The following is a 41834-nucleotide window of genomic DNA, read 5'->3' as shown; positions in this document are numbered from 1 at the left end:
ACGTACCTGCGTAACCCTTACTTAAAAACCAAAACCAAAACACAAGTGATCCGATAATGGCTTCCCGCAAGGCCAACGCCGCCTACGCTTCCCTTCCTTCAAAATCAAATTGTCAATGAACAGAGAAACAAACGCTCTCTCGGGACCACCAAAATCCAGCGAAAACCAGCCACACCCGAACCTCGCAGCCCGGAACCAAATGTCCGATTTTCAGGAATTTAGTACAAAAAACCCTCTCGCCAGCGACGTTGCCGCCGTCGATGAGCCGCGTTATACGCAGCACAATTGAACCCGTCAACAGCCGATTTGAATTTTCTTGCGAAAAATATCGCCCTGCCTGGAACAGTGGATATTAACCATCGTGAAACCCCTTAAGGACCCGACGTCTACCCGACAGGTGAGTTTCCGAAGCCCATCAGGCGCTGCCCCGCATCCACCACCAGAGTATGTCCCGTTACCTGTTTTGCCGCCACCAGATACCTGACCGCGGCAACGATATCGTCCGGCCCGAGACCCGGGCCGAGCGGCGTCAGCTTCTGGCGGCTTTCGAAGTTTTCCTGGCTCTGGTCGCTGGGAAGCACCAGCCCCGGCGCGACCGCGTTCACCCGGATACCCTTCGGCCCGAGTTCGAAGGCCGCCAGCCGTGTTGCGCCGTCCAGCGCGAACTTGCCGCAGAAATAGCTGAAACGTTCGGGCGAGGCCGAGGCCATCTGGGTATCCAGCATGTTGACGATGGCGCCGCCCTCCGGCAGCGGATCCTGATCCGCAAAGGCCTTCATCAGAAAGACGGGGGCGGCGGCATTCACATTCATCAGGAACTGCCAGGTGTCCCATGTCATGTCGGAAAGGCTGTCCGTGTCGAAAGCCGAGGCGGAATTGATGAGGAGCGAAACCGGGCCGCCCAGCGCGTCAGCGGCCTCCCGCACCAGGTCGCCCGCGGTGTCCGGCTGGCTGAGATCCTTTTGCAGGAGTGCGGCCTTGCCGCCGGAAGCAAGAATGTCCACGTAGAGGTCCTGGGCACCACCTGCAGAAGAATTGTAGTGAAGCCCAAGCGCGTAACCATCATCCGCGAGACCTCGGGCGATGGCCTTGCCGACCCGTTTTCCTGCCCCAGTCACCAGCGCAATCTTGCCGACCGTCATGACTTGTCTCCCAACAGCCCCCTCAAGGAAGCGTGATCCCAACCACCGCGCGGAACCGCGTCAGGCGTAGTCCTGCAGGTTCAGAACCGGCTGAACCCGCGACACCTCGTGGCTGCGTACCAGATTGGCCTTCGACATCACCGCCAGTGTCGCCGCGCTGGTCTGCGCGACCCGCACCTCGTCCCTGAACAGATAGACCGCCCCGGTTAGCTGCAACGTCACCGGCCAGCCAAGCTCGCGCAGCCGGAAGGACTGCAGGATACTGTCGGTCTGGTAGCGGATCCTGTCCGGCCCGTCCGGCAGGTGAAGGGCAAAGCCGAAACCCGGATCAACCCACAGGCGTTCCACCCCAGCCTCGGTTGCCAGAGCGAGCCTTTCCCTGAAAAAAGCCAGCTGATGATCGAAAATTTCCTCCACCGGGGGGAGGTAGTCCTTCGAACGGGCGTTTTCCCCCGGCGTGTAACACATCACCAGACCGGCCTCATGGGAGGCGATCGCTTCGTAGAAAGCCCTGTCATCGACCCGGCCCGTAAGATTGACCACACCGGCCCCCGCCTTCAAAAGCGCGACACCCACCTCCGGATGATAAGTCTCGACAGAGACAAGGATCCCCTCCTCCGCAAGCGCCTTCACCACGGGCCTCATGCGGTCGATCTGTTTTTCCGCCGCAACGAGATCCGCAGAATCCCCGGTCGATTCCGCGCCGATATCCACCATAGCGGCTCCTTCCAGCGTCATCCGCCGGCCACGGTAGAGCGCCGCCTCGAGCGTATGACACACCGTTTCGCGATAGCTGCTGTCGGGAGACAGGTTCAAAACACCCATCTGGTAGGTTCGGTCCTCGAACCGGCGACCGAATTTCGCAAACTCGAAAGTCCGGACCGGTGCTTCCAGCGCCTCCCGGTACTTGAGCCACAACGGGAGGAGGCGGTCTGCGGAAATCATGAAAGGCGGCGCTCCAGAAATAAGGCCAGGCAATCAGAGCATTGGCGGGCAGGGTTCCCCGCGCACATCACGCAGGCTCCAGAAAAGATAGGAAAAAGCGGCGGCACGGCAAGGCCGAATGCCTCCAATCCGGCGTTTCCCGCTCATGCGGACCGCTTGCGGCAGATCCGGATACCGACCCCTGCCGCATCGTCGAAAATGTCCAGCTTGGTCACCTTGACCGTCACCTGGTCTGCCAGCGGATTCGTCAGCACGAAGCCGGCGACCGCCTCTGCCCAGTCCTCGACCATGTCCGTGTGACCGCCGCAAGCAGCCTTGTTCTGTACGAACGCCACGGTGTCGGCATAGGATACATAGGCACCGGTCTCCTGAAAAATCTTGCGGTAGCCCGGCACGGTCCGGATCTCGACATCGAAGCAGACGGATTGGGCCCGCCCCTTTTCGCTGTCCAGAATGCCGATCTCCGCCGGCACCAGCAGCCCTTCGATCAGGATGACGTCCTGCCCCTCTTCGGTCAGGACTGTATCGTTATGCGGATCGCCGGACTCGCCAGTTGGAGAGACTTTCGGAGAAACCGGGGACGCGGACATGAACCCACCTCTTGCCTGGAAAAACGATTGCAATGAGGTAAAGGGGTGTAACCACATCCGGCGAAGGGTCAAGAAAACTTCACGTCAAAACCCTCTCGCGGCAGCCTCAATTTTCATCACCACGGGCATGATTCAGCCGAAGAACCGTTTGCGGCGGCATGCCTACTCCGGTGCCGGCCCAGCGCGATGAACTTCTTCCCGCCAGTGGGAGGCGTAGCTTTCAAGGCGGGGATCGGCGGGAGGCTTCCCTGCCGGCGCGGCTGATCCGAAAATCGTTTTCTTCTGAGCAAGCAGCAACGCCGCACCAATGCTGGTTCCGGTGAGCGAGCCGTCGGCGGCCTCGGTAGCCCGGCCGGTCGCGGCCCGCAGCATGTTCAGATAAAGCCGGTTTTTTGAAAATGGCCCCTCGACAAGGATCGGACCGTCCGCGCCGGTCATGGCGAGGCATTCCGCCGTGGTCAGCGCCAGATAGAACGACAGCGCGGCATAGCGTTCCCCGTCGCTGAGCCTTGTCTCGTCGACACTCCAGTCATGCACCTGACCCTGGAACGGCCCGGACCGGGGATCAACCGCCGGGAAAAGCATGATCTCCCGTTCAAGAACGTTTGTGATGTCCGTCGCCGAACATGTCGCGTCACGCCCGCCCAGGATCATGTCAAATTCCCGTCCGCCCATGAAACGGGCCGAGGGAACCGGGTCGCCCAAGGCATTGACGTTGATCAGCGTGTCCCTGCCCGGGTCGAGACATTCGGTTTGCCCGCCGATGGACAGGACGATGACCCAGGTTCCTGTCGATACGACCGAAAACGGCGCCTGACGCTTGAGAAGATGCGGATAAAGCGAGGCATTGGAATCGTGGATGCCGCAGGAGACCGGTAGCCCTTCCGGCAGCCCTGTCGCGCGCGCAACGTCCGGCAGGATCGTGACAGGCGGATCGGCCGCCCGCTTCACCGGCGGCATTTTTCCCGAAAGCCCCAGACGCTCCACAAGCGGGGAATAGCGATTGTCGCGCGGACACCACAGATCGGTGTGGCAGCCGAGCGACGTCACTTCGTTGGCTGCCACGCCCGTCAGGCGGAAGGTCCAGTATTGCGGATAGGTGAGCACCGACGCGGTCCGCTCCGCAAGGCCGGGATCGGAATGAAACTGCCAGAAGATCTGTGCGCCGGGATTCAATCCCATGCCGAGACGCGGTGAACCGGTTTCGCCGAAGTCCGGACGGACTGCGTCATAAGCACTGGCCAGTTCGTCGGGTCCGCCGAATTCATAATCGAGAATCGGCGCGGCAAGTTGGCCCTCCGCATCCAGAAGAACCACGCAGGCACCGTGGGTTGTCACGGACAGCGCATCGATACCGTGTTCAAGATGCAGCTGTTTGAGTGCGCCGCAGAGGAACCCCCAGTGCCCGTCCGTGTCATAATGCGGATAGGGCGGGCCGGGCAGAACGCGATTGGGCCGGGTCAGCACGCCAATCTCCCGTTCGCGCTCAAGATCGACGATGGCGACCTTGACGTTTGTCTTGCCGATATCGACCACGCCAACATGTTTCAGGCTCTTCATCGCCAGTCAGTCCATGTGAAAGACGGTTTCAAGCGGCACCGCGACGGGTTCGTTATCGGGATTGACCACCATCAGATCAGCCATATGCGTCCACCATCGGCGCATGACCGGGTGCATGGGCAGATCGTACATCATATGATCGTCCCGCCGCCAAAGGACCGCGAACAGGATATTCGTTTCCCGGTCCAGATGAATGGAATAGTCGCTGACGCCTGCCTCCTTCAAGAGCGCCGCCAACTCGGGCCAGATCTCGTCGTGGCGTTTCCTGTATTCGGTTTCCGATCCCGGATGCAGATGCATCTTGAACGCGACTTTTTCCATTGTTCAGTCCTTTCGTCCTGCCAGCAGACGCCGGGCGATGCGCGGCAATGCGATGACGGCAATCAGCAAAAGGCCGATGAAGATCGACATCACGATGCCCGGAACATTCAAAAGGCCGAAACCGAAGGTAACCATGCCCATCACGAAGGCGGCGATGACGACGCCGGGAATGGTGCCGGACCCGCCCAGAATGCTGACCCCGCCGAGAACGACCATGGTGACCACCTCCAGTTCCCAGCCGAACGCGATGGACGGGCGCGTCGCACCGAGGCGGGAGGTCAGGCAGATGGCAGCCACGCCGGACATCAACCCGGTCAGCACAAACAGGGCGAATTTCACATTCGGCACGCGGATGCCGGAAAACAGCGCCCCGACGGGATTGTTGCCGATGACATAGACCGCCCTGCCGAAATTCGTGCGGTGCAGAAGGACGGCAAACACAACTGCCAGAAGCGCGAACAGCACGAACTCGAAGGAAATCACCCACCAGACGTAGCCCTGACCGAAAAAGGCGAAATCGGACGGATACCCGGTATAGGCCTTGTCGCCGAGAACGATATAGGAGATCCCCCGGAAGAGGCTCATGGTGCCGATGGTGACGACGATGGACGGCAGGCCGAAGCCGGTAACGAGCAGGCCGTTGAAGGCCCCGCAGGCGAGGCCGACGGCCAGACCGGTCAGAACCAGCACCGGCGTGTCGGCGCCCAGTTGCACGGCGAACCCCATTGCGGTGGAGGCCAGCGCCAGGATCGAGGCGACCGAAAGATCGATTTCACCGGAGATGATCAGCAGCGCCATGGCGAAGGCGATCATGGCTTTCTCGGTAAAATTGAAGGTCGCGTCGGAAAGGTTCCATGGATCGAGAAAATACGGCGAGGCGAAGCTGTTCAGCACGAAAACCGCAACAGCAACGCCGAGAAGCAGCAGTTCCCAACTCACCAGAAAACGCTGCAGCGGTGTCTTCAGTCGGTCCGGCAGCTGGCGTCTCGCCAGGTCGGGTGAGACGAGGCTCATAGCGCGTGCTCCGCTTTTTTCAGGATCACCCGACCCTTGGCCCGGCTCGACGTTGCGTTAAAGGCAACGGCGATGATGATGGCGCTGCCGGAGATGGCGAGTTGCCAGAACGGCGAGATGTGAATGACCGGCAAGGCGTTTTTGACGATTCCAAGGAACAGCGCACCGAGCAGCGCACCGCCCACCGAACCGATGCCACCGGCGATGGAAATACCGCCGATTACACAGGCCGCGACCACTTCGAGTTCGAACCCGGCCGCGATATCGACGTAGGCGACCGCGTAGCGCGCCACCCAGAGATACCCTGTCAGCCCGGCGAGCGCGCCGGAAAGAACATAGGCGGCACATTGGGTGCGGCCGACATCGATGCCGGTGTAGACTGCGGCATGCGGATTGCCGCCGACCGCGAAGAATGCCCGGCCGAGCGGCGTTCTGCCGACAAGCACGACGAAGCCGGCGGCAACCGCGATGGCGATCCACGACAGGACCGGCAAACCGAACAATACGGCTCGCGGAAACGCCTTGAACGTGTCACTCATCTCATGCGCATTGATCCATTCACCGCCGGAGATCACGAATATGATGCCTCGAAAGATGGTCATGGTGCCGAGCGTCACCACGATCGGCGGAATGTCGAGCTTCCACACCAGCAGGCCGTTGATCAGCCCCATGAGGGCACCGAGGCAAAGGGCCACCAGAAGAATGACGGGAATCGGAAGCCCGGGCATGACCGTGTTGAGCATGGCGACGGCCATGCCCGTGAGAGCGAGGTTCGCGGCGACGGAAAGATCGATGCAGCGGGTCAGGATGACCACCATCTGGCCCAGCGCCAGGATGATCAGCGGGGCCGTGTCGTTGAGGACATTGGCAAGGTTGGACGGCGCGACGAACGCGGGGAATCGTGAGGCGATCGCCGCCATGAGCACAAGGATCGCCGCGCCCAGGATCATTTCGCGTGACTTGAACAGCAAGCGGATCATGTCCGCACCTCCGTTATGCCGGCCGCGGCCCGCACCAGATGTTCCGGCGTCAGGTCCGCGCCTTCGTATTCGGCCGCGATGCGCCCCTCACGCATGACGATGACCCGGTCGGACATGCCGAGGATTTCAGGAATTTCCGAGGACACCATGATGACGGCCAGTCCGCCGGCGGCAAGTTCCGCCATGAATTCATGCACCGCCGCCTTGGAGCCGATGTCGATGCCCTTGGTGGGTTCGTCGAGAATGATGACACGCGGTTTGGTCGCCAGCCATTTGGCGATGACGACCTTCTGCTGGTTGCCGCCGGACAGCTCGCCGATGTCCTGATCGAGGGCGGCGGCCCGCAGGTCCAGTCGCTGTGTGTAGTCGCGCGCCAGCGTGAATTCTGCCGCCAGCCGCAAGAACCCGTTTCGTGACGTTTGTTTCAGTGAGGGCAGCGAAACGTTCTGGAAGATCGGCAACCCCTTGATCACTCCCTGCCTGCCCCGATCTTCCGGCACATAGACAATGCCATGCCCGATGGCCTCATTCGGCGTTCGTGTGACAGCGACCTTGCCGTCAATGCGGATGGCCCCCTTCGAGGGTTTGGTGATACCGAACAGCGCCTGCATGAATTCGCTGCGTCCGGCGCCGACGAGACCGTAGAAACCGAGGATTTCGCCCGCGCGCAGCGTAAAGCCGATATCCTCGAATTCGGTCGGATGCGAATAGCCGACGACCTTCAGGACTTCTTCGCCGAGCTGCGGTGTCCGCTTGGGAAAAACCTGGTCAACCGACCGGCCGACCATCAGCTTCACAAGCTCCCGCTCGCCGACTTCGGCAATCTTTCCCGCCCCCACCATCTCTCCGTCGCGGAAAACCGTATAGCGGTCGGCAATCCGGAAGATCTCGTCGAACTTGTGGCTGATAAACAATATGGCCTTGCCGTCCGCCTTGAGCCGTTCGACCAGCTCATAGGTCTCCTCGATCTCCTTGTGGGAAAGCGATGCGGTCGGCTCGTCCATGATGACGATCCGGGCGTCGATGGACAAAGCGCGCGCAATCGCCACCAGATGCTTGTTGGCGATGCCGAGATCCCTGAGCGGAACGCCGGGATCGATCTGCGCGCCGATCCTCTCCAGAAGGGTCTTCGCCTTGCGGGTCATTTCCCTGCGGTCGATCAGCCCGAAGCGGGTTTTCGGTGCATGGCCGATGAAGATGTTTTCCGCCACCGAGAGGTCGTCGAAAAGCACGGTTTCCTGGTGAATGGCCGTCACGCCCGCGCTTCCTGCATCCTGCGCGGTCGGGAAGGTCACGGGTTCCCCGTTGATGCGGATCTGACCGTCGTCCGGCTGGTAGATGCCGGTGAGGATCTTGACAATGGTCGACTTGCCCGCGCCGTTCTCGCCGACCAGCGCCGTGACCTGGCCCGGATAAAGATCCAGAGCCACGCCCGAGAGCGCCTTGACTCCGGGAAAGGATTTGGAAATGCCCGTCAGGGACAGGACGGGAGCGGAACCTTCGCCGGAGTGCGGCGATGCGTCCTCGATGCCCTTCGCAAGCATGACCATATTCCGGCGCCTGTTCTGGTGAATTGTTTTTGAGGGGACCCGGTGCGTGGTGCACCGGGTCCGAGCTTGCGGTCCGGGGCCCGGACCGGTTTCGAGGCGACTTAGAAAATGTCCTTGAAGTCGTCGATGTTGGAGCTGTCATAGACGAACGGATCCGCCATGGCGCCTTCACTGTTCTCGTCGAGGGTCAGCGTCCCCATACGGCCCATCGGAATTTCCGCACCCGGGGCTGCCTCTGCCGCGCCGGTGGCAAGGTTATAGGCCAGGACCGTGGCGGAGTATCCGAGGTCGATCGGGTTCCAGATCGCAAAGGATTTGGACGCACCGGATTCGATATGGCCGGCCATTTCCGAAGGAAGTCCCAGACCGGTCACATTGACCTGACCGGCTTTTTCGGCGTCGGAGACAGCCTGCGCCGCCGCGACAATGCCGACAGAGGTCGGAGCGATGATCGCCTTCAGGTCCGGATAGGTCTGCATGAGGCCCTGCGCTTCACGGTAGGACTTGTCGGCAAGGTCATCGCCGTAGACGGTGGCGACGACATTGATGCCCGGATAATTGTCCTTCACCTTGTTCATTTCCTCGATCCAGATGTTCTGGTTCGTGGCCGTGGCGGAAGCGGACAGAACCGCCACATCGCCGCCATCGGGAAGATGATCGGCGGCAAGCTTGATGATCATGTTGCCGATCAAGGGATTGGAGGACGGGTTGAGGTGGAGCTGACGGCCTTCGGGTGCAACGCCGGAATCCCAGGAAACCACGGTGATGCCGCGATCCATGGCTTTCTTCAACGAGGGAACGAGAGCATCCTGATCGTTCGCGGAGATCGCGATGGCATCGACCTTCTGGGCGATCAGTGCGTTGATCACCTCGATCTGGCCTTCCGCCGTGGTGTCGGTCGGTCCTGTGTAGATGATCTCCACGTCACCAAGTTCCTTGGCCGCCTCTTCGGCTCCCTTGGCCGCGGCTTCGAAGAAACCGATGCCGAGGGCCTTCACGACAAGCGCGATGCGCTTGGTTTCAGCCTGTGCCGGGGCGGCGATGCAGACCGCAGCAACGGCGGTCGCGGCCAGAAGTGATTTAAGCAATTTCATGGTCTTCCTCCCAGGATCGTCCTGCAGATATTTGACTGCAGAAACTTGATCGCTTCCAAAATTCCGGACCATCCTGCCCGCGTTTTCGCGGATACAGGATCCTCCGAATGGCTGCCGGCCCTCCCAGGTCCCGGCAGAATGCCGGCTACCCGTTCGAGGTCGCCTTGCCCTGTGCAGCGCCAACCTCCGCCACAATCAGTCTGATATCGGCCTGCTCCAGCATCTTGACCGCACTGTCCGGAATTCCGTCATCGGTGATGATGGTGGTAATCCGTTCCAGCGGGCACAGGATCAGGCTCGACCGTGCGCTGAATTTCGATGAATCCGCCAGAACCACAAGGTCGTCCGCCTGACCGATCAGCTTCTGTTCGGCCTGGATCAGCAGCGGATCGGCTTCCATCAGCCCCAGAGGCCCAAGGCCCTGCGCCCCCATGAACACGCGCTTTGCGTAGAAGTTTCGCGTCACATCGTTTTCGAAGGGGCTCAGAATGATGTTCTGCTCGCGATAGATAACCCCGCCCGACAGCATGATGGTGTTCTTGGAATGCTTCAGCAGATGCTCGGCGATCGGGAACGAATTGGTGAAGACCTGACAGCGCTTGGTCGCCAGAGGATGCACCATCTGAAATGTTGTCGTCCCGCCGTTGATGATGATCGCGTCGCCGTCCTCACACAGCTCCACGGCCTTTTGCGCAATGGCCCGTTTTTGCGCGATGTTGATCGTTTCATTGACGCTGAAGGGACGACCGGCAAGACCGACGAATTGCGGCGGATGAATGGATTCCGCCCCGCCCCGCACACGCCGCAGCTTCTTTTGCACATGTAGCTGGGCAATGTCCCGGCGGATTGTCGCTTCGGAGGAATCGGTGAGCGCCACCAGTTCCTGAACAGTCACGACAGGACGGTCCTGGACAGCGGAAAGAATAATCCTGTGGCGTTCTTTTTCGTGCATCTGGTCCTCCCGTTAGAGCAAACGTTTCCACCAACATCGTTCAATGTCAATCATAAAAAGTCATAAATCGTCATTTTGCAGCGCAATATGATTGATATTGACTGTTTTTGATTGACAATCAGACCCGATCAAGCGAGTTTCTGCTGAAACAGCCGAAAGCTGTCAGGCATTACTGGGAGGACATGATGTTGAATTCTGCCGCCGGGTCCCGGCTGGAAAACCTGTGGGACGGTCAAAAGGCTTCAACCATGAGCGAGCCCGAGCGCCTGCTCTACCGGTCCAACCTCCTCGGCTCCGACAAACGCATCACCAACTACGGTGGCGGCAACACGTCCGCCAAGGTCATGCAGAAGGACCCGCTGACGGGGGAAATGACCGAAGTGCTGTGGGTCAAGGGCTCGGGAGGCGACGTCGGCACGATCAGGATGGATGGGTTCGCGACGCTATACATGGACAAGCTGCGGACCTTGAAGTCTTTATACCGAGGCCCCGAATTCGAAGACGAAATGGTCGGCTATCTGCCGCATTGCACCTTCAACCTCAATGCGCGCGCCGCCTCCATCGACACGCCGCTGCATGCCTATGTTCCCAGAAAACATGTCGACCACATGCATCCGGACGCGATCATCGCGGTTGCGGCGGCAAGCGGCAGCGAAACGATCACCCGGGAAATCTTCGGCACGGAGATCGGCTGGCTGCCCTGGCGCCGTCCGGGGTATGAGCTCGGCTTGTGGCTGGAAAGGTTCTGCCTGGAAAACCCGCAGGCCAAGGGCGTCGTCCTGGAAAGTCACGGCCTCTTCACCTGGGCGGACGATGCCGAAACCTGTTATGCGACCACGCTCGACATCATCAACCGGGCGATTGCCTGGTTTGAGGAAAAGACCGCCGGGAAGGATGCTTTCGGCGGCTCCAGGCATCGCGCCCTGCCGCCCGCGGAGCGCCGCGACGTTGCCGCACGGCTGATGCCCGCCATCCGCGGCATGGTCAGCGGCACGCAGCACATGGTCGGTCACTTCGATGACAGCGATGCGGTGCTGGAATACGTCTGCTCGGCGGACATGGAACCGCTTGCCGCCCTCGGCACGAGTTGCCCGGACCATTTCCTGCGCACCAAGATCCGTCCGCTCGTGGTCGATTTCGACCCGGCAAGCCCGGATACGGATGCAACCCTAGCCGGGCTCGGCGAAGCGGTCGCCGTCTACCGCGAGGAGTATGCGGCCTATTACGAGCGCTGCAAACGTGCCGACAGCCCCGCCCTGCGCGATCCCAATGCGGTCGTCTATCTCGTTCCCGGCGTCGGCATGATCACCTTTGCCAAGGACAAGGCGACGGCGCGCATATCCGCCGAGTTCTACACGAACGCCATCAACGTGATGCGCGGCGCCTCCGGCGTCTCGACCTATCGCGGCCTGCCGGAACAGGAGGCTTTCGATATCGAATACTGGCTCCTGGAAGAGGCCAAGCTGCAGCGCATGCCGAAGCCGAAAAGCCTGGCGGGGCGGGTGGCTCTGGTCACCGGCGGCGCCGGCGGCATCGGCTCGGCCACGGCGGAACGCTTCCTGCGCGAAGGCGCCTGTGTCGTTCTTGCCGATATCGATGCCGAGGCGCTCACGGCAACGGCAGAGAACCTGGAGGGCCGGTTTTCGAAGGACGTCGTGCGCACGGTCACCATGGATGTGACCAGCGAGGACGCCGTTGCGGGCAGCTTTGCTCGCGCGGCCATGGAATTTGGCGGCATCGACATTCTGGTGTCCAACGCCGGGATCGCATCTTCCGCGCCGATCGAGGAAACCTCGCTGGAGCTGTGGAACAAGAACATGTCGATCCTGTCGACCGGTTACTTTCTGGTCTCGCGTTCGGCTTTCCAGGTGATGAAGCAGCAGGGCATCGGCGGTTCGATCATCTTCATCGGCTCCAAGAACGGTCTTGCGGCCTCACCGGGCGCGAGCGCCTATTGCACGGCCAAAGCGTCCGAGATTCACCTCGCCCGCTGCCTCGCACTCGAGGGCGCGCCGGACAGCATTCGCGTCAATGTGGTCAATCCGGATGCCGTGCTGCGCGGCTCGAAAATCTGGTCCGGCGACTGGCTCAAGGAACGCGCCGAGGCCTATGGTAAGGACACTTCCGAACTCGAGGAGCATTACCGCCAGCGGTCTCTGCTGAAGCGCTCCGTGCTGCCGGAGGATATCGCCGAAGCCAGCTATTTCTTCGCTTGCGAAGCGTCGGCGAAATCGACCGGCAACATCATAAATGTCGATGCCGGCAACGTGCAGTCCTTCACGCGCTAAAGCACTTTCCAGACACACAGGATCTGAAGACATCCGGGAAAGGATCTTCTCATGATGATCGACACCTCTCTGATCGCCGGCGAAAACCGGACGCGGACCGGCACCCTCGAACGCGACTACGACGCGCTCGGCGAGCGGCTCGACCGTCAGGGTATCGCAATTGACGGGATAAAGCGGAAAGTCGCCGCCTATGGCGTAGCCGTTCCCTCGTGGGGTGTCGGCACCGGCGGCACGCGCTTCGCGCGTTTTCCGGGCAAGGGAGAACCCCGCAACATTTTCGACAAGCTTGAGGATTGCGCAGTCATCCAGCAATTGACCCGGGCCACTCCGAACGTGTCGCTGCACATCCCCTGGGACAAAGCCGATCCGTCCGAACTCAAGGCACGGGCGGACGCTCTCGGACTTGGCTTCGACGCCATGAACTCCAACACCTTTCAGGATCAGGATGGCCAGGCCAATTCCTACAAGTTCGGCTCACTGTCCCACACCGACGCAACCACCCGGCAGCAGGCCATCGAACACAATCTGGAATGCATCGAGATCGGTCAGGCGCTTGGCTCCAAAGCCCTGACCGTCTGGATCGGCGACGGATCGAATTTCCCTGGCCAGAGCAATTTCACCCGCCAGTTCGAGCGTTACCTGGAGTCCGCAAAGGCCATCTACACGCAACTGCCGGCGGACTGGCGTCTCTTCACCGAGCACAAGATGTACGAGCCGGCCTTTTATTCGACCGTCGTCCAGGACTGGGGCAGCAACTACATGATCGCGCAGGAACTGGGACCGCAGGCCTATTGCCTCGTCGATCTCGGTCACCACGCGCCGAACGTCAATATCGAGATGATCGTCGCCCGGCTGATCCAGTTCGGCAAGCTTGGCGGGTTCCATTTCAACGACAGCAAATATGGCGACGACGACCTGGACACGGGCTCGATCGATCCCTACCGCCTGTTTCTTGTTTTCAACGAACTGGTGGACGCGGAAACCCGCCGGGCTCCTGGCTTCGATCCGGCGCATATGCTCGATCAGTCGCACAATGTGACCGATCCGATCGAGAGCCTGATGGTAAGCGCGATGGAGGTCCAGCGTGCCTATGCCCAGGCTCTCCTCGTCGACAGGGCGTCGCTGGAAGGCTTTCAGCAGGACAATGACGCATTGATGGCGACAACCACCTTGAAGACCGCCTTCCGCACCGATGTGGAGCCCATTCTCGCCATGGCCCGTCTGGACTCCGGCGGTGCCATCGATCCTCTGGCGGCTTACCGGGCCTCGGGCTATCGGCGGCAGGTAGCGGACATCCGCCCGGACGTCTCAGGTGCCGGGGGCGGGATCGTCTGAGGCCGGCGGCCTCCCGGTCTTGTTCTCGACGATGGCGTCAATCTTTGCGCCGTCGCGTGAGCATGACTCATTGAATTGAATTCTGAAAATTCACCCAAGCGCATTTGCGATGCAAACGTTGCCTCGGGCATCTTCATGACACCTTGAACCCGCTTGAACGCGACAAGCCCTGAATTGTCTAGTTTTCAAAGTGTTCGGGATTGTCCGCGCGTATCCGGCCCAGAATGGTTCTGATCCGGCTCAGATGTGTCGTCAGAGATGCAGCCGCCAGTTCGCCGTCCCCCGCGCGCAAGGCCGCGGTGATATCGACGTGGTCGTCGAGAGCAGCCTGCGCACCGGAAGCGAGCGAAAGAAAGCGCACACGGTCCATATGGGCCTTCTGCTCGCGGATCAGTGTCCAGACGTAGCCATGGCCGGACATTTCGCAGATACGCCGATGAAAGTCGTCATCAAGTTTGTGAAACTTCTGACGCTCACCCGCCGAGACCGCGGCCTGCTGTTCCTTGAGAAGCTCTTCCAGATCCTTGATATCGTCTTGTGTCGCGATTTCGACGGCAGCTCTCAGACACGCGATCTCGAGCGCCGTGCGAACGAACCTGGCCCTTAACACGGCAGCTTCCGATATCTTGGTGATCACCGTGGCACGCTGCGGCCTGATCAGCAGAAAGCCGAGGTGCGACAACCGGTAGAACGCATCACGCACCGGCTGACGGGAGACCCCGAACGCCTTGGCGACTTCCACTTCGGACATCCGCGTTCCCGGGGCAAGTTCCAGAGAAAGAATCTGCTGATGCAACTCCTCGAAAACCGCGTCGGTCACCGAAGGGATCTTTATCGGTTCCAGCGCCTTCAGGACGCTTGTTTCTACCATCAGCTTTCTCTCCGTTGACTCGTCTACTCAACTAGCATATCAGTTTACTAGTCGCAACAAGGGACCCAACGTAAGGGCCGCGGGGGGAGTGAAAATGACACTTGGAAAAGCGCAAGCGCAGGGTGCCTCCGGGAACGGACTTGATCCGAATCGCCTGCTGCCAGCCGATCCTGCCTCGCGCACTCTGGCTCTGGACCTTTACAATTCGGTAAAGGACCTGCCGATCGTCAGCCCCCACGGCCATACCGATCCGCGCTGGTTCGCCGAGAACGAAGCTTTTCCGGATCCGGCGCAGTTGATCATCGTTCCCGATCACTATGTCTTCCGCATGCTGTACTCTCAGGGCATCGATCTTGGCGCCCTCGGCGTGCCGAGGGCCGACGGTGGCCCGACGGAAAGCGACAGCCGCAAGATCTGGCGGCTCTTTGCCGAGAACTATCATCTCTTCCGGGCGACACCGTCGCGTATGTGGCTGGACCATTCCTTTCAGGAAGTCTTCGGCTGGACAAAACGGATTTCGGCGGAAACGGCCGATGATTCCTATGACCACATCGCCGATTGCCTGACCCGCACCGAATTCCGTCCGCGCGCGCTCTTCGAAAGCTTCAACATAGAAGCGATCGCCACCACGGAATCGCCTCTGGACGACCTGAAGTGGCACCGCCAGATCCGCGACAGCGGCTGGACCGGCCGCGTCGTGACCGCCTACCGGCCGGACGCCGTGGTCGATCCCGAGTTTGAAGGCTTTCAGGGCAATATTGAAAAATTCGGGGAACTGACGGGAGAGAACGCGACCACCTGGCAAGGATATCTGAACGCCCACCGGGCGCGGCGCGCCTACTTCAAATCCTTCGGCGCCACCTCCTCCGATCATGGCCATCCGACCGCGCGCACGGAAAACCTGTCGGCCACACAGGCGAACGCATTGTTTCAGAAAGCCCTGCAGGGGAAGTGCACACCGCAGGAAGCGGATGCCTTCCGCGGCCAGATGCTGACCGAAATGGCACGCATGAGCTTGGACGATGACCTCGTCCTGCAGATCCATCCGGGCTGCCACCGGAACCATTCGAAGGCCATCATGCAATCCTTCGGCCGGGACAAGGGCTTCGATATCCCGACGCAGACCAACTACGTCGATGGGCTCAAGCCGCTTCTGGAAGCGGTCGGCCTTGAGAAGAACCTCAGCATCATTCTCTTCACTCTGGACGAAACCGCCTACGCAAGGGAACTGGCCCCGCTGGCCGGTGTCTACCCCGTACTGAAACTCGGGCCCGCATGGTGGTTCTACGACAGTCCGGAAGGCATGCGCCGGTTCCGCGAAACAACAACGGAAACAGCCGGTTTCTATAACACGGTCGGGTTCAACGACGACACACGGGCGTTCTGTTCGATTCCCGCGCGCCACGATGTGGCCCGCAGGGTCGACAGTGCATACCTCGCATCACTCGTGACATCCGGGAGGCTGGACGAGGACGAGGCATTTGAGGTCGCTCTTGACCTCACATACAGGCTTGTGAAGCAAGCCTACCGGCTCTAACGAGCACTTTCTGGGAGGAATATCATGCAAGTATTGAAGTCTCTGGCGGCAACTTTGTTGGCTACGGCCGCCTTCACAACCGCAGCGGTCGCCTGCGACGTGACACTCAAGTCTTCCGACACTCATCCGGACGGTTATCCGACGGTGGAAGCCGTGAAGGAAATGGGCAAACTTCTTGAAGAACGCACCGATGGCCGCATCTGCGTGGAAGTCTTCCATTCCGCGCAGCTCGGCGAAGAAAAGGACACGATCGAGCAGACGAAATTCGGTGTCATCGATCTGAACCGCGTCTCCATGGGCCCGTTCAACAATCTGGTTGAAGAAACCAAGGTTGTGTCGCTGCCCTACGTCTTCAAGGGCGTCGACCACATGCACCGCGTCATGGACGGCCCGGTCGGTGACGATATCCTGAAAGCCTTCGAACCGCATGGCTATGTCGGCCTGGCTTTTTATGACGGCGGATCGCGCAGTTTCTACAACAAGGTTAAACCAATTAAATCGATTGAAGACCTTGAGGGCATGAAAGTTCGCGTGATGCAGTCAGACATCTTCGTGGACATGATGTCGGCACTTGGCGCCAACGCGACACCGATGCCTTACGGTGAGGTTTACTCCTCAATCCAGACCGGCGTCATCGACGGTGCCGAGAACAACTGGCCGTCTTACGAGTCCTCGGGGCACTACGAAGTCGCCGGCTACTACACCCTGGACGAACACCTGATCGTTCCGGAAGTTCTGGTCATGTCCAAGGTCAGCTGGGACAAGCTGTCCGCTGAAGATCAGGCGGCTGTCCGTCAGGCTGCCCGGGACTCCGTCGCGGTCATGCGTGACCTGTGGCAGGCCCGCGAAAAGGCTTCCGAAGAAAAAGTCCGCGCGGCCGGTGTCGAGGTCATCACGGAAATCGACAAGGAGCCTTTCATGGCCGCTATGGACAGCGTCTATGAAAAGCACGTGACTTCCGACAATCTGAAAGACCTGGTCGCCCGCATCCGCGCGACCGACTAACCACACAAGGACCTGCGGCCTCTTCCGGCCGCAGGTCTGCTTTCAGGACAGTGACGTGCAAACTCATCTGAAATTCGCCGCGCATATCTTGCGCCTTGTCTCGACGGCCGCACTGTGGCTGGCGGGAACCGGTCTCATTCTGATGACGGTCTTCATCACCGCTCAGGTCTTCATGCGCTATGTCATGAACGACAGCATCATATGGAGCGAACCGGCTGCTGTTATTCTGATGGGCTGGTTCATTTTCCTGGGCGCCGCCGTGGGCATCCGTGAGGGGTACCATCTCAGCTTCGATGTCCTGCTGTATTTCGTACCGCAGAAAACAAAGCTGATCCTTTTCAGCATCTCGGATGTGGTCGTGGCCGCTTTCGGCTTCGGCATGGCCTGGTTCGGCGCCAAACTGGCCCTGTCGGCCTGGGATGTCGTGCTGCCATCGCTCGGGATATCCGGGGCAATCGATTTCCTGCCGCTCGTCGTCGGCGGCTGCCTTGTTTTCCTGTTTTCAATTGAACGACTTTTCCGCCGTGCGGCCGGCCTACCGACCGCCCGCTTCGGCGAAGATCCTGTGGAAGAGATCTGATATGGAACCGGTTATCCTCTTCGGCACATTTGTCGTTCTGCTCCTCATCGGCACGCCGGTGGCGTTCTGCCTCGGCGCGGCGTCCCTTGCCACTGTCCTCTATATGGGACTGCCGCCCGTCATCGTGTTTCAGCGGCTGAACTCAGGCGTCTCCGTCTTCGCGCTGATGGCCATCCCCTTCTTTATCTTCGCCGGCGAACTCATGGTGCGCGGAGACATCGCCCGGCGGCTCGTTGCGCTCGCGGGGGCGGTCGTAGGCCATATGCGCGGCGGCCTCGGCCAGGTCAACATCACCGCCTCGGTTCTGTTCGGCGGCATCTCGGGCTCCGCTGCCGCAGATGCCACTGCCATCGGCGGCCTGATGATCCCGCAGATGAAGGAAAAGGGCTATTCAGTCCAATACGGCGTCAACGTCACCGTGATGTCCTCGATCATCGCGCTGTTGCTGCCGCCTTCTCACAACATGATCATTTATTCGATCTCCGCCGGCGGACGGCTTTCGATCGCCGATCTCTTCACGGCCGGCATCTTCCCCGGCCTGCTGCTCGCCGTTTCGCTGATGGTCACCGCCTGGTTCGTGGCAAGAAAAGCCGGATATCCAACCGAAGCCTTCCCCGGCTGGTCCGCGCTCGGCGCGCTTTTCCTCAATGCCATTCCCGGCCTGCTGCTGATCGCCATCATCTTCGGCGGCGTGCGTTCGGGGATCTTCACCGCATCGGAAAGCTCGTGCATCGCGGCGGTCTATGCGCTTCTGGTGACCGCCCTTGCCTATCGCACCATGCACTGGCCAGAGTTTGTCGGGGCGACCAAGGCAGCAGTCCGGACAACGGCCATGGTGCTGCTGGTCATCGGTTCGGCGGCCTCCTTCGGATGGCTTCTGGCGTTCCTGAAAATCCCGGCGGAACTTGTGGCGTTCATGAAGAACGTCTCGCAGAACCCTCTGATCATCCTCCTGATGATCAACATCGTGCTGCTGTTCCTCGGAACCTTCATGGACATGTCGCCGCTGATCGTGATCACCACCCCGATCTTCCTTCCCGTAGCGACCGCTTTCGGCGTCGATCCGGTGCATTTCGGCGTTATTCTGGTTCTCAACCTGGGGATCGGGCTGTGTACCCCTCCGGTGGGGACAGTGCTGTTCGTCGGCTGCGCGGTCGGAAAGATTTCAGTCTGGGACGCGGTCCGCACAATCTGGCCCTTCTACGGGGCCGGCATCTTCACCCTTCTTCTCGTCACCTATATACCGGCACTGTCGCTCTGGCTGCCGTCCCTGTTCCACTGAGGCTGATAGTATGTTTGTAAAAACCTTTCCCGAAGTCGCCGCCGATCCGGGCATTCTCCGGCAGGTCCTGTCCGACAGTGCCGAGCTGATGGTCGTCGCCTTCCGGTTCCAGAAAACCGGAGCCGAAGGCAAGCTCCACAGTCATCCGCACATCCAGTCCACCTATGTTGAGAGCGGCAAGTTCCGCTTCAGCATCGAGGGCAAGGAATTCGAGGTCGGCCCCGGGGACAGCTTCGTCATCCCCTCCAAGGCCATGCATGGCTGTGTCTGCATCGAGCCGGGTACGCTGATCGACACCTTCACGCCCCGCCGCGACGACTTTCTGTAAGAACCGCCCTACACCCGAGGACTTTTGCCATGACCAATGTAGAAACCCGATACGCGATCGACCCGGACACCGCGAGAAAGCTCGACACCCAGGGCCTGCGCGATCATTTCCATGCCTCCGGCCTGTTCGTCGAGGGCGAGATCAATCTGGTTTACACCCACTACGACCGTCTGATCCTGGGCGGCGCGGTTCCAGGCTCGGGCGAGCTTGTTCTGGACCACGTCCATGAAGCCGGCACCCCGTCCCTGCTCGACCGCCGCGAACTCGGCATCTTGAACATCGGCGATGCGGGAACCGTCAAGGTCGGCGGAAAGACCTATGACGTCGGCCGAGGCGACGTGCTCTATATCGGCATGGGCTCCGGTCCGGTGACCTTTTCCGGCCCCGGACGGTTCTACGTGCTGTCCGCGCCTGCGCACCGGACCTGCCCGACCAAACTGATCACCGTGAAGGACGCGCGCCGGGTCGAACTCGGCTCCGCCGAGACCTCCAACGAACGCGTCATCCTGCAGTTCCTGCATCCGGAAGTCGCCGAGAGCTGCCAGCTTCTGATGGGCTACACCCAGTTCGCACCGGGGTCTGTCTGGAACACCATGCCCGCCCACCTGCACGACCGGCGCATGGAAGCCTACCTCTATTTCGAACTCGGCGAGGACCAGCGCGTGTTCCATTTCATGGGCAAGCCGGAGGAAACCCGCCATCTTGTAATGGCAAACGAGGAAGCGGTTGTTTCCCCGCCCTGGTCCATCCACTGTGGCGCGGGCACAGGCGCCTACACATTCTGCTGGGCGATGGCCGGTGACAATGTCGACTTCACCGACATGGACATGGTTGCAATGGGAGACCTGCGGTGAATTCCTTCTCTCTCGAAGGCAAGCGCGCGCTGGTGACCGGTGCAAATACGGGCATCGGCCAGGCGATTGCCATCGCCATGGGCGCGGCAGGCGCGGAGGTGCTCTGCGCCGCCCGCCGCGACTGCGACGAAACCCTGTCGAAGATCGAAAATGGCCGCCACGTGGCGGTGGATTTCGCCGATCCCATGGCGGCCGTACCGCTGTTTGAAAACGAGACGATCGATATTCTGGTCAACAATGCCGGAATTATCCGACGCGCGGATTCCGTCGATTTCTCCGAGGCCGACTGGGACGACGTCATCGATGTGAATCTGAAAGCCGTGTTCTTCACCTGCCAGGCTTTCGGCAAGGCCGCCCTCGCGGCCGGACGCTCCGGAGCCGTCGTGAATATCGCTTCGCTGCTCTCCTTCCAGGGCGGCATCCGGGTGCCGTCCTATACGGCTTCCAAACATGGCGTTGCCGGCATCACCAAGCTGCTTGCCAACGAGTGGGCGGCCAAGGGCATCAACGTCAACGCCATCGCGCCGGGCTATATCGCCACCAACAATACCGAAGCCTTGCGCAACGATCCGGACCGCAACCGTCAGATCCTGGAGCGGATCCCGGCCGGACGCTGGGGAGAAGCCAGCGATATCGGCGAGGCTACCGTGTTCCTCGCCTCGCCTGCAGCGAAATACATTCACGGAACCGTCCTCAGTGTCGATGGAGGCTGGCTTGCGCGTTAGTCGTGAAAAGGGTCCGGCACCGACGGCTGGCATCGTCCACCTGGGTCTGGGAGCATTCTTTCGGGCCTTCGGTGCCGTCTACATCGAAGAAGCCATGGAAAAATCCGGCGGCGACTGGGGCATCATCGGCGTCAGCCTGCAAAGCCCGACGACGCGCGATCAGCTCGCGCCGCAGGATTTCGTATATACGGCCCAGGAACTGGGGCCCGGCGGCTCCCGTCTTCACCAGGTCGAGATCATCCGCGACGTTCTCGTCGCACCCGAGTCGCCCGAGGCCGTTCTGGCCGCAATGGCCGATGCCGCAATCCGGATCGTTACGCTGACGGTGACCGAAAAGGGCTATTGCCACGATCCGGCGTCCGGCAGCCTCAACTTCAAGCATCCCGGGATCCAGCACGACCTGACAAGCGAACTGCCGACGACCGCGCCGGGGTACCTGGTCAGGGCGCTGCAGCGACGCAAGGCAGCGGGCCTCCCGCCTTTCACGGTTCTGACCTGTGACAATCTTCCCGACAACGGCCGCCTGGTGAAGGGCATTGTTCTGGAACTGGCCAGAAAAATCGATCCATCCCTGGCGGACTGGCTTGAAGCGGAAGGCCGCTTTCCGGCCACCATGGTCGACCGGATCGTCCCGGCGACAAAGCCGGAGGACATCGAGGCGCTGAGCGCCAGGACCGGACGTCACGATGCCGCGCCCGTAATGCATGAGCCTTTCCGGCAGTGGGTGGTGGAGGACGACTTCGTTCCCGCCTACGGCAAGGATGCACGGCCGGACCTTGGTGCTGTCGGTGTCGAACTGGTCGACAACGTGACCGCTTATGAGCACATGAAGCTCAGAATGCTCAACGGCACACATTCCTCGCTGGCCTATCTCGGCTATCTGGCCGGACATGAGACCATCGCCGAAACGGTCGCCGATCCCGTTCTTGCCGCCTATGTCAAACGGCTCTGGAAGACCGAGATCATTCCGTCCTTCACCGCGCCACCCGGCGTCGATCTCGCAGGTTACGCAGACGCCCTGTTCGACCGCTATTCAAATCCCGGCATTCGGCACCGCACCTGGCAGATCGCCATGGATGGAAGCCAGAAGCTGCCGCAGCGGATCCTGGGAACCCTGCGCGACAACCTTGCCGCCAACCGCGCCTGCCCCGGCCTCCTTACCGCTGTTGCGGCGTGGATGATCTATGTTGGCGGAACCGATCTCAGCGGCCGGCCCATCGATGTGCGCGACCCGCTCTCCGGCAGGCTCAGGGCCCTTTCCGACGGTGCTTCCGATGCGCGAGGCAAGGTCGCCGCGCTTCTGGGCGTGCGTGACATTTTCGATGCCGATCTGGCGGACGCCATGCGAGCGGATGTTACCGCCGCCCACGAGCGCCTGACATCCGGCGGCGTTCACCGAACTCTTGAGGCACTCGCATGATTGAAGGCTGGCGCTGGTATGGCGCTCTCGACCGCATTTCCCTGTCTGAAATCGCACAGACAGGAGCATCCAGCATAGTCACCGCCCTCCACGAGATCCCCTACGGCGAGGTGTGGCCGCGTGAAACGGTCGCCACCCGCAAGATGCAGATCCGTGACGCCGGGTTCGACTGGACGGTCGTGGAAAGCCTGCCTGTCCACGAGGCAATCAAGCGTGGCGAAGGAGATCTGACGCAACTGTTCGCCAACTATCGGCAGTCCATGGCCAATCTTGCCGCCGAAGGCATCCGGGTGATCTGCTACAACTTCATGCCGCTCCTGGATTGGACCCGCACGGATCTGACTGCACCGGTAAGTCGCGGCGGCTCCTGCCTGAGGTTCTCCGCCGAGAAAATGGCCGCGTTCGAACTCTTCATGATCGAGCGGCCCGGAGCGGAGCAGGATTACACGGCAGAAAACATCGCCGCCGCGAAACGCTGGTACGAGACCGCAACATCCGAGGATCTCGACATTCTCGTCACGGCAATCATGGCCGGACTGCCGGGCGCCTATGACCGTTACGACGTTCAGGGACTGCGGCAGGCGCTGACGCCCTATGCGGGCCTCGACCGGAATGCCCTGCGCGCGAGTTTCAAACGGTTTCTCGATGAAGTCATTCCGGCCGCCGAAGACCTGGGACTGAGCTTCGCCGTTCATCCGGACGATCCGCCAAGGGACATCCTCGGACTGCCGCGCATCGTCTCCAATGCTTCGGACATCGACTGGATCCTGTCCGCTCACGAGAGCCTGTCCAACGGGCTGACATTGTGTGCCGGTTCGCTTGGAGCCAATCCGGCAAACGATGTGCCGGCCATCGCGAAACAGTTTGCCGGGAAAATCCATTTCGCCCATTTGCGCAACGTCGCGAAGGAACCGAGCGGGTCCTTCGAGGAAGCAGCCCATCTTGAAGGTGACACCGACATGCCGGCGCTGATTGAGGTGCTCATGCGCGAGGAACGGCGGCGGAAAAGCGAAAACCGGCGGGACAGCGACATCGTCTTCAGACCCGACCACGGCCATGAATTGCTGACCGACGCTAAAAAGGGAACCCATCCCGGCTATCCGCTCATCGGCCGCATGCGCGGCCTGGCCGAACTGCGGGGCATTATTGCCGGGCTGAAACACGTGGCCTGAAGCACGCCGCATGAACTGCGGAGTACCCGTTGCGTCCCCCTATTCGACAAACCTGTGCCGGGACCGTGCGGTCCGTTTCAGCCGGTAGCTCGACGGACTTGCACCGATATACTGTTTGAACATGCGGCTGAAGAAATAGGGATCCGAATATCCAAGTTCCGCGGCCGTTTCCTTGACTGTCTGCCCGAGACCCAGCCGGTGCACCGCATATTCCATCCGCTTGAATTCCAGGTATTTCTGCGGCGTCATCCCGATCCTCTCGCGAAACGCCCTGCGGAAATAGTCTCGGTTGTAGGGAACCATCTCCATCGCTTTTTCCAGGCCATTTTCCAATAGCGGTTCAGCGGCAAGCCGTGAGGCGAGCAGCATGATCTGCAGCGACAACTGACCCTGATTGGCGAGCAGATCCCCCTCCTCCCTCCAGCCGAGGAATGCATCGTCAAGGAATGCAAGCAGCAGGACCATGAACTGGTGGTGCTGCACGAGTGTCGGACTGGTGGTCGCCGCCATGGTCCGGTAGTGTTCGATGAGAGGCTGAAGAACCGGCCAGTTGCGCAATGTCACCTTACGCTGCAGCCGCATCTGGTCAATCAGATCGGCGCGCCCGAAGAGATCGAGGGTGAAGTGCTGCGCAACGCCGGTATAGTCTCCGCCGCCGCCGTGAACGCCGCGAAACCGCTCCCGCCCCCGGATCAGCATGGCCTCGCCTTCCGAGAGTGTGAAACTCTCCTCTCCCATCCGGTACCGGGCCGTTCCCGACAGGCAGAACACAAGATCATGGACCGGATTGATCTTGTTGATCCGCCAGGTCTGCGCATGCTTCATCCGGATGGGCGTGCGGGCAAGACGCAGAGAAAGCGCCTGCACGGGAATACGTGTGAGAGGACTATGTTCGCTTTTCTCCATGTTTTTGTTTATTAGCCTTCATTTGAATCTCACTGACCCGTCGATAAAATCAGAAAAGTGAGAGAAGCGACACCCGTAATGACCGCTCTCCATGGGAGGAAACAGTGCCAGCCCCGCGCCGGGACAGAATTATCCAATCGCGCAGCGGCAGGCACTTTTTTGCAAAAGACATGAAACATTCCGAATACGGAACTCCGGTTAAAATCGCATATATCGGCGGGGGATCGCTCAACTGGGCGCTGAACCTCATGTCGGATCTTGCGCATGATACACGCCTGGCCGCCGAGGTCAGGCTTTTCGATATCGACCGCGCCGCGGCCGATCGCAACGAACGGATCGGCGCCCGCTTCGCCGATGTCTCAAGAGGTACGCCGGCGCGATACCAGGCTGTGGACCGGATCGAGCACGCCCTAGACCAGGCAGACGTGGTGGTGATTTCCATCCTGCCGGGCCGCTTCGCCGACATGGCCAACGACATCGCCATTCCCGCAAGATACGGCGTTCCCCAGGCGGTCGGCGATACGGTCGGCCCGGGCGGTTTCATACGCGCCCTGCGCGCGGTGCCGATATTCCTGGAGATCGGAGCGGCAATCCGCGATCACGCGCCGAATGCTTTCGTCTGCAATCTGACCAACCCGATGAGCGTCCTCACGGGCGCTCTCTACAGGGCTTTCCCCGACATCAGATGCTGGGGCGAATGCCACGAGGTCACCAAGATCCGCAAGATCGCCGCCTGGATCGCCAACCGGGATGCCGGCGAGGATCTCTGGGAGTTCCGCGACATCGCCGTCAATGTGCTCGGCATCAACCATTTCACCTTCGTCGACAGCATCACCCTGGCGGGCCGGGACATGATGCCCGCCTACGGGAAACTCGCGGCGGATCATGCAAACATCGGATGGAGGGAAAGAGAGCCCTCACCCGACGATGAACATGCCCGCTACTTCGAAGACCGGAATCGCGTGAAATTCGATCTCCTCAACCGGTTCGGAATCGCGGCCGCGGCCGGTGACCGTCATCTGGCCGAATTTCTACCCGCCGGGGAGTATCTGAAAAGCCATGCGGACTGGGATTTCGCGCTTACGCCTGTGGAGTTCCGCATCCGCCATCAGGACCAGAGACGCCGGCGCGCCGAAGATCTCGCCAACGGAAGAACCGCGCCCGTCGCCGGCCGCTCCGATGAGGCCCTGATCGATCAGATCGCAGCACTCATGGGGCAAGGCAAACACATTTCCAACGTCAATTTGCCCAACAGGGGTCAGATGGACGGACTGGATACGGACGCGATCGTCGAGACCAACGCCGTATTCCTGAAGGGGAGAATTGTCCCGGTGAATGCCGGCAGACTTCCGCCGGAACTGGAAAAGATCGTTCTGGATCACTCCAGGCGGCAGACGCAACTGTTGGCCGCCATTGCGGACGCAGACTACGGCGGCCTCACCCCGCTGTTTTGTTCAGATCCGCTCGTCCGGGACCTGACCGAACGGGATGCACACGCGATGTTCCGGGAAATGATTTCTTCAACGGCTCATCTGCTTCCCCACGGTCTTGCGGTGGAGGCGGCCTGATGGGGGGAGACAACAAGTATCTCGGCTATTTCTATGTCGCGCCGTATGTTGCCGGTCTGTTGCTGTTCACGGCATTCCCTTTCGCCGCGTCCTTCTACCTCAGTTTTACCGACTACGACCTGCTTTCCACCCCCAAATGGACGGGTCTGGACAACTATCACAAGCTGTTCACACGCGACCGCACCTTCGACAAGTCGCTGAAGGTCACGCTGCTCTATGTCTTCATGACGGTGCCGATCAAACTGGCCTTCGCGCTGCTGATCGCGGTGATCCTGAACTACCGGCTGAAGGCGATCAATTTCTTCCGCACGGCCTATTACGTGCCCTCGATTCTGGGGGGATCGATCGCGATTGCCGTCCTGTGGCGCTATATCTTCGCCCAGAGCGGCCTGGTCAACATGATCATCGGTCTCGTCGGGCTGGAGCCCATAAACTGGTTCGGTGACCCCCAGAACGCGCTGATCACCATCACGCTCCTGCGCTGCTGGCAATTCGGCTCGGCCATGGTGATCTTCCTCGCCGCCCTGCAGTCCGTCGACAAGTCGCTCTATGAGGCGGCTTCCATCGACGGCGCCAACCAGTGGCATCTGTTCCGCTACATCACGCTGCCGCTGATCACCCCTGTGATCTTCTTCAACCTGATCATGCAGACGGTGCAGGCCTTCCAGGAGTTCAACGGCCCCTACATCATCACCGAGGGCGGCCCGCTGAAATCAACTTACCTGCTGCCCCTGTATATCTATGAAAAAGCCTTCAAGAGCTTCGACATGGGCTACGCCTCCGCGATTGCCTGGGTGCTCTTCGCGATCATCATGGTCCTGACCCTTGCCGCCTTCTGGTCGTCCAAGAAATGGGTCTACTACGCCGGCGACAAGAGGAGCTGACCGATGACCGCCTCTTTCGACCTGAACCCGCAAAAACTGCTGTCCACAAGCGAACCGGCGACCGCCATGGAAATCAAGCTGCGCCGCCGCAGCAGGATTTCCAGTGCCATGCGCTACAGCGTTCTGCTGATCTTCGGCCTGATCATGCTCTATCCGCTCATCTGGCTGATCGGCGCCTCGTTCAAGACCAACTCCGAGATTTTCGCGAGCCCGTCGTTCTGGCCCAAGGATCCGACCCTGTCGGGCTACATCAAGGGCTGGGAAACATCCACGCCCTACACCTTCGGACGGTTTTTCTGGAACACATTCCTGATAATCACACCGAAGGTCATCGGCACGGCCATCTCCTGCACGCTCGTCGCCTACGGTTTCGCCCGGTTCGACTTTCCCGGCAAGCGCATCCTGTTCATGACGGTGATCGCAACCCTGCTGCTGCCGAACGTGGTGACCCGCATCCCGCAATATCTGCTGTTCCGCGACATCGGCTGGCTCGACAGCTTCCTGCCGCTCTGGGTGCCTTCGGCCGTTGCCGGAGATGCGTTTTTCGTCTTCATGCTGATCCAGTTTCTGCGGGCCATTCCCCGTGACATGGAAGAGGCGGCAAGGGTCGATGGGGCCAACACGCTGCAGACGCTGGTCTACATAGTCGTGCCCATGCTGATGCCGGCCATCGTCTCCGTCTGCCTTTTCCAGTTCATGTGGACCATGAACGACTTCCTCGGACCGCTGATCTATCTGTCATCGATCGACAAGTATCCGGTGAGTCTGGCCCTCAAACTGTCCATCGATACGACAGAGGCCTTCGACTGGAACCAGATCCTGGCCATGTCGGTCCTGGCGCTCGCGCCGTCGCTGACGGTGTTTTTCATCGCACAAAAATACTTCATCGAAGGTATCTCGACAGGAGGGGTCAAAGGCTGATGGCCGAGCTGCAACTGAAGTCCGTCGAAAAGACCTACGGCAGCGGCTTCAAGGCCGTGCATGGCATCAACCTCACCGTACAGGAAGGCGAATTCATGGTGCTGGTCGGTCCCTCCGGCTGTGCCAAGTCGACCACATTGCGGATGATCGCCGGCCTGGAGACCATAACAGGCGGCGAAATCCGTATCGGCGAACGTGTCGTCAACGACATCGTCCCGGGCAAACGCGGCATCGCCATGGTGTTCCAGAATTACGCGCTCTACCCGCATATGAAGGTGAAGAACAACCTCTCCTTCGGGCTGCGCCTGAAGCGCCGGCCCAAACCCGAAATCAACGACGCCACCCAGGACGTCTCCAAGGTTCTGGAGATCGAAGAGCTTCTGGAACGCTTGCCGAAACAGCTTTCGGGCGGCCAGGCCCAGCGCGTCGCGGTCGGTCGGGCACTGATCAAGCACCCGGAGGTGTTCCTGTTCGACGAGCCACTTTCCAACCTCGACGCCAAGCTGCGGGCCTACATGCGGGTCCGCATTACCGATCTCCACAAACGTCTGAAGGCGGAAGGCCGCCCGGCGACTGTCGTCTATGTCACACATGACCAGGTGGAAGCCATGACCATGGGCGACCGGATCTGCGTCATGCGCGAAGGCCACATCATGCAGGTGGCGGACCCGGTCACGCTCTATGAGCGTCCCGCCAACGCCTTCGTGGCCGGCTTCATCGGCATGCCGGAAATGAACCTTGTGGACGCGGTGCTGACGACCAACCAGGTGCCCCACATCACGATAGGTGACCAGACCATCAGGGTTGACGAAGGTCTTGGCGAGCGGCTCAGCGAGACAACGGGTCCGGTGAAGTTCGGCATTCGCCCCCAGCATCTGGAAGTCTGTCCGCAGGGAACGGAAAACGCGCTTTCGGGAACAGTGACCACTGTCGAATTCCTGGGTCACGAAATCAATCTTCATATTGGCATCCATGGCCAGATCTTTGTCGCCGTGGTGCCAAGCGACCATCTCACCGCAATTCCGAAACGCGGAGATGCTGTCGCACTCAAACCTATCGGACACCGGATTCATCTGTTCGACAGGTACAGCGAGCAGAACATCTCGCTTGCCGGACTTTAAGTCTGATCGTCATGGGAGGAAGAAATGACAGGATTGAAACTTGGCCTTGGTGCGTTGCTGACCGCAACCGCGCTTGCAACAACAGTTTCCGCTGCGGGCGCGGTGGAATTGCGCATGAGCTGGTGGGGGGGCGACAGCCGCCACGCAGCCACCCAGGAAGCCCTGAAGGTTTGCGGTGAAAAGCACGGCCACACGATCAAGCCGGAATTCACGGGCTGGTCGGGACACCTGGAAAAGGTCACCACTCAGATCGCCGGTGGAACCGAAGCCGACATCATGCAGATCAACTGGCCGTGGCTGCCGCTTTTCTCCTCCAACGGCGAAGGTTTCGCCGATCTGAAGGAGCTGTCCGGCGTCATCGAGCTGGACAACTGGACCGATGCCCAGCTGGATTCGACCTCTGTGAACGGTCACATCAACGGCCTGCCGGTTTCCACCACCGGACGTGTCTTCTTCTTCAACAAGACCACATTCGACAAGGCAGGGGTTCCACTGCCGGCAACCTGGGACGAATTGTTCGCAGCCGCCCAGCAGGTCCGTGAAAAGCTCGGCGAGGAGTATTATCCGCTCAACGCCATCAAGGAAACCGCGGCCCTGCTGGTTTCGCTCTACACCACCCAGCAGACAGGCAAGGATCTCATCGATCCGGCAACCGTCACCGTTGCCTGGACACCCGAGGAACTGGCTGCGGGCATCGAGGTCTATGGCAAGATGATGGAAAGCGGCGTGACCATGACCCAGCAGGAGGCCAATGCCGCGGGCAACGCCAACCTTTATGAAAAGCCGGAATGGACGGATGGGCGGATCGCCGGGTCCTATGAATGGGATTCGACCTACTTCAAGTACTCCGACCCTCTTCAGGAAGGTCAGAATCTTGTTCCGGTCAAGATCCTGACGGGCGAAGGCGCACAGACGGAAGGCATTTACCGCAAGCCATCGATGATGTTCTCCATCTCCAAGCGCTCCGGGAACAAGGAAGCGGCCGGCCAGATCCTCAACTGCCTGCTCAACGAGCCTGAAGGGATCGAGGCACTCGGCACGACCCGCGGACTGCCGGCGTCAAAGGCTGCGTCGGGCCAGTTGAAGGCCGCCGGCAGCATCAAGCCGGAGCTGGCGGATGCCAATGCCATCATCATGGCAGCTTCCGGCCCCACCGTATCGCCGCTAAACGAGCATCCGGACGTTCGCTCGATCTTCCTGGATACGCTTGAAGAATATGCCTACGGGCAGATCGATGCCAACGCGGCCGCCGAGCAGATCATCGACGGCGTCAACGAGGCCATCGAGGAATACCGTCCCTGAACATTCGGGGCGGCCGGGTTCCCCCGGCCGCCTCCTGTTCGCTTTGACCGCAGTGTTTCAATGACCCTACTCAAGCTCATTGCCGCTTCATCGAGGACGGCAACCGTACTCCTCGCGCCTGCCGGGGCGAAATATGCCCTGCCGGAGCCGGTCGGGTTCATATTGACGTCGCTGACGGACAAAGAGTCCGTTTCCGGTCGGACGGAGCAAGCCGTCCTGCAGTTGAACGATCTGCAACCGGACACCGGTTACAGCCTGACCTGCATGTTCGGCAGCATCGAGTTCCGCACGAGGCAATGTCTTGGCGCGATAGACATCGCCGCCCACGGCGCTAAGCCTTCAGCAGCGGACAATTCGCCTGTCATTCAGGCAGCCATAAATGCCGTCCCCGAAGGCGGCACGCTTCTCGTCCCGCCAGGCCGCTTCATGACCGGCCCGTTGTTTCTGCGCTCCCGCATGACCCTTCATCTGGCGCAAGGTGCGGAGCTAGCCGCCATCGGCGACTGGCAGGACTGGCCGATCCTTGAAGAACGCGATGCGGCAGGCCGCGTCGTTGGAACCTGGGAGGGGCTTCCGGAAAAAAGTTTCGCGGCCCTGATCACAGCGGTCGGCTGCAGGGATATTGCCCTGACAGGAGCCGGAGTTATCGACGGCGGCGGCGACCGCGGCGACTGGTGGACGTGGCCGAAGGAAACAAGACGCGGCGCTCGCCGGCCGAGAACGGTTTTTCTCGCCCATTGCGATCACGTGCTCATGTCTGGCCTGACAATCCGCAATTCCCCCTCGTGGACCGTCCATCCCTTCCACAGCCGTCATGTCACGGCGGCCGGACTGAGGATCGAAAACCCGTCCGACAGTCCCAACACTGACGGCCTGAACCCGGAATGCTGCGAGGAGACCAAACTGACCGGCATCCATTTTTCGGTTGGCGACGACTGCATCGCCGTCAAATCCGGCAAACGCGGGGGGGACAGGCTCGACCACCTTGTGCCGACACGAAATCTGACCATCAGCCATTGCCTGATGGAACGGGGCCACGGTGCGGTAGTGCTCGGATCGGAAATGAGCGGCGGGATCAGCGGCGTCAGGATTGAACACTGCCGTTTCCTCGGCACCGACCGCGGCCTGAGGATCAAGACGCGCCGGGGCCGTGGTGGACGGGTCGCCGATATTTCCATGACGAATGTCGACATGGACCGTGTCGCGACCCCCTTCGCCGCCAACGCTTTCTATTTCTGCGACGCCGACGGAAGATCCGACGCCGTCCAGTCCCGCGACCCGGCACCAGTGGACGGCACCACACCGCAGGTCGCCGCGATCACACTGAAAGATATTACTGCGACCAATGTTCAATTGGCGGCGGTCGCTCTTCTCGGCCTGCCCGAAGCTCCGTTTTCGGGTATCCGCATAGAAAACATGCTGGTGTCCTTCGATCAGGATGCCGTTCCCGACGTACCGCTCATGGCGTGTCGGGTCCCTGCCTGCCGACATGAGACTATTGTTGCTCAATTCGCAGAAGTCGTTGGCGGAATAACTCTTGCCCCCAAGGACAAACCCCATGCTGACTGACTTTTTCGACCGGTATGCAACGGATTACAAACCCTACAAGGGCGGCAACTGGTGTTACGAGGACGGCCTGATCTATCGCGGTCTGGAGTTGCTGCACATGGCAAGCGGCGAAAGCCGGTGGCTCGCCCATCTCAAGCGACTCGTGGATGCACAGATCCTGCCGGGGCCGAAACTCTCCGGTTATGTCCTGTCAGAATACAATATCGACAATGTCAGGGCGGGCGGCGCCCTGCTGTATCTCGACATGCTCACGGGCGACCCGAGATATCTTGCATGTGCCGACCTTCTCGCCGATCAGCTCGCCACGCATCCGCGCACCAAATCCAACGTCTACTGGCACAAGGCGCGCTATCCCTGGCAGATCTGGCTGGATGGCCTTTATATGGCCGCTCCCTTTCAAATCGCCTATGCCCATGCGCGCAACCGGCCCGAGCTGATCCGCGATTCCCTGACCCAGATCGGCGTTGCCCTGCAAGAAACCTATGTACCGGAAACCGGTCTTTACGCTCACGGCTACGACGAGATCCGCCACCAGGACTGGGCCGATCCGCGGACAGGCAAGTCGCAGGCGCACTGGGCCCGTGCGCTTGGCTGGCTGAGCATGTGCCTTGTGGATGTGGCCGACCTGATCGGACCTGAAACCTTTTCACCGCTGCGGCAACAGACCACCGACCTCCTGAACCGCATCCTCGAACTGCGCACGAAAGACGGCCTCTGGCTTCAGATAATCGATGCGCCCGATCTTGAAGGCAATTACCCGGAGACATCCGCCTCGGCAATGTTCATCTATGCTCTGGAGCGCGCGCAGGCCCTCGAACTCATCGCCCCGGTCCGCGAGGATCTTATGGGAAGCCTGACCGCCCATGCGATCGGCCCGCGCGCCGACGGCAGAATACGTATGTCCGGCATCTGCGAAGTCGCGGGTCTCGGAGGCTTTGAAGGCGTATACCGCGATGGAACGCCTCAATACTATCTCAGCGAACCTGTCGTGGAAGACGATCCGAAGGGCGTCGGCCCGCTGATGATGGGCGTTGCGACGATCATGATGAACAGAACCTCCGAAGACATCGCCGCGCTCACATGACGGCAAAACCCATCGGAGGAGTTTCAAAGCGCGGCCTTGAGACCCGGCCGTGATTTGAGCCGTGCGAGCAGAGATGCGGAAAGCGGTTCCGGGCGGGCGCCCGCGATGGTCTCCAGCACGCCCCGATCTCCGTTTCGCAGCCCCCCGCCAGCCATGGCATTCGTATAGATGTTCAGGGCGATCTCCGGTCCGTAGATGTCCCAATCGATCTCCTCCACCGGTAGGCCGCCAGCGGCACCCTCGGCCAGCGAGCGCACACTGTCTGCGCCCTGAGCCACCACTGCCAATTCCGGTTGGGGACCTTCCGGGACCAGATCGAAATCGGCCCCAAGAAGGCTGGCGGCATCCATGATGCCGGCCCCGAATTCCCCGGAGTTCCATCCAGGAACCCTTCTTGCGGTGGCGGCGACGAGCCGCGTGAAGCTCTGCTGCAGTTTCTCACCCCGCGCATCTGCTTTCGCGACAAGGCCGTCCCGGCCATGATGGGCGAGCCAGCAGGCAGCCACACCGGCGGCCAGCGCAGCGGCGAAACTGGTTCCCTGGCCTTGTCCGGTCGAAAAACGCGCCTCCTCGTCGACGCGTTCCGCCCGCGCCCTGTAGACATTTTCGGCCGGTGCGCTGATCGCCACCGAAGCTCCCCGGCAGGAGCCCCTCCAGGGCTGATCGTCGATATTCGTTCCCGCGACCGCCATGCAGTCGTCGTAACGCGCCGGATAGACCACCTCCCGCACACAATTGCCCGAGGCCGCCATGACGATGATGTTTTTACGCACGGCTCTGCGCACCGCGGCCCGCAGGAAAAACGACGGCACGCCTCCCAGGCTCATGGTGATGACGTGGGCGCCATTGTCCACCGCATAATTGATCGCCTCGGCGACACTGAGTTGCGAGGTGCGCACAACACTGCGAATGGCCCGGATCGGCATCAGGACGGCCTTCGGGGCGGACCCGAGCACATCGCCGGGCGCCTTGCTGAAAACGACACTGGCTGTGGCCGTTCCATGACCGTTGTTGCCGAACCAGGCTGTCAACGGATCCTCCGGATCGCTATCTCCCTGAATGAGGTCGATGGGGTCTCGTAACCGGATGCCCTGCAGCTCGGCATGCTCTGTCAGACCTGTATCGGGCTGAGCGATCACGATACCGGCCCCCTGCGCGCGATCCGGTGGCGACAGGCCCCAGGCCTGTTTGACACGCATCGCCGTCAACGCCCATTGCTTGTCGGCCTCCACACGCGGTTCCGGCGGCGCCCAGCATCCCCCGGCGGTCGCGACTGCCAGTTCCTCCAATCGCTGCGGACCGCCAAGGTCCGGCTCCACGAAAATGCCGGTCAGGATTTCCGGCTCGGCGTTGGAAAGTCCGAATGCATCTATCAGCCGGTAGACCGCCTCGAAACACAGATGGGGACTGTCGTAGAAGCTCCGGCCCGCCAGGGTCAGAACGAGCATTTCCGGTTCATCGTCCCTGAGGGGCTGTTCGACCGTCACCGCGAACTTGCCCTCGAAACTTCGGGCGATCTCGTCCATCGCCCTTGCGGTGTCTTCTCCCGGCTTCAAGAGCAGCGAGAACCGTGCCGGAGGCAGAGGCTGACCTGCCTCGATCCCGAAGGTCGCCTGAAGCAAAATGTTCAGGACATTTTCAAGTGCATTCCCGTCGACAGCCATTATGGATGCCTCCCAAATTCATGTCCGGAGGAAGTCTGCCGAAATCAATTGCCGGTCTCCACGTCCCACAGCGCATCGTGGTTCCGATGCTGCTCCGTGACCCCGTTCCTGAAGAACTTCTCGTAATAAGGCAGTTCGACGTGATGCACCTGAAGCCAAACACCTGGCACGTGGATCGCTTCGCAATGCGCGGGGAACCGGCCATGGGTGTCGTGAATGTAGGTGCAGATGTCCCGCACGCAGCTGATGACGTCCTTGTCGTATTGCGCCGCCTCTTTCAGATAGCGCTCGCCGTAGTCGTCCTTGTAGATTTTCTGGAAAGTATCACCGTCCTGGTAGACACCGCCTGACCCGAATTTCTGTGCGACGACCGCATCCACCGCTTCGCTCATGCTGGCGTAATTCGGCGGGCATTTGGCCTTGATCAGGTCTTCGTCCTGATGCCGCAGGGCAACCGGATGCGCCCGGACATCGGCAAACCGCGGCAACGGCACGTGCCACCTCAAAATGTCCATCAGCCGCCACTTGGGAACCACATGGTCAAACCCCAGCATCGGCCCGAACTGATCGCGGAACTTGGGATCCCCCGTCAGCACCGGCGGGCTGATGGTTGCGTGGATCCAGGCCCCGAGCCCCATGGCTTCGGCGACCAGAAAGAGGTTCTGCAGCAACAGAGGCGCTTCAAGCTGGGTTCGCAAGGACCCGACAACGCCAAGCGGAACCTTGATATCGTCATTCAGAAAGCCGCGGCGGATCCAGTCCTTCACCCCGGCGGACATGTAGAAATTCCTGTCGTCCACAAGGGCGGGACGGGCACCGTCCGGTTGGGTGAGGAGATACATCAGCCCGTTGATATACTGATGCGAAAGGTCCACCACCGGAAGCAGGATCGTCGTGCCCGGCAGATTGGACAAGAGACGGTTGGAGTCCAGATAGGCGGGAAAGTTCCGTGCGCCCTTCTCCACGTCCAGGCGCCTGTCCAGCAGCTTGACCTTGGCCTCATTCGCCCGCCTGATCAGCGCATCGGGCGAGAACGCCTCTTCGCTCGCCGGCAGCTGCCGCAGAAAATAGGTTCCCGTATCGTTGATCAGAAAAAAATGGGTGCCCTGCGCGTTGTCGGGACTGCCGGCCGTCCGGCCCGTCATCGTCAGGTTCGGTTTTGCCATGACAAGACGGCCGGTATCGGGATCCTGAAACGGCCGGTCGGGCATGGTCAGACCGGTCGCGCCGGTCATCGCGATCAGCAGCGCTTCCTCCAGCTCCGAAAGGGGTTTGGGTTCCTGCTGCGAGCGGTAGGTCATGGACCCGGCGGCAACTTCCTCAACACCGCGCGGAACCCTGTGGGTCCTGCGCTGCCGGATCGTCTCGATCAGGGGCCGGCTTAGTAGATCTGCAAGTCCACCGTGAATTTCCGCGTTGTTGTCCATGTCAGGTTTCCACCCTTGCCGCAGGCACCTGAACAATCGCCCGGACCAGCGCGCCGGCAACCAGAAGTCCGGTAAAGACAAATCCGAGTATCTGGATGGCCCCGCCTCTCAGAGCGACCAGGGTCAGGGCGAAGATCAGAAATGCCAGCAGCCTTGCGATCAGTTGAACCCAATAGGACTGGAACCGCGCCGGCAGCAGCCAGATCATCGCGACATCAAGCGTCCACACGGCCAGAAGGAAAAAATTACCCCCGGCGATAAGCGTCCCCTGCTGCACGAATGTGTCGGCGATGCCGTCGAAAATGATGAAAATCGCCCAATAGGCATGCAGCAGGAACACCACCCAGGCAGCGGTCCAGAAAAGATAACCGAGATTGGCGATTGCCTGATTTGTCGTTCGAAACAGCCAGAAGGCGAGCGCCGGAACAAGCAGGAAGGTCGTCGCCCAGATTGTCAGTTTGGTGCGGCCCAGTTCCAGTGCGCCACCCAGTTCCGGTGCGAACATGGTCCACAGGATCAATAGCGTGGTCGGCACACTCATCGCGGTGAACTGCGCGAGTGTCACCGCCTTCGGTTTGTCATGGTTCATGGCGGACCTCACAGGGTTTTCAGATAGGCGAGCAGATCGCCAAGGGCAGCCGGGTCCCGTCGGGGGTCGTCGATTGCCCAGGGATAGTCATGACCGGAATTCGCGTTGCCCGGCGCCGACGTGTCGAACTGGAAATAGCGCAACGCATCCTTGCGCGGCGGACTGGCGAAACCCGCGCGATCAGTGTCATAGAGATTCTGGCCCCGATAGAACTGTTCCCGCCGCGGCTCCAGGTTGATCAGCTCCGCCAGTGTCAGGACGCTGGCATTATGCAGGTAGGGCGCCCGCAGAAAGGCTCCGTCGATCGGGCCGGCCACATACCCCCGGATGGCGATGTTGTCAGCGTCTTCCGGTTGCGGAAAGATTTCGCTCCTGTCGAGCGCGAAAGGATGGTCTTCAGGAAAATACCGGTAAAGCGCATCGGGCATTTCGCCGTAGTGACGAAACATGACGCGTTCCGGATCGGTGCCGATTTCGGCAACCGGGATCACCTCGTGGGTCCGTTCGCCCGGTTCCCAGCTCTGGTCCGCCCTGTCACCGTGACAGGTCATGCAATTTGCCCGGTAGACCTCCCGTCCACGGCGCACCGCCTCCGGATCCTGCGGCGCGGCGTCGGGGAAAACATCCTCGAAGCGCGGCGGTGCGAGCGTGACCGTGTATTCGATCGCCTTGCGGATGTTGTGCACGATTTCCGGATTGGCCAGATTCACATCCGTTGCGCCGGCAGCGACCGCAGCCAGTGAGCTTCGCGCCTCCGAACTGGAGATCGATCCGTCGAACTGCGCCCGCTCGCGCCAGCCCTGATTATAGATCGTCGCAATCTTGGAATGGATCGGCAGGTCGTTCGCAGGGTAGTTCATCACGTTACGCAACAACGTGCGGAAGGCCAGAGTCCGTGTCGGCCCCGTCGGCGTGACGTCCTCATCGCGCGAGCGGCCATTGCCGTAGGGTTCGTCGAACCGGGAAATATTCTCGGTCATCCGGTCGCGGATCTGGCCGAGCCACATGCCGATCATGAGCCGCTGCATCAGCCCCAGGCTCTTGCCGGTCTTGTCTTCATAGGCTTCGGTGATCGCGTCCACCGTCAGCACGAAAGGCGCGTCCGACGCCGCCTCGCCCACCGGCGCCGGCTGCCGTTCGAGGAGCGAAGCCTGGAATGCGTCGAGCCAGGCGAACAGATTGATCGAAACGCTCCCCGGGCCGACGAGCCGGGCGGCCGCTCCGCCGTCCGAAGTGCGCAGTTCGGTTGTATGGCACAGGGCGCAGGTCAGGGCGACGAACCGGACCGGTGAAGGCGCGGCGGACTGGGGCCGGTAGTTGGTCGTGGTAAAGCCGATGGGAAGCCCGTCCGGGTTTTCCGGATCGTTCAGAAATCCGAACTGTTCCACCCAGCTGCCCGCAGTCTGTCCGCCCGGCTGAAAATGGTGCGGAAACAGGTCCGGCAGCACAAGGGCAACCGGCAGCGGCATCACCTCTGTCCCGATGGTGCCGTGCCGAAACGCTTCAGGCGTATCCCGGAAGACCGGTTTCGCCCAGCCTCCTTCGATATAGATGAACAGACCCGTCAAGCCGAGCGCGATCAGCAGGACCGCGTTGCACGCCCAAAGAGCCGTCCGCCAGACGTAATTGAGGCGGTGATTGGAGACCGGCATTGCACATGCTCCTCAATTCTGCCGCCGCCGCCACGGGGCGAACGCGCTTTGCCCCGTTGGCAGAACGGACGCAAAGTCAGGGAAGTGACGCAGAATAATGCTGCTCATGGTGTTTTCCTGCACCCAGGCAATTCCGAGCGGCGAATAGATTTCCGGCCGGAAATCGACGGTCAGGAAACGGTCAGACTGCAACCTGCGGGTCGCCATCAGGATGAAGATACGGAACGAGGTGTCGGAGAACCCGAAGCCCGGAGGCGGCGTTTCGGCAAAAAGACCGACCATCGTGTCCACATCGTCGATGGATTTATAGACCTCCTTGAGCAGACGCACGTTTTCGCTGTCGGCGGTGATGTCCTCCCAGCGCTTGATCGGCGGCTTGTGCAGCCCCTGCCGGAACTTGTTGTAACGGGGAATGCCACGGGAGCGTTCGCGCACAAGGTCGACAACCGACAGATCGATTATCTCGGATTTGCCGTCCGGCGATGTTCGGGTGAAGTTCTGCAGGGACCTTGGATAATTGTGCAGCGTGATCGCACCCGGATGCGCGATCCCCATGGAATAAAGGACGCTGGACAGGCCGATACGCCGCATCTCCTCGTCCGTCCGGATGCCCTGCACCGAGTTGAAATCGAGCGTTTCCTGAAAGGCTCCGGTCTGCGCATCGTGAATGCGGTAGTCGTCCGGAAGAAGCGGGTGCAGCCTGTAGACTGTGACGAAATCCTCCGTCAGACAGTATCTGGCGTTGTGGTGATCGGGAAGCGTGTCCGGAATGCCGCGCAAGGCGTGGGCTTCCTGAAGCCATAGCCCCATGCGCGTGAACGCACCCGCAGGGCCTGACCAGTTGGCGTTGAGGGCGACGTCGATTTCCGGGGTTGCCAGAATGGCCGGCGTCCACTCCACCGTATGGATCTTGGCGATCAGCGCGGAGATGATCAGACGGGCTGTCTGGTAGACCCGTTCGTCGCTCCAGTCCCTGTATTCCCTGTGCAGCGCGTCGCATATGGCATTGTGCTCGCGGGCGAACAGGGTGTGCAGGGATGACAGGCCAAGCCACCAGCTTTCATTGAAGCCGGTCACTTCCATGCCGATATTGTCTTCCGGAAGGTAACCGTTCTCAAGATGCAGCTTCGCACCGCTGCCTTCCCGAAGACGCTGCGCGTTCTGCAGGGTGCTGCCGTAGATTTCCGAGGCGTCCCACCAATGGGAAACGGTGTTCCCGAAAACAGGGTTCATGTCGTCGGCAGCCCCCAACGGACGGTCGCCGGAAATCCGCATTGTGTTTTCTTTTTTGCCGCGCGGCGTGTTTTTCCACGTCATACCGTCGGGCATGGGAACTACAACATCCCGCTGGCCGGGTGGAAAGCGGCTGTGCTGCACCCAGTCATGCACCTGGAACTGGATCCATGCGGCGGCGAGCACATTCAGCGATGACGCCGGGATGAATTGTTTGCGGTAAAGCAATTCGCGGCTGACGAGAACGGGATTGGGCGTATTCACATCGCCCGGACGCGGATCAGGGGGCAGGTTACGGCCGAAGGCGGCGCCTTCGCGGCCCATGTCGGGAACGCTCAGATCGTTCTGCTTCCCGTCGAAGCTTCTGCTGTCGCGGAAATTTTCCGGTACCGCAGGTTCCGGCTGGGTCGCCTGCGGGTTCGGTTCGACCGGTTCCCGGTCGATGAGGTTTTCCTTGCGCAACTGGTGACGCAGAAGCGACAGGTTCAAGAGCGCCACCAGGTGCGGCAGCCGGTACCAAGGAAGCCAACGGTTGAGCAGCGAAAAGACATGCGAGAAACACGCCGTCACGACCCGGTTGCGCAAGGGCATCGGCTCGTAGAAACGTCTGCGCAGCCGATGCGCGGCGCTTGCCGCATAAACGGCTTTTCTGGCACGGTTGAGATTGCCGAGAGGCCGGAATTCGGGCGTGGTGTTCCAGGGATTGAAGGAGAGTCCGTCAATCTCTGCTGTTTTCGCCTGGGCCTCCAGCGTCGTGATGTCCTGCTTAGGAACAGTAAGCGTCGCGACCACGATCGGCCGGGAGCTCTCCTGTGGCCATTCGGCTGCGGCATCTTCAACCGGCGTGACATCTTCACTGACGAACCGCTGAACGCAGAGCTCCCAGCTCACATCTCCCTCGATCAGCAAATTCGCCATTTCGGCGCGCAGGTAGTTCGGATCGTCCGGCGGTTGCCAGTCTTTCACCCTCCCCTGCGTGACGCTGCCGGATGCAGGACGCAGGAAATACCTGACAGGACCGCCGTCCTCACCCCAAAGGATCGCGCCACGGCTCCAGAAACTCTCGCCTGCCAGCGACTGGACCGGCCGGCCCGTTCCTCCGGCGACATTGCGCAGCATGCGGATAGCCTCTAACGGGCCGACGGCGAACATCAGTTTCGCTATACCGAGAATGCGGTTGCCCGCCATCGCCGACGCGAAGGCGATGAACTGGGAGGCATCGCGCGCATGCGGAACCGGGAAATTGGTCATCAGCAGGTCATGCACCGCCGCCCCGGTGTCCACGCGCAACGCAGCCCCGCGCAGATCGCGCTGCCCGTCCCCCTGGTGCACGCCACTGGCGTTCGACAGGCGCAGGATGACCGGAAACTCGGCACCGGCCCGCCATCGGCCGACGGTCAGGTCCTCCGGCAGATCGTCAGCGATCCTGAGGGTAGCAGTCTCGACCGCCAGCAGCGCCTTGGCGTGCTGCGCGCGGTCTATACGCAAAGCGCCGGACCGGCGCCGCACCGTGTCCTGGATCTTCAGTATCGCGACGGAAAAACGCTCGAAATCACGACGCTCCGAGTCCGCGTCGCCATGAGCACCTTTGTAATGTTCCCAACGTGTGATCTTGTCGAAACCACGATCAACGTCGTGTTCGACTTCGCCGTCCGGAGCCAGCATACGCCCCTCCAATTACAACTTTAAGTAGAATTAAGTTAAGTCAAAAATCAAATAATATTCAGTAGTACAAGGAAACTATATACCCAGCGGTTGCATATTTCAATACAGGAATCTCCACCCCATCGCCAAACCGGCCGTCGCGAGGACATTCACAAGATCGCACTGCGCTGTACAAAGTGAAATACCCCGATTGCTCAAGGACATCCGGAGCACTCTCGGTCCCCGGAGGCAGTCCAGGTATTTTTGCCTTTCGTTTGCGCTATATCTGTTCCAAAACGACGTCAGCCCTTTTGGTTTTCCCTGATGGGGTTATTTTGGTTTCGTTCGGGAGATTTGTTTTTGTCTTGCAGCGTTGGTCGAAGCGCTTCTTGCTAGCTGAGGATGTCAAGATCTGTGACCGTAAGCAAACAAAACAGCCCCCTTGGTTTTCACCGAGGGGGCTGATTTTTTTTATGATTTGGTTGCGGGAGCAGGATTTGAACCTGCGACCTTCAGGTTATGAGCCTGACGAGCTACCGGACTGCTCCATCCCGCGTTATATTTTGTTTCAGGGGTTTGTTTGTGTCCCCGTTGGGCTTGAGGCACGGCCATGAGGCTGCCGGCCTGTCAGGTCGCTCTCGCGGATCGCAGCGTGCAGGTCGTTGCGCGCGTGAGCGCTATTGTTGAAGAGTTAGCGCTCAGGTAGCCGAGAGGCGGTAGCGCGC

Annotated in this window: 35 protein-coding genes and 1 tRNA gene; 18 read left to right on the top strand and 18 right to left on the bottom strand. The window is 60.7% G+C overall.

Features of this window, described 5'->3' with window-relative positions:
* Positions 1–386: 386 nt before the first annotated feature.
* From OA90_RS25235 to OA90_RS25190, 10 genes are all read right to left on the bottom strand, one after another.
* Positions 387–1142 carry an SDR family oxidoreductase gene (locus OA90_RS25235; protein WP_068419457.1) on the bottom strand — a complete coding sequence of 252 codons (756 nt, stop codon included), beginning with the start codon at positions 1140–1142 and terminating at the stop codon, positions 387–389.
* A gap of 60 nt (positions 1143–1202) precedes the next feature.
* Complete coding sequence (locus OA90_RS25230) at positions 1203–2087, bottom strand: dihydropteroate synthase (protein WP_068419455.1); 885 nt, start codon at positions 2085–2087, stop codon at positions 1203–1205.
* 143 nt (positions 2088–2230) lie between these two features.
* Positions 2231–2677, bottom strand: a complete 447-nt coding sequence (locus tag OA90_RS25225; RefSeq protein WP_082837271.1) for a dihydroneopterin aldolase — start codon at positions 2675–2677, stop codon at positions 2231–2233.
* A 162-nt stretch (positions 2678–2839) separates the two neighbouring features.
* Positions 2840–4237: an FGGY-family carbohydrate kinase gene (locus tag OA90_RS25220; protein ID WP_068419453.1), complete on the bottom strand. Its 1398-nt coding sequence runs from the start codon at positions 4235–4237 to the stop codon at positions 2840–2842.
* A gap of 6 nt (positions 4238–4243) precedes the next feature.
* Positions 4244–4558 carry an L-rhamnose mutarotase gene (gene rhaM, locus OA90_RS25215; protein ID WP_068419451.1) on the bottom strand — a complete coding sequence of 105 codons (315 nt, stop codon included), beginning with the start codon at positions 4556–4558 and terminating at the stop codon, positions 4244–4246.
* A gap of 3 nt (positions 4559–4561) precedes the next feature.
* Entirely contained in the window at positions 4562–5572 is a 1011-nt protein-coding gene (locus OA90_RS25210) for an ABC transporter permease (protein WP_068419450.1), read from the bottom strand.
* Positions 5569–6552: an ABC transporter permease gene (locus OA90_RS25205; RefSeq protein ID WP_068419448.1), complete on the bottom strand. Its 984-nt coding sequence runs from the start codon at positions 6550–6552 to the stop codon at positions 5569–5571. The genes OA90_RS25210 and OA90_RS25205 overlap by 4 nt, the downstream gene beginning before the upstream one ends.
* The gene (locus tag OA90_RS25200) at positions 6549–8096 is read right to left on the bottom strand and encodes a sugar ABC transporter ATP-binding protein (protein WP_068419465.1); all 1548 of its coding nucleotides are present in this window, start codon (positions 8094–8096) and stop codon (positions 6549–6551) included. Before OA90_RS25200 ends, OA90_RS25205 begins: the two co-directional genes overlap by 4 nt.
* A 107-nt stretch (positions 8097–8203) precedes the next feature.
* A complete protein-coding gene (gene rhaS / locus OA90_RS25195) occupies positions 8204–9196 on the bottom strand; it encodes a rhamnose ABC transporter substrate-binding protein (protein WP_068419463.1) in 993 nt (330 codons plus the stop codon).
* Positions 9197–9341: 145 nt separating this feature from the next.
* Entirely contained in the window at positions 9342–10148 is an 807-nt protein-coding gene (locus tag OA90_RS25190) for a DeoR/GlpR family DNA-binding transcription regulator (RefSeq protein ID WP_068419446.1), read from the bottom strand.
* A 185-nt stretch (positions 10149–10333) separates the two neighbouring features.
* Between OA90_RS25190 and OA90_RS25185 the strand changes: the two genes are divergently transcribed.
* Together OA90_RS25185 and rhaI are read left to right on the top strand one after the other, a co-directional pair.
* Positions 10334–12436: a bifunctional rhamnulose-1-phosphate aldolase/short-chain dehydrogenase gene (locus OA90_RS25185; protein ID WP_068419461.1), complete on the top strand. Its 2103-nt coding sequence runs from the start codon at positions 10334–10336 to the stop codon at positions 12434–12436.
* Positions 12437–12487: 51 nt separating this feature from the next.
* Positions 12488–13771, top strand: coding sequence for an L-rhamnose catabolism isomerase (gene rhaI, locus OA90_RS25180; RefSeq protein ID WP_068419444.1), 1284 nt, complete (start codon positions 12488–12490; stop codon positions 13769–13771).
* Positions 13772–13949: 178 nt separating this feature from the next.
* Here the strand turns inward: rhaI and OA90_RS25175 are convergent, their stop codons facing one another.
* Entirely contained in the window at positions 13950–14642 is a 693-nt protein-coding gene (locus OA90_RS25175; protein WP_068419442.1) for a GntR family transcriptional regulator, read from the bottom strand.
* Positions 14643–14736: 94 nt separating this feature from the next.
* Between OA90_RS25175 and uxaC the strand changes: the two genes are divergently transcribed.
* Genes uxaC through uxuA form a run of 9 tightly spaced genes read left to right on the top strand, consistent with a single transcriptional unit; the run spans position 14737 to position 23545 of the window.
* Entirely contained in the window at positions 14737–16179 is a 1443-nt protein-coding gene (gene uxaC, locus OA90_RS25170) for a glucuronate isomerase (protein ID WP_068419440.1), read from the top strand.
* Positions 16180–16203: 24 nt separating this feature from the next.
* Positions 16204–17184, top strand: coding sequence for a TRAP transporter substrate-binding protein (locus OA90_RS25165; RefSeq protein WP_068419438.1), 981 nt, complete (start codon positions 16204–16206; stop codon positions 17182–17184).
* 55 nt (positions 17185–17239) lie between these two features.
* Entirely contained in the window at positions 17240–17764 is a 525-nt protein-coding gene (locus OA90_RS25160; RefSeq protein WP_068419436.1) for a TRAP transporter small permease, read from the top strand.
* Position 17765: 1 nt separating this feature from the next.
* The gene (locus tag OA90_RS25155; RefSeq protein WP_068419435.1) at positions 17766–19046 is read left to right on the top strand and encodes a TRAP transporter large permease; all 1281 of its coding nucleotides are present in this window, start codon (positions 17766–17768) and stop codon (positions 19044–19046) included.
* A 10-nt stretch (positions 19047–19056) separates the two neighbouring features.
* The gene (locus OA90_RS25150) at positions 19057–19374 is read left to right on the top strand and encodes a cupin domain-containing protein (protein WP_068419433.1); all 318 of its coding nucleotides are present in this window, start codon (positions 19057–19059) and stop codon (positions 19372–19374) included.
* 29 nt (positions 19375–19403) lie between these two features.
* Positions 19404–20228, top strand: a complete 825-nt coding sequence (gene kduI, locus OA90_RS25145) for a 5-dehydro-4-deoxy-D-glucuronate isomerase (protein ID WP_068419432.1) — start codon at positions 19404–19406, stop codon at positions 20226–20228.
* Complete coding sequence (gene kduD, locus OA90_RS25140) at positions 20225–20953, top strand: 2-dehydro-3-deoxy-D-gluconate 5-dehydrogenase KduD (RefSeq protein WP_068419430.1); 729 nt, start codon at positions 20225–20227, stop codon at positions 20951–20953. Before kduI ends, kduD begins: the two co-directional genes overlap by 4 nt.
* On the top strand, positions 20943–22373 hold the full coding sequence (locus tag OA90_RS25135; protein ID WP_244274710.1) for a mannitol dehydrogenase family protein: 1431 nt from the start codon (positions 20943–20945) through the stop codon (positions 22371–22373). Before kduD ends, OA90_RS25135 begins: the two co-directional genes overlap by 11 nt.
* Complete coding sequence (uxuA, locus tag OA90_RS25130; RefSeq protein ID WP_068419426.1) at positions 22370–23545, top strand: mannonate dehydratase; 1176 nt, start codon at positions 22370–22372, stop codon at positions 23543–23545. Before OA90_RS25135 ends, uxuA begins: the two co-directional genes overlap by 4 nt.
* A 39-nt stretch (positions 23546–23584) precedes the next feature.
* Here uxuA and OA90_RS25125 read toward each other — a convergent pair whose 3' ends face one another.
* Positions 23585–24451 carry an AraC family transcriptional regulator gene (locus OA90_RS25125; protein ID WP_068419424.1) on the bottom strand — a complete coding sequence of 289 codons (867 nt, stop codon included), beginning with the start codon at positions 24449–24451 and terminating at the stop codon, positions 23585–23587.
* Between the two features lie 170 nt (positions 24452–24621).
* On the opposite strand from OA90_RS25125, the gene OA90_RS25120 reads away from it, so the two are divergent.
* The 7 genes from OA90_RS25120 to OA90_RS25090 all read left to right on the top strand — a co-directional run bounded on the left by OA90_RS25120 (position 24622) and on the right by OA90_RS25090 (position 32900).
* The gene (locus OA90_RS25120) at positions 24622–26019 is read left to right on the top strand and encodes an alpha-galactosidase (protein ID WP_068419422.1); all 1398 of its coding nucleotides are present in this window, start codon (positions 24622–24624) and stop codon (positions 26017–26019) included.
* Entirely contained in the window at positions 26019–26903 is an 885-nt protein-coding gene (locus OA90_RS25115; protein WP_068419420.1) for a sugar ABC transporter permease, read from the top strand. The genes OA90_RS25120 and OA90_RS25115 overlap by 1 nt, the downstream gene beginning before the upstream one ends.
* A 66-nt stretch (positions 26904–26969) precedes the next feature.
* Positions 26970–27824: a carbohydrate ABC transporter permease gene (locus tag OA90_RS25110; RefSeq protein ID WP_244274711.1), complete on the top strand. Its 855-nt coding sequence runs from the start codon at positions 26970–26972 to the stop codon at positions 27822–27824.
* Positions 27824–28945, top strand: a complete 1122-nt coding sequence (gene ugpC, locus OA90_RS25105; RefSeq protein ID WP_068419416.1) for a sn-glycerol-3-phosphate ABC transporter ATP-binding protein UgpC — start codon at positions 27824–27826, stop codon at positions 28943–28945. The genes OA90_RS25110 and ugpC overlap by 1 nt, the downstream gene beginning before the upstream one ends.
* A gap of 24 nt (positions 28946–28969) precedes the next feature.
* On the top strand, positions 28970–30247 hold the full coding sequence (locus OA90_RS25100; RefSeq protein ID WP_068419414.1) for an ABC transporter substrate-binding protein: 1278 nt from the start codon (positions 28970–28972) through the stop codon (positions 30245–30247).
* A gap of 60 nt (positions 30248–30307) precedes the next feature.
* A complete protein-coding gene (locus OA90_RS25095; protein WP_068419412.1) occupies positions 30308–31816 on the top strand; it encodes a glycoside hydrolase family 28 protein in 1509 nt (502 codons plus the stop codon).
* Entirely contained in the window at positions 31806–32900 is a 1095-nt protein-coding gene (locus OA90_RS25090) for a glycoside hydrolase family 88 protein (RefSeq protein WP_068419410.1), read from the top strand. The genes OA90_RS25095 and OA90_RS25090 overlap by 11 nt, the downstream gene beginning before the upstream one ends.
* A gap of 23 nt (positions 32901–32923) precedes the next feature.
* Here OA90_RS25090 and OA90_RS25085 read toward each other — a convergent pair whose 3' ends face one another.
* The 6 genes from OA90_RS25085 to OA90_RS25060 form a co-directional block, all read right to left on the bottom strand.
* Positions 32924–34564 (bottom strand): S8 family serine peptidase, encoded by a 1641-nt coding sequence (locus OA90_RS25085; protein WP_068419409.1) that lies wholly within the window; start codon positions 34562–34564, stop codon positions 32924–32926.
* A gap of 44 nt (positions 34565–34608) precedes the next feature.
* Positions 34609–35991, bottom strand: coding sequence for a hypothetical protein (locus OA90_RS25080; protein WP_068419407.1), 1383 nt, complete (start codon positions 35989–35991; stop codon positions 34609–34611).
* Position 35992: 1 nt separating this feature from the next.
* Positions 35993–36580: a hypothetical protein gene (locus OA90_RS25075; RefSeq protein WP_068419405.1), complete on the bottom strand. Its 588-nt coding sequence runs from the start codon at positions 36578–36580 to the stop codon at positions 35993–35995.
* A gap of 8 nt (positions 36581–36588) precedes the next feature.
* Positions 36589–38232 carry a hypothetical protein gene (locus tag OA90_RS25070; protein WP_068419403.1) on the bottom strand — a complete coding sequence of 548 codons (1644 nt, stop codon included), beginning with the start codon at positions 38230–38232 and terminating at the stop codon, positions 36589–36591.
* Positions 38233–38244: 12 nt separating this feature from the next.
* Positions 38245–41130 carry a peroxidase family protein gene (locus OA90_RS28220; protein WP_082837270.1) on the bottom strand — a complete coding sequence of 962 codons (2886 nt, stop codon included), beginning with the start codon at positions 41128–41130 and terminating at the stop codon, positions 38245–38247.
* 458 nt (positions 41131–41588) lie between these two features.
* Positions 41589–41665 (bottom strand) — tRNA-Met (locus OA90_RS25060).
* Positions 41666–41834: the final 169 nt, after the last annotated feature.

It is taken from the genome of Labrenzia sp. OB1 (assembly GCF_001624695.1).
Classification (GTDB): Bacteria; Pseudomonadota; Alphaproteobacteria; order Rhizobiales; family Stappiaceae; genus Roseibium.
This window is presented reverse-complemented; position numbering and strand designations above follow the sequence as displayed.

Excerpts from the sequence above, each read along its gene's own strand:
- OA90_RS25075 (WP_068419405.1), bottom strand. The coding sequence starts at position 36,580 with ATGAACCATGACAAACCGAAGGCGGTGACACTCGCGCAGTTCACCGCG.
- uxuA (WP_068419426.1), top strand. The coding sequence starts at position 22,370 with ATGATTGAAGGCTGGCGCTGGTATGGCGCTCTCGACCGCATTTCCCTG.
- OA90_RS25210 (WP_068419450.1), bottom strand. The coding sequence starts at position 5,572 with ATGAGCCTCGTCTCACCCGACCTGGCGAGACGCCAGCTGCCGGACCGA.
- OA90_RS25110 (WP_244274711.1), top strand. The coding sequence starts at position 26,970 with ATGGAAATCAAGCTGCGCCGCCGCAGCAGGATTTCCAGTGCCATGCGC.
- OA90_RS25230 (WP_068419455.1), bottom strand. The coding sequence starts at position 2,087 with ATGATTTCCGCAGACCGCCTCCTCCCGTTGTGGCTCAAGTACCGGGAG.
- OA90_RS28220 (WP_082837270.1), bottom strand. The coding sequence starts at position 41,130 with ATGCTGGCTCCGGACGGCGAAGTCGAACACGACGTTGATCGTGGTTTC.
- uxaC (WP_068419440.1), top strand. The coding sequence starts at position 14,737 with ATGACACTTGGAAAAGCGCAAGCGCAGGGTGCCTCCGGGAACGGACTT.
- kduI (WP_068419432.1), top strand. The coding sequence starts at position 19,404 with ATGACCAATGTAGAAACCCGATACGCGATCGACCCGGACACCGCGAGA.
- OA90_RS25190 (WP_068419446.1), bottom strand. The coding sequence starts at position 10,148 with ATGCACGAAAAAGAACGCCACAGGATTATTCTTTCCGCTGTCCAGGAC.
- OA90_RS25120 (WP_068419422.1), top strand. The coding sequence starts at position 24,622 with ATGAAACATTCCGAATACGGAACTCCGGTTAAAATCGCATATATCGGC.
- OA90_RS25225 (WP_082837271.1), bottom strand. The coding sequence starts at position 2,677 with ATGTCCGCGTCCCCGGTTTCTCCGAAAGTCTCTCCAACTGGCGAGTCC.
- OA90_RS25205 (WP_068419448.1), bottom strand. The coding sequence starts at position 6,552 with ATGATCCGCTTGCTGTTCAAGTCACGCGAAATGATCCTGGGCGCGGCG.
- OA90_RS25220 (WP_068419453.1), bottom strand. The coding sequence starts at position 4,237 with ATGAAGAGCCTGAAACATGTTGGCGTGGTCGATATCGGCAAGACAAAC.
- OA90_RS25150 (WP_068419433.1), top strand. The coding sequence starts at position 19,057 with ATGTTTGTAAAAACCTTTCCCGAAGTCGCCGCCGATCCGGGCATTCTC.
- OA90_RS25100 (WP_068419414.1), top strand. The coding sequence starts at position 28,970 with ATGACAGGATTGAAACTTGGCCTTGGTGCGTTGCTGACCGCAACCGCG.
- OA90_RS25115 (WP_068419420.1), top strand. The coding sequence starts at position 26,019 with ATGGGGGGAGACAACAAGTATCTCGGCTATTTCTATGTCGCGCCGTAT.
- OA90_RS25200 (WP_068419465.1), bottom strand. The coding sequence starts at position 8,096 with ATGCTTGCGAAGGGCATCGAGGACGCATCGCCGCACTCCGGCGAAGGT.
- OA90_RS25090 (WP_068419410.1), top strand. The coding sequence starts at position 31,806 with ATGCTGACTGACTTTTTCGACCGGTATGCAACGGATTACAAACCCTAC.
- OA90_RS25070 (WP_068419403.1), bottom strand. The coding sequence starts at position 38,232 with ATGCCGGTCTCCAATCACCGCCTCAATTACGTCTGGCGGACGGCTCTT.
- OA90_RS25155 (WP_068419435.1), top strand. The coding sequence starts at position 17,766 with ATGGAACCGGTTATCCTCTTCGGCACATTTGTCGTTCTGCTCCTCATC.
- rhaI (WP_068419444.1), top strand. The coding sequence starts at position 12,488 with ATGATGATCGACACCTCTCTGATCGCCGGCGAAAACCGGACGCGGACC.
- rhaS (WP_068419463.1), bottom strand. The coding sequence starts at position 9,196 with ATGAAATTGCTTAAATCACTTCTGGCCGCGACCGCCGTTGCTGCGGTC.
- OA90_RS25080 (WP_068419407.1), bottom strand. The coding sequence starts at position 35,991 with ATGGACAACAACGCGGAAATTCACGGTGGACTTGCAGATCTACTAAGC.
- OA90_RS25125 (WP_068419424.1), bottom strand. The coding sequence starts at position 24,451 with ATGGAGAAAAGCGAACATAGTCCTCTCACACGTATTCCCGTGCAGGCG.
- OA90_RS25165 (WP_068419438.1), top strand. The coding sequence starts at position 16,204 with ATGCAAGTATTGAAGTCTCTGGCGGCAACTTTGTTGGCTACGGCCGCC.
- ugpC (WP_068419416.1), top strand. The coding sequence starts at position 27,824 with ATGGCCGAGCTGCAACTGAAGTCCGTCGAAAAGACCTACGGCAGCGGC.
- OA90_RS25185 (WP_068419461.1), top strand. The coding sequence starts at position 10,334 with ATGTTGAATTCTGCCGCCGGGTCCCGGCTGGAAAACCTGTGGGACGGT.
- OA90_RS25095 (WP_068419412.1), top strand. The coding sequence starts at position 30,308 with ATGACCCTACTCAAGCTCATTGCCGCTTCATCGAGGACGGCAACCGTA.
- OA90_RS25085 (WP_068419409.1), bottom strand. The coding sequence starts at position 34,564 with ATGGCTGTCGACGGGAATGCACTTGAAAATGTCCTGAACATTTTGCTT.
- rhaM (WP_068419451.1), bottom strand. The coding sequence starts at position 4,558 with ATGGAAAAAGTCGCGTTCAAGATGCATCTGCATCCGGGATCGGAAACC.
- OA90_RS25175 (WP_068419442.1), bottom strand. The coding sequence starts at position 14,642 with ATGGTAGAAACAAGCGTCCTGAAGGCGCTGGAACCGATAAAGATCCCT.
- OA90_RS25235 (WP_068419457.1), bottom strand. The coding sequence starts at position 1,142 with ATGACGGTCGGCAAGATTGCGCTGGTGACTGGGGCAGGAAAACGGGTC.